The organism is Hydrogenophaga sp. (genome assembly GCF_019635465.1).
Lineage (GTDB): Bacteria > Pseudomonadota > Gammaproteobacteria > Burkholderiales > Burkholderiaceae_C > Hydrogenophaga.
Map to the genome: position 1 here is coordinate 1 of NZ_JAHBZK010000006.1, position 57,196 is coordinate 57,196.

The following is a 57,196-nucleotide window of genomic DNA, read 5'->3' on the forward strand; positions in this document are numbered from 1 at the left end:
AAGCTGCACGAGGAACGGCGTGTTGCGCACCAGCTCGACATAGGCGCCGACCGCCCACCGCAGCCAACCTGCGCCGTGCACGCGGGCCCATGCGCAGGCGATGCCCGTGGCCACACCGAGCACGGCCGAGATGGCCGTCAGGCCCAGCGTCCAGGCCACGCCCCTGGCGAGCAGGGGCCATTGGCTCAGGACAGCGCCGAAGTCGAGCTGGACCATGCTTACTGGGGCAGGTTGCCGGCCGGCCGGCCCAGCCACTTGACGGCCATCTTGTCGAGGTCGCCGTTGGCCTTGGCCGCGGCAATGATCTCATTGACCTTCAGGCGCAGCTTGTCTTCGCCCTTGGCGACGCCGATGTAGTTGGGGCTGTCCTTGAGCAGCAACTTGAACTCGGTGCCCAGCTGCGGGTTCTTGCCCATGAAGGCGCCGGCCACCGAGGCACCGGTGGCGATCACCTGCACCTGCCCCGACACGAAGGCCGAGACGGTGGCGTTGTTGTCCTCGAAGCGCTTGATGTCGGTGCTGGCCGGGGCGACCTTGGTCAGCTCCTGGTCTTCGATGGCGCCGCGGGTCACCGCGACCGACTTGCCGCCCAGATCATTGAAGCTGGCCAGGGCCATGCTCTTGGGGCCGTACACGGCCTGGAAGAAGGGCGAGTAGGCGACGGTGAAGTCGATCACCTTCTCACGGTCGGGGTTCTTGCCCAGCGTGGAGATGACCAGATCGGCCTTCTTGGTCTGCAGGTAAGGGATGCGGTTGGCGCTGGTGACCGGCACCAGTTCGACCTTCACGCCCAGCTTGGCGGCGATCAGGTTGGCCATGTCCACATCCAGGCCCTGGGGCTTGAGGTCGATGCCGACGAAGCCGTAGGGCGGGAAGTCGGTGGGCACCGCGATCTTGACCAGCTTGGCCTTCATCACGTCGTCGAGCGCGGACTGGGCGTGCACCTGTGTGGCGCCCAGGGTGGCGGCAGCAGCGGCGCAAAGCAGGACAAGGCGGCGGGTGGCGAGTTTCATAGCAGGGCTCCTAGGTAAGGTTCGCGGTCGGGTGGGGGTGTTTTGTCGGATGCGCGCGTGGTTTTGCGCGGGCGCGGTGTGCCCAGCGGCGCCAGCGCTTCGCGCAGGTCGGCCAGGGGGTCGGTGGGGGCGCCCAGGCGCAAGGCGGCCTGCACCTGTCCGATGTGCGCCGCCATCAATTGCTCGGCGGCGGCCACGTCGCCGCGCTCCAGCGCTTCCACGATCTGCACGTGCTCGGCACAGGACTGCACGGCGTCGTGCGTGCTCTGGTAGAGCATGGCGATCAGTGTGGTGCGCGCGGTGAAGTCGCGCAGCGTCTCGGCCAGCAGCTGGTTGCCCAGGCACTCGGCCAGGCAGACGTGAAAGTCACCCAGCAGGTAGCTGCGTTGACCCACGTCGGCGCCATTGAGCGCTGCCTGTTCTTGCCGGATGTGCTGGCGCAGCTTCTTGAGGGCGGCCTTGTCGACCTTGCCGTTGCTGCGAATGAGGCCGGTCTCGATGACGCGACGCGCCTCGAAAGCCTCGCGCGCTTCGTCGTGCGAGGGCTGCACCACGTACCAGCCGCGGCGGGCACTGACCGTGACGATGCCGCGCGCGGCCAGACGCACCAGCGCCTCACGCACCAGGGTGCGACTGCAGTCGAAGAGCATTGACAGGTTTTGCTCGCCCAGGCGGGTGCCGGGCGCGAGCCGCTGCGCGAGGATGGCCTCGACGATGCGTTGGGCGATATCGGTGGCGCTGACCATGTTGGGCAGCAGTGCATGCCAGAACCGTGCCATGGGCATATCAGGCTTGTATGCAAGCCTGATGCACTGGCCTTGTGCGCTGGCGGGTGCTTGTGACCCGGCGCGGTGCGCGCCGCGCACCACCAACGGGGATGGCTCAGCGGCTGGCGCTGAGCGATTGCAGGTCGGCTTCGTAGCCGCGCAGCACCGCCACCGCGTGCTCACGCTGCTCGGGCGTGGTGCTGTTGTGCAACTCGGCGAACTGTGCGCAGGCGTGGCGCACGGCACGCTCGCTCATGGCGCGGTAGTGCGCATCGGGCGAGACCATCAAACCTTCGGCATGGCTGCGCAGCAGCCGCGCGGCGTGTTCGGGCTCGGCCTGTGCCTGCGCGATGGTTTGCAGCAGGTCGGCCTGGCGGCGCTGGCGCTCGATCTGGGTGAGCGGTGCGTCCCACGGCGATTGCGCCAGCCCGGTGCTCAGCAGGCTGCGTTGCTGTGCGTTCAGGCGGCCGTACAGCCGCTCGCTGCGCGACACCGCCTCGTCCAGCCGGCGCGCCAGTCGCTCGGCGGGCGTGCCCCGCAGGAAGTCGTCGGCAAAGGTCTGATTGCTGCTGGCCTGGCGTCGCTTCAGGGCGGCGATCTGCTCGGGCCCAAGGTCGACGAGCAGCTGCGCAAACGGCGCCAGGGTGCGCTCACCGGCCCGCCACACGCGGTCGCGGATTTCCTCGAACTGCGCGCAGGCCTGGCTGGCGGTGATGTCGCGGCGGGCCATGTCCTGCCAGCGCCGCAGCAGGTCGGCATAGCGGGGCAGCTCGCTCTGGCGGTGCCAGTCGTAGAAGGTGTCGATGGCACCGCGCACCTGGGTGGCCTGTGCATCGGTGAAGTCAAAGTGGTCGTTGAGCCACCACTGACTCAGCGCGGGCGCCTGCTGGTACGCCAGCCGCACGGTCGAGCAGGCCGTCAGCGTCGCCAGGGCGGCAGTGGTCAGCAGGGCGAGGGCCATAATCCGGCGCACCTGGGCGCCCGCCGTGCGAACGCCCCGACCGATCACGAAAGAGGACTTCATGGCGTTACCGGTGGATGTGGTGGTGATGGCCGCGGGCAAGGGCACGCGCATGAAAAGCCAGCGGCCCAAAGTGTTGCACCGCCTGGGCGGGCGTGCGCTGGCCCAGCACGTGATCGACTGCGCCGCGCGGTTATCGGCGCGCTCGGTGGTGGTCATCACCGGCCACGGCGCGGCACAGGTCGAGACAGGTTTGCAGGCACCCGCACAGACGGCGCTGCGCTTTGTGCGCCAGGAGCCGCAGCTGGGCACAGGCCACGCGGTGCAGCAGGCGGTGCCGGTGATGGCCGATGACGGTCTCACGCTGGTGCTGTCGGGTGATGTGCCACTCACGCGCCCCGAAACCTTGCAGGCCTTGATCGACCTCAGCGCCGGTCGGCACCTCGCCCTGTTGACGCTGGACATGCCCGACCCCACGGGCTATGGCCGCGTGGTGCGCGACGAAGCCGGTGCGGTCAAGGCGATCGTCGAACACAAGGACGCCAGCGACGCGCAGCGCGCCATCACCGAGATCTACAGCGGCATCATGGCCGTGCCCACGGCGCGATTGCGCGCCTGGCTGGCGCGGCTGGACAACCGCAATGCCCAGGGCGAGTACTACCTCACCGACGTGGTGAAGTTCGCCGTGGCCGATGGCGAGACCGTGCTGGCGCATCGCATCGACGATGCTGTGCAGGTGGCCGGTGTGAACAGCCCGCAGCAACTGGCCGAGCTGGAGCGTGCCTACCAGCTGCGCCTGGCCAACGATCTGATGGTGCAGGGCGTGCGCCTGGCCGACCCGACCCGCTTCGATGTGCGCGGTGACCTGGTCTGCGGGCAGGACGTGGACATCGACGTCAACTGCGTGTTCGAAGGGCGCGTCGAGCTGGGCGACGGTGTGCGCATTGGCGCCAACTGTGTGATCGCCAACGCGCGCATCGAGGCGGGCGCGGTGATCCACCCCTTCACGCACATCGACGGCGAGCGTGCCGGCGTGCGCGTGGGTCCCGGTGCGCTGGTGGGTCCGTTCGCACGCCTGCGCCCGGGTGCCGATCTGGGCGCCGAGGTGCACATCGGCAACTTCGTCGAGGTCAAGAACAGCACGCTGGCCGCAGGCGCCAAGGCCAACCACCTGGCCTACCTGGGCGACGCCACGGTGGGTGAGCGCGTCAACTACGGCGCCGGCAGCATCACCGCCAACTACGACGGCGCCAACAAGCACCGCACGGTGATCGAAGCCGATGTGCATGTGGGCAGCAACTGTGTGCTGGTGGCGCCCGTGACCATCGGTGCGGGCGGCACGGTGGGTGCGGGCTCCACCATTTCCAAGAGCACGGAAGCGGGCGCGCTGTCGGTCTCGCGCGCGCGCCAGGTGAGCATTCCCGGCTGGCAGCGACCCCAGAAAACCAAAAAGGCGCCCTGAGGCGCCTTCGGTTGGGAGCGGGTCGGTTCAGCGCCCGCCGCGCACGTCGAACGAGCCACCGTCGTAGCGGCGATCGCCGCCACGCGGCTTGGGCGGCGCCAGTTCGTCTTCCAGGCTCATCAGGCCGCTCAGGCCCATGACCTCGGAGTCGCGGTAGGCCGAATTGCCGTACTTGTCGTCCAGCGTGGACATCTGGCTCTCGAGCTCGCGGATGGCGCTGTCGCGCTCGCTGGGCTGCGGCGCCGGCGTGGCCACGCGCGGCTTGGGCAGTTCCACCAGGTTGAGCTGGGCGCGGAAGTCGGCCGGCGACGGCATGCGGTGGATGCCGTTCTTGAGAAACAGAAAGCGCACGCCCGCCGTTTTGAGCATGCGGTTCTTGATCTTCACGCGCTGGGCCTTGGCCTCGGCGTTGCTCAGGTGGTACTGCTCGATATCAAACGCAAACGTCGGGCGCCCGTCGGGTGCGCAGACAACGAAATCGACCCGGTGCTCTCGCAGGCGCTCCTTGGCGGCGGTCTTGCTGCTGGCGCGGCGCACCGACAGCATGTTGGCCAGCGACACGTTGGGCAGCACGACCTGTCCCGGAAAGGTGTCTTGCAGGTAGTCGAGCATGGCCACTTGCTCGGAAGACAGAATGCGCTCAGGGCTGAAGCGGTCATCCCGGCCGTCGTCTTGCGATCGCATGAAACGAAGGTAGAGCCAAACGCACAGCGCCAGCACCACGATCGCGATCACCGACCCGATCACCACCATGTCCATTGAAATTCCTCCTGCATGGCCAGCGATCCATTGGCTGGCCCAAAGTGTTGCGAGGTTGTTACACCATCGCCAATCCGTCAACTCCCATATTGGGATGCGCGGGCATTAGTGTGCGTTTTGCTGCAGATTCCCCCCCGGGTTTAAGCCATTCGGCGTCACCGATGCGCTCAGCGGCAAGCGTGGATCGAACTTGGCGCAACGCGCACTGAAGAAGCCCTTGACGTTGCGCACATTGGCGTCGCCGGTGAACAGGCGCTGCGTCAAGGCCAGGTAGTCGGGCATGTCGGTGCAGCGCACCACCAGCAAAAAGTCCGGGCCGGGGCTGACCCGGTAGCACTGCTGGACGCGCGCTTCGGCCACGGCGCGTTGCTCGAACGCATCGAGCGCCTCTGCGCCCTGGCGCTCCAGGCTCACCTCGACCAGCACCGTCAGGCCGTGCCCGAGCAACGGGGCCAAGCGGTCGGCGTCGAGCAAGGCCACCTCCCGGGCGATGAGGCCACGATCGCGCAGCCGCTTGACCCGCCGCAGACAGGTGGGGGCGGATAGGTGGGCGCGCTCGGCGAGCGCCTGATTGCTCAGCGAGGCATCCGTCTGCAGCAGGTCCAGCAGTCGAATGTCGATGGCATCGATGTCGATTTCTTCCACAACGTATTAATAAATGAATGAAAAATGCGTCGATCGAGTGTAGCGATGAATTCGTTCACCTGAGCGTGAATTTTGCACATTCATTTCAAACCGTCCTGTCTAGCATTCGCCTCGTTCAATCTATGGAGGCGCGCTATGTGCGGCATCGTGGCGGGGGTTTCGGGGCGCGACATCGTGCCCGTGCTGGTTCAGGGCTTGCAGCGGCTGGAGTACCGCGGCTATGACTCCTGCGGGGTCGCCGTGCACGATGGTGGCCTGCGCCGCGCCCGCAGCGTCTCGCGCGTGGCCGAACTGGGGCAGCAGGTACAGACTGAAGGCATTGCCAGCGGCACCGGCATCGCCCACACGCGTTGGGCCACGCATGGTGCGCCGGCGGTGCACAACGCCCACCCGCACTTCAGTCACGGTCCCGGTGCCCAGAGCGCGAGCGCTGGCCGCGTAGCACTGGTGCACAACGGCATCATCGAAAACCACGACGAGCTGCGTGCGGCGCTGATGGCCAAGGGCTATGTCTTCGAGAGCCAGACCGATACCGAGGTCATTGCGCACCTGGTGGATTCGCTCTACGACGGCAATGTGTTCGAAGCGCTGCAGGCGGCGGTGAAGCAGCTGCACGGCGCCTACGCGCTGGCGGTGTTCCACAAGGACGAACCGCACCGCGTTGTCGGTGCGCGCGCCGGCTCGCCGCTGGTGCTGGGCGTGGGGTTGCAGGCGGGCGAGCATTTCCTGGCCAGCGACGCGATGGCCCTGGCGGGCGTCACCGATCAGATCGTGTACCTCGAAGAAGGCGACCTGGTGGACCTGCAGATGGGCCGCTACTGGATCACCGCGGTCGATGGTCGTGCGCTCGATGCGTCGCAACGTCCGGTGCGCACCGTGCAGGCGCACAGCGGCGCGGCCGAGCTGGGCCCGTACCGCCACTACATGCAGAAGGAAATCTTCGAGCAGCCGCGCGCCATTGCCGACACGCTCGAAGGCGTGGTCGGCATCACGCCCGAGCTGTTTGGTGACGGTGCGTTTCGCACTTTCAAGGCGATCGACCGTGTGCTGATCCTGGCCTGTGGCACCAGCTACTACAGCGGTTGCGCCGCCAAGTACTGGCTCGAGTCGATTGCCCGCATCCCCACGCAGGTGGAGGTGGCCAGCGAGTACCGCTACCGCACCAGCGTGCCCGATCCGCGTACGCTCATCGTCACCATCAGCCAGAGCGGCGAAACCGCCGACACCCTGGCCGCGCTGCGCCACGCGCAAAGCCTGGGCATGAGCGAGACGCTGACCATTTGCAACGTGGCCACCAGCGCCATGGTGCGCGAATGCAAGTTGGCCTACATCACACGCGCCGGCGTCGAAATCGGCGTGGCTTCCACCAAGGCCTTCACCACCCAGCTGGCGGGCTTGTTCCTGCTCACGCTCGCACTGGCCCAGGTGCGCGGGCACCTCAGCGAAGACGACGAGGCCGAGCACCTCAAACGCATGCGGCACCTGCCCGTGGCGCTGCAAGCCGTGCTGGCGCTGGAGCCGCAGGTGATCAGCTGGGCCGAAGACTTTGCCCGCATGGACAACGCGCTGTTCCTGGGTCGCGGCCTGCACTACCCGATCGCGCTCGAAGGCGCGCTCAAGCTCAAGGAAATCAGCTACATCCACGCAGAGGCCTACCCGGCCGGCGAACTCAAGCACGGCCCGCTGGCGCTGGTGACGGCCGCCATGCCGGTCGTCACGGTGGCGCCCAACGACACGCTGCTTGAAAAGCTCAAGAGCAACATGCAGGAGGTGCGCGCGCGCGGCGGCGTGCTCTACGTGCTGGCCGACGCCGACACCCGCATCGCCAGCAGCGAGGGCATCCACGTCATCCGCATGCCCGAGCACTACGGTGCACTCTCACCCATCCTGCACGTGGTGCCGCTGCAGCTGCTGGCGTATCACACGGCCCTGGCCAAAGGCACGGACGTCGACAAGCCCAGGAACCTGGCGAAGAGCGTGACGGTGGAGTGAGGCAGTCGGTCGCCGCCAGGGTGATGTTTCTGACAAATAAAGTCGAAAACAGCGAAATAGAGTCGAAAACAAAACAATAAAGTCGAAAACTACGGCAGCGACGCTGACATGGCCATCAACCTGAGTTCAGTCATTGACAGTTCTTCAGTTGGGGAGCTGTGCAGCGACTGCCGCTAGGCGCGTCTACACGTTGAACTCACGGTCTTGGCGTAAGAGCTGTCGTCCAAATGCTAGCCAATGGCAGCATACTGCTGAGAGCTTGCGCTATAGGGGTCGGGCATGCATTTAGGAATTGAGCAACACACAGGACTGGTCTTTGAAGGCACGGGGAACCCCGACATTCCCGCCATGCCGATGCCAACGGTGACGCATGCGAAGTTCATCGATACTGCAGACGATTGGAAGGCGCTCCCGAGTCCTTCGGAGGCTTTTGGTCTCGTGTTCCGAGAGGATTCGTATGACCCGGTAAGCCGAACGCGCAGAGGCCGCCTCTATCAGCAAACCAGCGGTGCTCAGCCTTCGAGGCTTATCGTTTCCGCCCACCCCCATGACCGCGGCTTGATTCCAGGCTACGACAAAGCAACCTACAAGTCGCTGTTCGTCTATACGTCTTGCTTCGAAATCCTACAGCGGCCGAACCAGGGCCAAGGTTCGGTTTTGGCGCTAGGGTCGTCGCGCGCAGCGTCAGCGTGGCGCGTCGTGCAAACGGAGGCGCTATACAGCGGCGCCGTGATGGTGACGCTTAAAGCGTTGTCAGCATTCAGCATCCTGCCTGAGCTCGACCTCAACAAGATCGACGAGCAGCTCCGACCTGCGGTCGCTCAGGCAATCGCGCGCGTCCTCGACTCCGCCTTCAAGGAGTCACCTGGCTCTGTCGTTGACAACTGCCGCGATGCCATGCAGGCGATTCTCTCCTCATGGCTTGCTCAGAGTGGCTCGCCCGACACGATCATTGGCAGGGAGCTTGCGCAAGTCTCTGCGACTATAGAGGGTGCACCCTATGAGCGAATCTGCGTGGGTCACCTGGGCAAGGTGTGCGCGAAGCTGCACAGCCGGAACAAGAGCAATGCGCAGCGCCAAAATGGTTATCGACCCATCATGGAAGAGGACGCCGAGCTCGCCATTCATGCTGTTGGCTTCGCAATCCGAGACCTTGAATGGGCGAAAGCCTAAAGCGGCCTGCAATTTCAACCTGCCCGCGCCTTGCGGCCTATTCAGTTCGAAGTCACTCCAGCCACCCGAGAGGCCGTGCAATCCTGGATCAAATTGGCCGGGTTGAAACAGAAGGCGCTCTCTTGCCCTGCTGCATGAACGAATCGCCGCACTTGGGGACTCGCCAGTATGAACAGATCCTCGGGCGGCAGGTCGACAACCTGGGGCTGGACCGCGCGGATTAGTCTTCGGCTTCGCAGCGGGTGTCGCCGGTCACATTCGGCCCGCGTACTCACGCTGTTGGCGCGAAGCCACCATTGGACGCGGCAACCGGTGCTGACCCGTCTGGCCGTGTTAAGGCGGTTAGCCTCGCCTCCCCTATTCCTTGAGCCACGACTTTTTGATCCCCTCGAAGTTGAGTTGCTTCCACTCTTCCTTCCAGAGCTGGTAGTACGGAATATCTGTCGACGAGGGTGGAGGATCGCAGCGCTGCACCTGGACCAACGATGGCATCACCACCGACTCACCGATCAGAAGCGCCTCGCCTGCACCCAGGGTCGGCAACTTGTCGCACAGGTTACCGAGGGTGTCAGGCAACAGGCGGGCGACGTAACTCTGGTCGCTCGGGTTGGTCAAGCGCATCGCCAGGAAATTGCTGCACTGGGAGAAGATCGTCTCGGAGATTTCTGACGGCCGCTGACTCGACAGAAGCAGCGTGACGCCGTACTTGCGCCCTTCCTTTGCAATGCGCTCGATCGAGAGCTTGGAAGCGCGAAAACGTACCAGGTCGCTGTTGGGCACGTACTTGTGAGCCTCCTCATAAACGAGCAGGAGCGGCGCGTCGGTATTGAACTGCTCTTTCGCCGCCGTGCGCATCACTTTGTAGTGATATCCATATTCGAAAAGGATCCGCGAGATCAGTGACACGGTGATGCTCAGGACCTCAAACGGAACGCCGCTCAAGTCGACGATCGTGACGTTGGACTTCGTATCGCCGTAGCCGATCAGGCTCATCAGAGTACCTTCCAGCGTGGCTGTATCCGCAGCCGGACCGAAGAGGAACTGCAGGCGGTCCTGCTCGACCTTGCCCTCGAACCGCGTGAAGAACTTGTCCAGTGTCTTGTCAGCGTAGCTCCCGCCCGTGATGCTTTGCGACTTGGTCGGATGAAAATCGAGTCGCTTAGAAAAGTAAAGATCCAAGCGCTGATCCGCCGTGAGCAGCAGCCCATGGCCACTATCAGTCTTGCCCTCAGTCAGCAACGCGTAGCTGCCGTCGTTCACCATGTACCGCGCCTCGTTCTTCGAGTTCACGGTTTCGTTCTTGATGTTGTACAGCGCGTTCAGCACTTCATGGATGTCGAACTTGAGAGGACTGTCGTAGAAGACGTTCTTCGCGCACTTGTTGTGGCGCTTCTTGTTCTCCGTGACCAAATGGCGAAACACTGCCGATTGGTTGTAGTTGTCGCGCTCGCCCGTATCCAGAAGCACCTCCTCCAGTTCTTCGCTGTTGAGCAGCCAGTAAGGCAAGGTCAGTGTGCTGGCATCCAGGAAGTTCGCGTCGGGGAATGCCGTCCGGTACTCGGAGTGGATGTCGAAGATGACGACGTGGGAGTTGTTCAGCGAGTAATCGCCGTCTTTCGCGCGCACTGCGGTCTGGATGATCTTGGCGATGGTGTGCGACTTGCCCGCGCCAGTGGAACCCACGACGGCAAGATGCTTGTTGAAGAACCGGTCCCCGTCGACGGGGACGGAGATCTTCTCGTTGGACACCAGCGCGCTGAATGCGAACTTCTTTGCCGGCTCAATCGAATCCTCGAAGATTTTCTTGATGTCTTCGTCCGTCGCCGGCGCCACGCCAGTGGGAGGGATGGTCAGCGTATCGCCGCCACGAATGAACTTGCCGTCAGCGATGATTCCCAGCGGCAAGGCCTCGATGAGGTGACGACGCTCGCCGCTGGCAGTTACTTCGATGCAGAAGTTCTCGATGATCGCGATGAGCGCGCATTCTTCGATATCGGTGATGCGCAGATATGAGCCCACCTTGAGGCTCTTATCGTTTGCGAATGCCGAGATGTTGCCAACCGAGATCTTCACCTTGTCCGGGAAGACAGCAATCACTTCGGCCTTGATGTCATTGGAATCGTTCATGCCTGCATGACCTCCTGAAGCAGATAGGCACTGTCACTCTTGATCGAATGGAGCCCTGTGCCCTTGGGCAGGAGGGCTGAGTCCAACGGCGAGCCTTGGTGAAAGTCGTAGACCTCGACGAGCGAGCCTTTGCAGGCAGCCATGGTCGGCGCTAGCTCGTGCTCATCGGGGACGAATTTGAGCGTCCAGAGTCTTTCTTTGGTGGGGCGCTCCGCCAGCATCTCGGGTGAGAAAGCCGAACCGTGGAAGGGATAGCCGTCAATGAAGGCCACGCCCTGCCTCCAAAGGCTCTCCTTGAGCTCAACCAACTGTTCGGGCGTCAGGCCTCGCAGCAGCACGTAGGGGCAAAACCGATCGGTAGCAGGCGTCCGCATATGCTCCGTGTGCGAGAACTTCCGCCCAAGCCCGGCGAGCATGCGACTGGCCTTGGCCACTTCGAACTCTTCGCCCATCTCGATCACGAAGAATCTCGAAGCCTGGGGCAGCTTAGTCGTGCGATGAGAGAAGTACTTTCGACGGACCATCCTCGCGAAGTACTCGCGCCCCATGTAATCCCTCAGCCAGGCGTTGAAGACCACCTCCTTGCGGTTGATTGCCTTCAAGAACTGCGCCTTGGTTACCTTTCGCTGCGCCACGTCCGCTTCGATTGCGAGTCCCTGAACGACGTTGATCGCCATCGGATAGAAGAAGATCCGCGCATCATCGCTGTTGCACCCGGAGATCTCGCGCACCATCAGTTTGATCAACGTCTCCTTCTGAGCGTCATAGGACGGCGCGCTCACGTTGATGTCCAGCAGCGCGAGAAAGTCGGCCAGCTGTTCGTCGGTGAGCACCAGTTCTTCGTGCACTTTGTGGACCTTCTTTTCCTTCGTGAAGGTAAGAAAGTGTTCCTTCACGAAGTCGCCCGTCAGGGGAAGCGTGAGCTTGTGCTGCCCGCTTTGGTAATAGCCGTGAAGCCGGTACCGGAACATTTGGTCTCTGGAGCAGCCCGCGGCATGGAAATGCCGCAGCATGTGCACGACCGCGTCCTTAATCACCGAGTGGTTGTACTCCGTGCCTTCGTAGTACTTGCACTGCACGAAGGCGCTCTCACCCGGATCATCCAGGTCTATGTCCTCCACGCCTTCGACCGTCACGCTGCCATGAGGGGACGCCTCGAGCAGACTCACGATCGTCTGGTCGAACTGGTAGAAGTAGCCTTTGATCGTCGCGATCGCGCTGCGGTCTTTCACTGTCTATCCTCGGGTGATGCTCAACGGCGGTCGGCCTCACGGCGTAGAGGGTTCGCCGCCGCCGTAGCCAGGCGCATGAGATAGCTCGCGTGCGGCAACGCCAAGGTCCTGCCAGGCGTGCGGGTGGCAGCTAAACACCAGGATCTGATGTCTTTGAGCGGCGTCGTAGAGCACCCGCTTCATCTGGCCCAGTCGATCTTTGTCGGTGTGAACCAGGGCGTCGTCTAGGATGAGCAACGTGGGCTTGCCAGCCTCTTGCAGAAGGTCCGCGTAGGCCAGCCGCGCGACGACACCCATCTGCTCCCGTGCCCCGACGCTGAGTTCCTCGAAATCACCGGTCTCCGCGCCGTTGGTGCCGACTCGGGTGATGCGTCCCGGTGATAGGTCATCACTCACCTCGATGCCCGCGCCCGGGAACAGGATCTGTAGGTAGTGGTTCAGGTGTCGCTGAAGTGGCGCGCGCAGGCGTCGTGCCAGCGCGGCGCGCTTCTCTGTGAGCAGCTTGAGAAGATGGCTCAGCGCCTTGGCCCGGCGTTCGAGCTCGGTGCACCGTCTCTCCATGTGGTCGAGCTCGCGCTGTTTGTCCGCGGCGGCCTCTTCCAGCCCCAAGGCGCCCTTGGCCTCCAGGTCCGCCTCCAACCGGATGATGTCGCTCCCGCGTTGGGCGTACGCGCTCTCAAGCTGCTTGGCGCTCCGCTCAAACCGCTCGACGTCCTGCTGCAGAAGTGCAACGTTGAGCGTGCGCAGTTGCTCGGCGAGTGCTTCCACACCTGCCCGCGCCGTGGTCTCGTTCGCAAGGGCATCGGTCAGGGCATGGCTGGCGTCCGCTTTCCTTTTGGCGCGAAGTGGGTCGGCCAGTGTCGCCTGGGCCGCTGCCAGCTCTTCGCTCGCGACGCTGAGCAGGGCCATCGCTTCGCTCACCGCGAGCTTGGAGTCGTTCAGCTGGGACGTCGCATCTTCCAGTATGACCTTCGCCGTGGATTCATCCGATTCCGCTTGCGACACGGATACGCCGGCAGTTTCAGCCCCGACAGGTTCCGTCAAGTTCTGCAGTGCTTGCTTCGCCTCCGTCAGCTTGGTCGACAGCGCCGCTATGTCCACCGCCAAGGCGGCCACCCCCTTCGGAGCGTGGGCCTCCAAGACGGATTTCGCCGCCTTGGCCTCCGCCGCGCGCTGCACGTGCTGGCGCTCACGCTCTTCCGCAGCCGCCAAGTTCGCCACACCCAGGCGCTGGAGCAGCTCCGCCAGGACTTTGCGCTGTTGATCACGATCCGCAATCAGGCTTTGAAGGCCCTCACCGCCCGGCAGCACCGTGATGCGCCCCACCCCCTCAATGTCGATGCCCGTGCGCTCCACCACGGTGAGGCGGTCGGTGGCATTCACCTGGACACCGGCGACCTGCACCTTCGCGCTGGGCTGGAGGCGGAACTCCAGCGCGGTTGATACCGCATCCAACCGAGCCTGCGCGGTGCGCAGGCTCTCCGTGACTTCGCGCAGGCGCTTGAGCTCCGCGCCGGGCATGGCGAGCGACAGCGTCTCGGCCTGCAAGCTTGTTAGCTCTTCCTGCTTGAGCTGCGCTTGGCGGTGACTCCGGCTCAGGGCTTGTACTTGGGCCGCGAGCTCGGTCACCGCCTTCTCCTGGGCCTGCCAGGTCGCCACTTGGCGCGCCGCTGCCAGTCGGTCGCGCGCCCTCATGCTCGCGTGTTCAGCCTGCGCATGGCGCGGCTCCCAGGCCTGGAGCTGACCGTTGGCCTGCGCCAGCTTGTCCTGCGCCGCCTCCAGCTTCTCCTCGCGCAGCTTCACCGCGTCGTCGTCGCGTGCCATGAGCTGCAGTTGTTGGCGCTGGGCGTCAACCTGCGCCGAAGCCTGCTTGAGCAGCAACTCTTGCGCGGTCCTCCGCTGGGCAAGCCCCAACGCGTCGGCCAGCTTGACCTGCGCTTGCTCAAGTTGCGCGCGCAGGGTCAGCCAGGGCCGAGCCTCGCCGTCTTGCCCATGATCAAGACGCAATGCCGCCAGCCGGTCCACGGCGATTCGGTACGCGTTAATCTCCACGCGCAATAACTGCAGCTCTTCGAGCAGCGCTGTGCGGCGCTTGATCGCTTCCCCGTATGCACCGCGCGGTGCCTCGGTGGACGGCGTCAGCAGCTGATTGCGCTCGGTCTCAACCGCCTTGATGACCTCATCGCCGCTTGTGGCCGCGAGTTCGCCAAGGGAGTCCCCCATCGCGTTGCGCAGATGATCGCTTGCGAACCCGACGACCTTGGCAATTTCATGCGACGTGCCCTGCTTAATCCAGAGCAACCCGGGGATACCCATGTGCTCGGGCGAGCTGGCGCCCTTTCCGGCGAAGCTGAAGCCCAGCAGCTCTCCCAGGTGATCCTCGGCCTCTGCTCCTTCCAGCGTCTTGCCATCGATGATGAGCTGGCATCGCTTCTTGCCCAGAAACGCCTTGCTCAGCCGAGCGGGTTTCCCGCCGAGTGCGAAAGCGATCTCCACAGACGGCGTGGCGGAGCTGTCGCTCCACGGACGCAAGCCACTGATCGCGCTCGACTTGTGCCGCTCGAAAAACGCGGCCCGGATGGCTTCGGCTACGGTGGACTTCCCCGACTCGTTCGGGGCGACGAACAGGTTCAGTCCGTCAGCGAAGTCGCACAACTCCAGCGGGGCCCGAAAGCGCTTGAAATTCTCGATTCGCACCCGCTTGAGCTTCATGCGCAGGCTCCTTTCGCTGGTGCTTGGTCGTCCAGGATCCGCGCCAGCGCTAGCAGCGCGTCACGCGCCAGTTCGGGCTCTGCGCTGGCTTGCTGCTCGCGCAGCTCCTGCAGGGCCTCGCCCACAAAGCCGTCGGCACGCAGCGTTTGAATATCTTCCTCGGTTGGCTCGAGCCTGAGCGCCTCAGCGTTCCACAGGATGGCCCGCGCCTTGGCGCGCGCCGCCCCGAGCGCGGCCGTCAGCTTGCGGTGTCCCGCCAGATTGCAGGTGCCGGACAGGCGCAAGTGAAGGACATCATTGCCACTCACTCCGTCTAACGCTTGCACCACTTCGTCGACGTCTGAATCGACGGCCATATGCTGCTCGAGCTGACGCCAGTTGAATTTTCCGGTGGGTACCGCTGTGACAATAGGCTCGAGTGACGTCGACTCTATGGCCACGAGCAGTGCCTGACCCGACTCGTTGGCTTTAAAGCGGTCCGATTCCGGCGTGCCGGCGTACCAGGTCTTGCTATCCACCTGCTTGGTGCCGTGCCAGTCTCCTAGCCCCAGGTAAGCCAGTCCCGCGCTCTGCGCCCGGCCCGCCGCGATCGGATTGGTCGAGTCCACGTCTGCGGGTAGGATGCCCTGCACACTGCCGTGCGCCAGACCGACTCGCGGCAGGTCGTCCGATGGAACGTGCGTCGCGAACCATTCGGTGAGGTCGGCATAGGTATGGCGCTGGGTCAGCGGTGCCGGCAGCAATGTGAACTTGCCTGCCACCACAAAGGGCCTTGGCTCTAGGCACACGATGACGTTGTCGGGGATTGCCCCCAAGCGATGTGCCCGGTTCCACACCGACTCCGCCAGCGCAGCATCGTGATTACCCGGGATCAGGACCCAGGTCCCGGTAAAGCCTTGCATGGCGTTGAACAGCCGCCGAATAGTCTTCTCGGCCACCGTCTGGGCGTCAAACACGTCGCCAGCGACCAGCACTGCGTCCACGCCTCTATCGGCCGCGATACTGGCCAGGCGCTCCACGGCAGCGAATCGTGCCTCAAATAGAGCGGCCGCGTCGTCGGTCTCAAACTGCGCGAACACTCGACCGATCTGCCAGTCGGCCGTATGCAAAAATGAGATCAAGTCATCCCCCTGATCGCTTGATTTGATGGAATTCCCTTGCAGCGGCGACTTGATGCGCCGTTCACCACCAGTCTAACGTTTTGAAACACTGCACGGCAGTGCACTGCTCGGACGAATCGCGAGAGGTTTCTCCGTTCGTTCGAGCACGAAATCAGGGGTTGTTTCGCGGCGTTGTGACCAATTTTTCAGCGGTCTGTTTGGTGTTACTGACGACCCGTTTTGGTCAACTACGGCCTTTCGGCCTCGAAGCGCAGGTGGCTGCACCCAGTCTCGAGCGGCCGATGCTCAACAACTCGCGCTGCGACCTCCTTGATATGGGATGAGATCCATAGGAACATAGGGCGCGCGCATGGCTCTTGCTCCCATGCCCCTCCCTGGCGACGGATCGTCGACCTGAGCTGCTATGGCCATGGAGCTTCTGCCATTCAATTCTGCGGTTCTTCCTTGGTTGACGGGCGAGACCCTGTTCAGCCTCTGCAGTCGGCATCATCGCCTCTGGGGATTTTCGAACTCATCCCAGTCTACGGAGATTCTTTTCGGTTCACCGAGGCGAGGGACGCAACATGACTTTCCCTGCGCGTTGGATGTGTTCGCGGATCGAACGCAAGGGCTTCTTGGTTCGGCGAACGAGATTGCCAGACAGCGTACTGTGCTGAAGTTCTACGCTCCGTTTCGAGGCGCGGGTGAAGTGCAGGATGCAGTTGTCATGATGCGAAGCGCCTCCGTGGCACATCTGAAGTATCGATTGGGGCTTCTGACGAGTCGGTTTCGTGCGCATCACCCGCTCAAGTCTTGCCCTCAGTGCAGGCATCGTGATCTCGTGGAGTGTGGTTGGGTCTATTGGCGAGGCCATCTTCAATACCCCGGGGTCTGGATGTGCCCGGAGCACAAGATTCCTGTGCAGGAGTCGGCGCTGAAAGCGACCGGGGTGGCTCGTTTCCAGTGGCATCTTCCTGCTGAGGAAGATCAACACAGTCTTGAGGCTTTGAGAACGGACTGGATGCAAGCAAGTGCACTCAAGCTCGCAACCATGACCGTCGATCTGGTGGAGTCCATAACGGAGGATGGCTGGTTGAGCCGGCATCGCTTCCAGGCCGCGGTGAGATCCCGCATGCTGGCCAATGGCTGGCTTCTTACATCGGGCAGGCTGCGGCTCGAAGATGCCGCAAGCTCCTTCCTTCAGCATGTACGACCACTTCGACGTATTCCGGAACTAGCAGCTCTGCCGAGCTCCGTTGAAGAGGCGAAATCACAATTGGGTCGACTTCTGCGGCCGATGAGAAGTGGAACGCATCCGCTTCGATGGATGGTCGTCGCGAGCTGGCTGTTTGACGACGTGGATGATCTTCGAGCGGAACTCGCGCATCCCAGCGAAAGGGACTGTTGGCCGGAGGTGAACAAGGAACTCAGTCAGGGGGCAACTGATAAGGAGGACGTGCGCGTTCGACTGGTGGCGTTCATGAGCGAAGGGGCGTCTGCCACATCAGCAGCGCGTGAGTACGGAGTGGACGTCAAGACCGCCATGGCATGGGCAGCATCTTCTGGGATTTCCACGAAGCGTAGGTCGAAGAAGCTGACGGCGGAAAGCCTGCTTTCAATCTTGCAGGCGCTTCAATTTGGCGACGACAGAAATGAACTCGCTCAGCGGTATAGCATTTCGAGTGGGACCATCACTCGCATCCTCATGACCGAGGTGGGGCTGCACGCCCAATGGGTCGCTGCTAGGAAAGCGAGATCCCGAGAGCGCGCACGTTCGACGTGGCTATCCCTTCTGGCAAGTGGCGAACATCAGGGCTTGAAGTGGATGAGAAAACTGGAGCCAGCCGCTTATGCGTGGCTGTATCGCAACGACACCGCCTGGCTTCGGGCCAACCTTCCGCCTGCTCCGAAAGAAAGTGCCCGCAGGGCGAGCCCAGCGGTTCGTTGGGATGTCCGTGATTTGGAGCTCAGTGCACGTGTCTTTCAGACTGCGCTGTCGCTGTCGAAGAACGGGGCAACAACGTTGCGACTCTGGCAGTTGTACCAGGTCCTTCCAGAGCTGAAGGCGAAACTAGGTCAACTACAACGGCTGCCCTTGACGCAGCGAGCGCTCGAGACCGTCCTTACAAGACGCGCAACTTCCACTTCCCCGAGCGAGCTACTCTGATTGCGCAGCCCGGCCGCTTTCCTGTCTTTGTGCATGATGGTTGACATGCAAATATGCGCTAGATTATGCTTTATGCATGCTCGAAACAGCGTCGCTCGCCAGGTTGCTCAACGCTAGGGAGGCGTGCAGACAGCGCGGCATTTCCCAGGCGCAAATTGCGTCTGCCGTTGGTGCCAGTCAGTCGCAGGTAAGCCGGATCTTGAACGGGCGAGGGCTGCGTAGATCTCGCTTGCTTGAAGATGTGTGCCTCTACGTCGAGCGCTTCGAAGTCGGCGTGACGGCCGATGCGGTGAGGGGCAACGAAGAGCTTGTCGACGCGTTGCGTTCTGCGTGGGACGGATCGGCCGGGCACGCAAAGGCATTGTCAACCGTCATTCGGTCCCTCTCTGCATTGCGACCTACGCCGATCAGTCGGTTGTAGGCTAGAAGGGCCCCCAGATTGCTCGTCGTACCTGCCCCCAAGCCTGGCGAGCTTGCCATCGGCTATTGGGGGGCCGTCCTCCGGTGGAACGGATTGAGTCGGAACGTCGCGGATGGACGTCAAGCGTTACGCCTATTCACAGGGCAATCGGTCAACTTCTGTGACGTACCTCGCGTCGAACTCTTGGCGAAGATCGCAGCAATGGACCTTGAGTCATATGTTCGGCATCACACAATGTTTCCTCTTCGTCGTGCAGTGACAAAAGACGTCTCCGGAGGGATGCTGGGGCAAGGAAAGTACCGTGCTTCCATGATCAGCGGGGGCACGTTGCGAGTGCCAAGACCGCAAGCTTATCTTTGCCAAGAATGCGTGCGCGAGGATCTTGGCTTTCACGGCTATGCCTACTGGCGTCGAGAACACCAACTGCCTGGGCAATGGAGATGTGACAAACATGGCGCCACACTGTCTCGCGTTGGCATAAGCCAGGCGGAGGCGTTCTACGCCTCGCCGGCCCAGATGCTGCCGCAGGCCAAGGTTGAGAGTGACTTGATGTTCGAGAAGGATGCGACGGATTGCGCGACGTACCGGTTCTTCGATATCTGTTCGCACCTGCTAGGCGGCGTTGTTGTCCTCCCCCTCGATGCCGTCTTTTCTGCAGCCAAGTATCGAGCCGAAGATCTTGGGATCAATACTGAAGCCTGCACCCTTGTCCGTCACCTGCTAAAACTAGAAGAAGTCCAGGCCTGCTATGACCGGCGATGGCTCGATGCCTTGAGTCAAGAAGGACTCACGAGACATGTGTTCAGCGATGACGTCTCAGGGAGTGCGATGTTCTCTACGCTGTCGGCCGCCCTTGTATTCGCGGCCTTGTACGAGACGAGTGAAGAAGCGATTTCAGGGATGGTTCTCTCAACAAGAGAGTGCACGAAAAGTCATTGACTCAGATTCGCATAGTTGCTGATAGGTAAACCGGAAAGCAATGGACGGGGCACTGGGGGGACTGCAACAGTGGTAGCGCCTTCCCAAGACAAGTGAGACTCACGAGAACCGACTCCAAAACTCCGACCAGAATGGCGTGTCGCGCAGCACGAGGTCTTCATACATGGCCATCTTGGATGGGCTTCCTTCCCGAATCGCCGCGACGGCTGGTGCGAGCGGCTCGAGCCAGGTTTGAGCTGCCGTGATGAAGTCTTCGAGCCGCAAGCTGTCATCCGCGCGTTCGAAGGCAACGCGGTGAGCAGCGATCCACAGTGCGATGATGACTCGTTGAATGCCTGCGGTCAGATCAATGATCAGCTTGGCAAGGTTGTCGTCGATCGGGAGCTTCTTCTGAACATACTGATACCGCGCAAGCACGTCCAGAAACTGGGACCTAAATCTTGGCGCAGTGTGATCGGAGAACTGTTCGAACCGATGGTAACCGGCAGTATTCAGTCGCTGCAAGGTACTCAAGCGCGAGGTCAGAGCACCGATTCCATCCGGCGTACCGGACACAAGCACTGGTATCTGGCCTGTGTTGACGAGATTGAGGAACCAGCGCACGACGCGATCTTCTACGATGCTGATTTCCGGCCGTTCTGCGGTGCCAGCGCGGTTGACTCGTTGCTTCAGGGACGAGATCTTGAAGAGATTCTGAATTTCATCGAGATGAAGAATCCCAAGGAAGCCAGACACGGCGACTTGCCGCCATTCGTCCAAAGCTCGCATTCCATCTGGAATTCGTTCCTTCGCCAGCCAGTTGTCGAATCGCCGACCGCCAGTGGCCTCGTCCCACGCAAGCATCAGCGCACGCGCAAGGTCCGATGAGCGCCCAGAGGGTGGAGCCTCTACGGACAGCCACAGGACTTGGGTCAACCCCCCGATGACCTTTGGGAATCGTTCATGACGAATGACCTGAGGGCCAAAGGCATGTAGGCATCGAAGGCAGGCCTGTGTTTTGCCGACACCAGACAGCCCCTCTACTGCTGCCGCGGTTGCTTGTGGAATTCGAATGCCGGCGCGAGTCGCATCTCCACTAACTGAGGCCCAGGTAGACGCTTGTCTGGGGTCTCTGTAGCTGTATCCCTGGCGTACCATCAGATCGATTGAATGAAACAGGCGTCGCTCGACCAACGTCGGGACATGCAAATCACGAACAGACATCAAGTCATGCAGACGAACATGCTTCGGAGTCGAGCCCAGATCTGTGGGTTCCGGTGGCAGATAGAGCAGGGAACTGAGAGTGGCGTCCGACGATTGAATGCCTGGCAAACACTCCGTGAGGAGGTTGCCCGCGTATGGGTTTGAAGGGTCCTCTGCCTTCATCTACCTGTCTCGGTTTGCGCGTTCGAGCAGTGTGGACATCATCGCGTCGTGGGCGATCTCCGCTTCATACCGAGGTACTTCCAAAGGGCAAGACTCCGCCATAGGATGCGCAAGTGATGCAGCTTCCTCCAAGTGGCGAGCCTCTGTCATTGTGGGCATCGGCCCGTCGAACTTGTCGATCGCTTCTTGAGTCAAGCGATTTGCATTGTCCCGGATCTCTTGAAGGCGCCTTCGTGACTGAATGGAGGCCGCAAGCCGTGCATGTTCTTCAGCGGGCCTGTCCATGACCTCTTTTGCGAGTACGTCTGCCCACTCATCCATACTGTAGTGAGGCGATGCCCTCGACTCGCCGGTCAAGGTCATCTCAAACATCTGGTGGTCCTTGGGCGACGGCGTCCAAATCGTTTCCATGCCACCAGGGTGATGATGAACGGGTACGTTCCAGCCGCCGAAGTTCCGCGCGCGGGTGGTCCATTCAAGCTCATGAATATGATTGGAGGTGTACATGCAACCAGCATGCCAAACCCCATCTGATTTGACACGCGCCGTAGCCGCGGGGAGCAGCTCAGCGACGAGGTCATGCTCAAACACTTGACGCTGATACGCAGCCCCGACAGAGTGACCCCAGCGCCAAAGGCCTGCCGGAGATGGGAACACGCCGGCAGCTCTCATCTCGCCCGTCATTCGATCGCTACGGTTTGCAGTGAAGTTGTAATCCGCAAACGCAATCGATAAGTAGTCCGCGTAGTCTTTCAACGTAAAGGTGCACTTTCGCGGATCGACCTTGCGCAGCTCGAGTTCATGTCGACGAGCGTCCATTGCGCCTGGAATGAACCAGAATTGCTCGTCCTTGATGATGCGAAACTGCACCTCGACCGTACCCTTCAGATCCCCGCGGTAGGGAGGTGTGTAGGCGACGTCGTAGTCGAGCTTGAGTGCTGTGTGCTTGTGTCCGGCCGAGAGATACTCGCCGCGGTCACACAGGAGGCGGTAGCAGAGAGTTGGGGCTGGAACCAACTGCGTTGCCAGCGCGAACTGAGGAATTCGTGTGGAAAGTGAATGCGACATGCACGCGTTGAAGATGGCGACCTTTGCGGTCGACCAGCTGGGACCCGTGAGGCAAATGTAGAAGCCCATGATGGCCGTCGACCAGATGTCGACAATGATGTACACAATGGGACGACCGATAATCCAGGCTCGTTTCACCGATGATCGAAGATAGATGTCTCCTATCGTTGAATCGATCGCCCAGGTGTGCGCCGGACCGGGTACACCCTTCCAGCTTCGTGCAGTCAGACCTCTCAACTGGCTGTTGAAATGATGTTTTGTAGTTTGCTCCGCTAGACGCTCGAGCTGACTCGAATCCCACATGAGCACGCGTCGAATCTGCTGGGCGTTCGGATACGATCCCTGCGGGCCTAGTTCGTACTTCACTTCACCATCAACATCCTTGGCCGTTGCAACAAAGGATGAGCCCAAGATCAGCTTTATCCGCGCTGGCATCGGCGGCTTAGGCCTGGGGATCTGTTTGTCTGCAGCAAGAATCCGCAAGCGCCAGTCCGTGCTCATGCCAGGCTGAATCGAAGCAATGGGAACTCCAGTGGCGCGTGCGATTCTTTGTGCGGTAGATTTCCGCCCCGCCTTGCCTCGAGTGGGCGCCTCGTTCTTGGGCGGGTCGCACGGCCTCGCTTCCCCTGGGGCGCCACAGCGATGACGCAAGGGGTACAGGCTCGACTCGTGCATGCCCCATCTGCACAAAGACGACCAATGCTTGTAGATGTAGGCGCGACTGACCCGCTTGGTTTGCATCGTTTCACTCACAAGTGGAGCAATGCTCTTGTGAACGATGATGCACTCTTGGAGTTTTACCAAGTCCAGAAAGAGCGCCATCTTGGCGATCCGGTCCTCGTGATCGATTCTTGCCAGCTCTCTATTTCCTCCGCGACCCTTTGACGATGGATCGGATCCATTCGGTACAAAACGACGCTCAACAGAAACTGGCAAAAGGAGCTTCGCCGAGTGAAGCTCCTGGAGTTGCGTGCGGTCGAGCCACAGGAGATTGCCGACCAGCCGCGCGGGTGGCTTCTTTCGAGGTCGCCGGAGGCGCTCTATCGTTACACGTGCTCTCCCTCCCTTGGACTTCGTCGGAGAACTTGCCTCAGAGTAGAGGAGGACCGCGCATGTCACATCCAACTCAGGGGCGTCGAGTATCACCCGGTAGATGCCTGGAAGTATGTTGCTTCGACTTCGCGAGCGATTGACCACACGGAACGTCGAGTCGGCGATCATTTCCACGAGGTCCTCCGCATCTCGATAGGGTTGTAGGCCAGAAAGGCCTCGCGTTCTATCAAGCGGAAGGGAACATGAAACTTGATAGGTCGACGGAGATCGACGGACAGAGGGCCGTGTACGACGGATTGCCACAGAGCCTTCTGCGCTTGCGGCTCCGAGCCGAGATGCTTGGTGAGGAGATGAATCAACTCAGTAATGGATCTGAACTGATTGAGCTCGACGAGCTTTGATGCGAACGTCCTCTCCTGCTCGGTGGTATCACGGTGGCGCGTCCAACATGCGACAGTTTTTAAGTTGTCCGCGACGGCGGGGTGAAAGACCTCGGGAGTGATGAGGAGCCAGTCGATGCCTCTGCATTCCCAGTACGCCCTCTCGACCTCAAGTAGATTCATCTTGCGTTTTGGTAATCGGGCATCTTGCTTGCAGGCCACCGCTGTTGCGTTGAAGCGCCCATCTCCTCCACGCCTAACCACGAAGAAGTCGGTGGACATGCGCCACAGAGCTGTGGCGCCATCGCCGCTGGTTCTCGGGTGTTTGACACCCAGCTGCAGACAAAGTCCGACCGTCCCTGGAAATAGCCTAAGTGGGTTGCCTTGGTCGTAGTCGAGCAGCGGATGATTGGATGGTTCGATGGATAGCCGATACTGCTCAAGGCAGTCCGTCACATCGGTCAGCATCCGGATGAAGTACAGGCCAACGAGTTCTTGATCGCTCAACAAGTGCCGTTGTCGGCCGTTCCAGATATGGAGGTGGCTTCTTCCAACGGAAGCCGGATCACCGCGCCCGACTTGGTGCCAAGGGACATAGAGGTCGTAGGTGCCTGATCCCCTGCCTTGGCGTTCGAAGCGTTCCAGCACCTTGGGCGTAAAGCGTTTCGTCGTTCTCATGCAATCCCCGAGAAAAAGGAGAAACGAAAGGGGATTGACGAGACCGCTTGACGACTCGTACACTGAAGCAGTCCTGCAAAGACTTCTTCGGAATCCCCGGAGAACCGGCGGCGACCCGTTACAGCGGGTCGCCGTTTTTCTTTGTCTACATGTTCAGCCTCCTACGATGGTCGTGTGCGATCACGCACCCAGTGCGAACTGGGACCGTCCTTTCCTGCGTGATGAGTTGCGCGAACGAAGAACTCGTGAGCGAGAGTGAGGTGATAGCCGGCGGAACCCCGTGGGCCTGACACGGTCGTTGTTGCGGCTTGCCAGAGAGTTTCGCTACGGGGCGAACTTGCCTTGACCCGGTGCTTGGATTGAGTACCCTTGGCGTGCCAGTGCTGAGGGGACTTCTCCGAGGCTTCAGGTAGACAGGTCCCCAGAGCGGGATCTGTCTGCTTGATTTCACATGGTTTCCTCCTGCAAAAGGGACATCACACGATCCAGGACATCATCCGGTAGCTGGTTGGATCTTGATCTAAGGGTGAGAATGCAGGCGCTCACTCTCGGAGGAAGGGGATTTCCGGAGTACATGTCCTGAATGGCTAGGCTAACCAGCATCTGCCGATCGTCGTCGCTTAATTCCAGGTACGAGGCAATGCTTGTGACGCGACTTGGGGTGGCCAATCGCTTTGAGTTTTCGAGCTCACTGTAGTAGCTCGTGGAGAGACCAAGCAGAGAAGCCATACTCGCTTGGCTAAAACGTCTAGTGGTACGCAGCCGGTACAGCATTTCGCCAAAGCTGCTAGGTGGCTGAGACACCTTTCCGGTCCGGTTACTGGCTCCGCCGCGAACTGGCGGATGGTCCGGCGACGGACATCCGAGATGGTTCGGCTCAAGAGCCATTCTCATGTGTGGGACCTCGCGCCTTGATCGGAACTTCTGTGTTTGACGGCTCGGAAAGTATGTGACCAGGTCGCTGGTTGAGATCAAGAAGTTGACATGGCAATAGGTGAACTCCTTCTTCTCACCTTTCACCAGCGGTGAGAACAATGAACGAGTTCTTCTCACCGTTCACCAAAGGTGAGAACAACGAACGAGTTCTTCTCACCATACTGAACTGTCAGATTGATCGAGGACGTCGTACCACCATGGTTGGGATTGAAGGAGATGCCAAGCACTGGCCGCAAGAGTGGTTGCGGCAGCTTCCGTTGCGTATGGAGGCCATGCAGCATGCAGGCGTACGTCGAAGTGAATTCCATTTTGCCGCGTACGTTCTACTCTGAAGACAGCATCTCAGTGCGTTCAGCCGCCATTCGACGCCTCTGAATATGCCGTTCACGGTTGGGCACTAGGTCTAGGATGGCGAAGTCGGCGCTTCAATGCAGCCTCTCTGGCCGCCGATGCTCCTGTCCCCACTCATACAGAAACCGCGTAACCATGCGCCGAACCTCCCTGGCATTGAGCCTCGCATTCGAATAGACCGAGCTTGGTGGTATAGGAAGTACGCCTGCTGGGAGACCCCATTCAATTCTGATGTCTTCCACCACACCTCGCGCCAGAACGGGCATGTGCTCCCGCCGAGGCTCAGGCATGTACACGATGATGAACCTCGAAAGCAGTGGTCGCGGAATGTTGCCAAGCCCGTTCGCCGTGGCCCAGAAACTCAGCCGAGTCATGTCGCAGGTCGTCTGAAGGAACGTGTCGTGCCAGCGCTTGGCTGACTCCGATTCGAGGAGACCCAAAAGCACAGACGTGATGGGCGCGCTATTGCTCGTACGACTTGTCACTTTGTCCAGTTCATCGAGCAACACAAGGCCGCTCGCGCTCTGGTGCCGCAACATCAGATTCAAGAGTGGCGACGGTTCGCCAGAGGCCCAACCCCTCGGCGTTCCGGTAATCGGTTTGCTGTCATGCATGCCACCAATTCCCAGCGGCAAGAACGGCAGCTTGAGTAGTTCCGCGATGCGACGTACAAATCGTGTCTTGCCGGACCCCGGGAACCCAACCACGAGCACAGGAGGTAGCTGCAGTTGTTGCACGCCGAACAAGCAACGGGATTGCAGCAAGACCCCCAGTTCGTCGATAGCCGCGTCCGCCCAGGGGAACTCGGCCCTCATGGCGATCAGGATCTCTTCGACGTGATGTAGTGGCGGCATGTGCGCCACTGGCAGGTAACCCAGCAATGGCTCGTACTGCTTGATGACCTCCCTGTCTTCCTTGCAGTTGCCGGGATTGATCGGTCCGTGAACCACCCGAAGCACATGCGCTGTTTGCGTGGCGTCGGCGCTTCCATCGATGGTCGAAAACGCGCCTTGCGCTGTGGAGGCCATTGCAGCGATTTGGTCACCTCCAAAGACGTTCAGCGCGACGATCTGCTGCAGTCGACCATTCCATAAAGTCGCACATTCCATGGCATCCCGTCGTTGGCGCAGGTGCTTGGTCAACGCAATCCAAAGCCCCATGCCCACACTCTCGAAGAACTGCTTGCGAGCCGCTTCTGCGCGCAACGGAAAGTGCTGCGTGTCGTTGACCGATAGGACCGCAATGGCACGGATGACCGCCAAACAGTCTCGCGTGGACCAAGTCGAAAGCTTTGCGTCCCGCTCAGCCTCCATCGCCAAGTCGATGCACTTGAGGAGTGTTTCAGCTACCGATGCGGGAACCAGAAGTTTGGGCGGCGCACTCGCCGAAGCCGTCTCTGCGAGCACAAGCCTGGGCAGCCCATAGTTGCCCAGCGACGTCGGCGCCACTTGCCATGCACCATGAGCGAGCGCCAGATCACTCATGGCCAACTGGACCATGGCGAACGCCTCAAGCAGATAGGCGTTTCGCGTGTTTCGGCCCATCTCGTGCAGCCACTCGTTGCGAAAATTCCGAACGCTGTCATCATCGAGCTCAAGGGCCTCGAGCTCTTCGAGGACCCTGATGGCAAGTTCTGAACGCCTGGGGCTCTCCACAGGGGATGAGAGCGCTCGTCTGATCAGGCGTCGAAACGCGCCGAATCGCCGAGGTGCGTTGTTCGTGTCCGTTGCGATGAGCAGCAACGGGTGGCGGAAGCCTCGTCCGCCAATGAGTGAAGAAGTGGGTCGAGCGTCGGTGCGCTCCTTGGCATCTGCAACCATGTTCGCCTCCAAAAAGGTGGAACGGTTGCGGTGCAGGTCCTGCGGTGTTGCAGGACGTTCGGAGAGCAACCCCCGAGTCGTGGGACAAAGCGCCCACGAAGTCAGGCTACGTCACGTTGCATCGCGAAGCAAGCTTCGAGTTCGAAGTGGCCGACGAACGCGAGCGGACGACGAATTTGCGCTATCGGATACTCCGTACACGACTTCGGATATGCCGCAAATTCTTAGAGCGCGAGACACTTGTTGTCGCTCCGTTCTTTTGCCCACCTCAGACGAGGCTGCGGGCGAATTCATCGACCGTCATCACCTCGGTGCCTGCCGCGCGCGCCCGGTCGAACAGGTCGTCGGCGAGTGATTCGAATCCGGGCACCGGGCTCATGCAGTCGCGAAGCAGGACCACCCGGGGCGTGGCCGCGGGCGTCCTCCTGCCCAGGAACCGCATGAACTGGTCGTAGCTGGCCGCCACGCAGTGGCTCGAGGCCTGGCCCGCGATCGCGATCACCTCGGCACCGTCGGCCAGTGCGGTGGCCAGCGTGGTGTTGAACTGCGTGGCCGGCACCGAGGCCACGGGCGCGTCGGCCTCGAACACACCGAAGTGCTCGCTCAGTGGGTATTCACCCTTGAGCACCTTGGTGACGGCGCGCTGGTGCGCCATTTCCCAGGCCGCGAGGCTGCGCGCCAGATCGCCCTGGATGTTGTGGCCCCAGGTGCCGGTGACGCAGTGCACCGGCCAGACCACCATGCCCGCCTTGCCGGCCGCGGCCAGTTGCTCGAGCATGCCGATCACCTGTTCGGTCAGGCGGGCGTCGCGCGGCCGGTAGGAGCCGGCTCGCACATCGTCCGCGGTGATGAAGCTGAACGGCGCCACGGGCTGTCCGTCCGGGCCGAGCCAGAAGGTGGTGCGCTCGACCGCCACGCTGGCGTGCGAGTCCAGCGTGACCGTGATGCCGCCGATGCGGCTTGCGTTCGAGTCAATGAGGCCGGCCAGGCGCTTGAGGTCTTCGTTGGCGCCGGCCACCGGCAGGGCGGCGCCCTCGATGTCGCAGAAGTCGTTCTGGGGATCGATGATGAGCAGTTGGGTGCGCATGGCAGTCACTCCTTGCTGGCAGGCGATTCGACCGATCGGAAGGTGCGCGGAAAGACCGCGGCGCGCTCGCGGTCGAGGATGCGATAGCCCATGGCCGCACGCCCCGCGTCGCCCGCGATCGAACCCGCCTCGAGCAGGAACTGCGCATCGAGCATGCGCTTGCGAAACGCGCTCTTGTCCATGGGGCGGCCGAGCACGATCTCGTAGGTGCGCTGCAACTGCGGCAGCGTGAAGGGCTCCTCCAGCAGGAAGGCCGGCAGCGAGGTGTACTCCACCTTGCCGCGCAGGCGCTCCACCGCCGCGGCCAGGATCTCCGCGTGGTCGAAGGCCAGGCGCTTGCGCAGGGCCGCGTTGACCTCGATCCACTCCGACGCCGCCGACGCCATCTCCTCGCTGTCGGCGGGCGGTGGGACCAGGGCGAAGTAGACATGGGTGGTGCACCACCCGCGGGGGTCGCGCGTCGCACTGCCCCAACTGCCCAGTTGTTCCAGGTAGGGCGCGCTGAACCCGGTCTTCTCGCCCAGCTTGCGCAGCGCACAGTCGGCCAGGCTGGCGTCCAGGTCCACGTTGACGAATCCGCCCGGCAGGGCCAGGCGGCCCGGGAATGGATCGGTGGCTGCCTCCGGGCGGCGCACCAGCAGCACCTTCAACTGCTCGTCGAGCACCGTGAAGATCACGACGTCGACGGTGACCAGCGGTCGCTCGAAGTCGGGTGCCGCAACGCGAGAAGGGGATCGTTGGCTGGCCATGCTTGACATCTCCGGTTTGAGTTGTACTATACAACCCATAAGAGTTGTACAGTACAACTCAATAAGGAGCCCCAAATGCTTGGCATCCGCTTCATCAAGTCGCAGCCCACCACCCACCTCATGCAGTTCCGCGGCGGCAAGCTCGTGCGCGAAGGGGCCGGGCTGTCCTTCTTCTACTACGCACCCACCACTTCCCTGGTCGCGGTGCCGATCGCCAGCCGCGACGCCGGCTTCATGCTGGACCTGGTGACCAGCGACTTCCAGGGCGTGACGGTGCAGGGCGAGCTCACCTACCGGGTGGGCGACCCGGGCCGCATCTACAAGTTGATGGACTTCTCGCTCGAGCCCGACGGCACCACCTACGCCTCGGAGGACCCGGAGCGCCTGCAGGACCGGGTGGTGATGCAGGTGCGCGCCATCGTGCAACAGGTGATCCAGGGCCTGTCGCTGCGCAACGCGCTCAAGGCCACGGCCGAGGTCGCGCGCGCCGTTCAGGAGCAACTGGGCCGCCAGCCCGAGGTGCAGGCGCTGGGGCTGGAGATCCTGGGGGTGGCGGTGGTGGCGATCAAGCCCACGCCCGACATCGCCCGCGCGCTGGAGGCCGAGGCGCGGGAGGCCAATCTCAAGGCGGCCGACGACGCCATCTCGCAGCGGCGCATGGCCGGCGTGCAGAACGAGCGGGCCATCCGCCAGAACGAGCTGGACACCGAGATCGCGGTGGAGGTGAAGAAGCGCGAGATCCAGGAGACACAGATGGAGGCCCGGGCCGCGGCCATGCGGCGCCAGAACGAGTTGCGCGCCGAGCAGATGGGCGCCGACATCGAGCTGGAGAACCAGCGCAAGGCCTTCGTGGCCAGCGAAGCCGAGAACACGCGCCAGGCGGCCGAGGCCCAGGCGCACAAGGTGCGCGCCGTGATGGACGCGCTGGAGAAGGCCGACCCCCGGGTGGTGCAGGCGCTGGCGGCCGTGGGCATGCAGCCGGGCCAGCTCATCGCCCAGGCCTTCGGCGGCATCGCCGAGCGGGCCGAGCGAATCGGGCAGCTCAACCTGTCGCCCGAGTTGCTCAACTCCCTGTTGGGCGCGGGCGGTGGGGCCGCGGCGTCGGCGGTCACGCGGAGGTCGGCGTGACCACCGCCGCCAGCGATCGGCGGGTGGTGCTGGTGACGCGGCGCACGCGGCTCGATACCCTCATCGCGCGCCACAACACGCTCGGGCAGGCGAGGTTCTATGTGGAGCACCTGGGGGCCGACTTCTCGGACTACCTCAAGGAGAACGAGGCCTACGCGGCCAGCCTGCGGGTGACGGTGCAGGCCCTGCAGGCCTGGGGGCGCTACCAGATCGTCGACCGTTCGCTGCTGGCCAACTTCGTCTTCGCGCCGAGCGACATCGTGGTGGCCCTGGGCCAGGACGGCCTGGTGGCCAACACCATGAAGTACCTCGAGGGCCAGCCGCTGGTGGGGCTCAACCCCGAGCCCTCGCGCTGGGACGGCGTGCTGCTGCCGTTCCAGCCGGCCGATCTCGCCGCCATCCTGCCGGGCGTGGCGGCGGACCGGCGCGACACCCGCACGGTGACCATGGCCGAGGCACGACTGAGCGACGGCCAGGTGCTGCGCGCGGTGAACGACCTGTTCGTCGGTCCGCGCAGCCACACCTCGGCGCTGTACGAGCTGTCGCACGGGTCGACCACCGAGTTCCAGTCCTCCTCGGGGTTGATCGTCTCCACCGGCCTGGGCTCCACCGCCTGGCTCAAAAGCATCGTCACCGGGTCGCTCGCGATCGCGCGCAGCCTGGGCGCCAGCACCGACGACGAGGACTACCAGCCCATGCCCTGGGAGGAGCGGGCCCTGGTGTTCGCGGTGCGCGAGCCGTTCCCCACGCGCACCTCTCAGGCCACGCTGGTGCACGGGCGGGTGCTGGCGGGCGCGCCGCTGCGGGTGCGCTCGCGCATGCCGGACAACGGGGTCATCTTCTCGGACGGCATGGAGGCCGACCACTTGCAATTCACTGCGGGGATGGAGGCGAGGATTGAGCCCTCGAGGACGACCGGCAAACTGGTGCTTTGAGCAGTGTTTGGGTATCGGTGTTGAGCAAATGAGGGTCTTGTCTAGTGGGGCAGAGATGGGCCCTCATCGGGGGAATCGAGGCGCATTGCCGTGCGGCTGCCTCAAGCCAAGCCGCATCATCGTGGCCTAGAAGTGACGCTGCAGATACCGAGCTTTGCAGCACCCAGGTATTCGGACTCGGCGAGATTTGTTGGCGCTTGTCAGTGGGCGCGCGCGCCAACGCCCGGCGCGCCGCTGATCTACTTCATTGCGCCTCGTGCCTTCACCCTCGAGGCCGGTAACCTGTTTCTGGACTCCAATGGCATCAATGTCGTCTCCGGCGCCTTGCTCGCGCCTTCGCGGCTGAGCTGTGCCACACGCCGGCGCAGTTGCTGGTGCAGACGCACTGGACGCAGGACCGCATCGCCAGCCGCAGCGGTTTCCGTTCGGTGGACGCGCTGCAGCGCGCGTTCGCGCGCCAGCACGCCGTCACGCCGCAGGCCTATCGCGACGGCGCGCGGCGCCACTGAGGCTGACACGCGCTGCTTCCATTACAGTAGCGCTGGCACCTGTCCGCGCTGACTGACCTTAGGGAGGCAAGAGCTGTCATGACAAGGAAGACAAACGATGCCGTGTGCCACCCGGTGCGGGGGCAGCGTCGCGATGGATCCTTGCGCCACCGGCGCTCGCGCCTGTCGACGGCGGTGCTGGCCCTGGTCTGCGCGACCCTGGGCGCCCCATGGCGCAATCGATCACGGCCATCGGTGACGTGAATCCGGCCCCTGTCTCGACGCCGACCTGGGACGTGCCGGGTGGCGAGATCTATGTCGGCGACACCGGCGGCGTGGGCACCTTGACCATCCAGGGCGGCGCCACGGCGAGCAGCGCGACCGGCGCGCTCGGCTACACCGGGGGCGACGGCACTGTCACCGTCACGGGCAGCGATGCCAGCGGCAGCGTGTCGAGTTGGACCATGCCGGGCGATCTGGCCGTCGGCGCGGGCGGCACGGCGTCCCTCTCCATCCTGAATGGCGGCCTGGTGAGCAACGCGTTCGGCAACATCGCCTCGGGCGGCGGCACGGCATCGGCCACCGTCTCGGGCGTTGACGTCCATGGCAACCGCTCGACCTGGATCAATGCCGTTACCCTCACCGTGGGCAATGCCGGCGCGGGCTCGCTGCTCATCGAGAACGGAGGCCTGGTGCGCAGTGTCCAGGGCGCCATCGGCGGCACCACCGGCGTGGGCCCGGGCGTTTCCAGCGGTACGGTCACGGTCAGGGGCAGCGACGGCAATGGCCGCGTCTCGACCTGGGAACTCGGCAACAACCTGTATGTGGGTTTTCTGGACCCTGGTGACTTGTTCGTTGAAGACGGCGGTGCGATCACGGGCCACACCGCCTACATCGGTTACCAGGTGGGCGGCAACGGCACGGCCACGGTGTCGGGGCAAGACGCCGTCAGTGGGCGCGCGTCGAGCTTCGATTTCTCCGCGCAACTGAACGTCGGCTACGAGGGCACCGGCGAACTGACCATCGAAGACAGCGGCACGGTGCGAACGTCACTGGCCCGCATCGCCGTTCAGGCCGGCTCCACCGGCACGCTGCACCTCAACGGCAATGCGCTCGCGCGCGGCGTACTTGAAACCGACGTGGTGATCCGGGGCGACGGCGCCGCCACGCTCGACCTCAACGGCGGCATCCTGCGGGTGACCTGGGACGAGTCGGACTTTCTGCGCGGCTTCACCACACTGGCCGGGGGCGCTGAGGGCGTGTGGCTCGACACGAACAACCATGCGGTGGGCATCGGCACCGCCTTCACCGGCGCGGCCAGCTTCAACAAGCTCGGCCTGGGGGCGCTGACGATGTCCGGTCTCAGCACCTACGCGGGCGCCACCACCATCACCGCCGGCACCTTGCGCGCCGGCGTGGCCAACGCCTTCAGCGCGGCCTCCGCGCACACGGTGGCGGCCGGCGCCACGCTCGACACGGCGGGCCTGGACCAGACCGTGGCCAGCCTGGACAACGCGGGCACCGTCGCGCTGCTGGGCGCCGCGCCGGGCAGCCGGCTGACGGTGAGCGGCGCCTACGTGGGCCACAACGCGCTGCTGAGGATCGGCACCGCCTTGGGCGACAGCAGCAGCGTCAGCGACCGCCTGGTGCTCGATGGCGCCGGTGCCAGCGCCAGCGGCACCACCACCGTGCAGGTCACCAACCTCGGCGGCCTGGGCGCGTTGACCACGGGCGACGGCATCGAGGTCATCAGCGCCATCAACGGCGCCACCACCACGGCCCAGACCACCCGAGACGCCTTCCGGCTCGCGGGTGATCACGTCGACGCAGGCGCCTACGAGTACCGCCTGTACGCGGCGGACGCCAACGGCGCGGGGGAGAACTGGTTCCTGCGCTCCAGCGCGCTGGCGGCCGATGCCGCCACGCCCGCCTACCGCGTGGAGGTGCCGCTGTTCGCCGCGCTGCCCGAGCAACTGCGCCTGGGGAACGCCGTGATGCTGGGCAACTGGCACCAGCGCATCGGCGATGGCATCGCCCGCGGCGCCGAGCGTCAGACCTGGGCGCGCATCATCAGCGCGGAGCGCACCATCAGCCCCAGTTCGTGGTCAAGGTGGCGCAGCAATTTTGGGGGCACGACCCGCACACTGTTCAAGGACCGGCCGCTCATGAGCGCGAAGCCGATCTGCAGTGCCAAGCCCAGCTTGAGGCTGCCGCTGCGCCATCGCGCCAGCAACTAGTGCTCGGTGCACTGCAGCTGAAAAACGCCTGCAACTCGAACTCGCTGAGTTCGCACGCGATGTCGCGCAGGCACAGGTAAGACGTTTGCAAGCCTTGCATGGCCGCGCTCCTCGACGATTTGGGGGCCGAAAACGATTCGCTGCGGCGAAGTGAACAGCAATGTTCGAACAATCAATGACTTACCGACCACCCCCCCGCGTCAGTACTGGAGAGTTATACGTCACTTTTTGCACTGAAATCAAAAGGACCCCTTGATCGGAACCTTCGCATCTGCCGACCGGCCTCGCGCGGTGGCTGCCCAGATTCAGCCAATCGAACAGACCTATCGTCCGTGCGAAATCCTCGCCATGCTGCCCGGAGCGATGTGGCGCATGGAGTATCGAAGTCGCGCACTCGTTGACATCATGATTGCTAGCCTGAGATTGGAGAGTAGCGCGACCTTCACGACTTCAGTGCATACCATGCGACGCCGTCTCCACTCACGGCGCATTCCACGGCGCTTTCCGCGATGAGGTAGTTCATGCAAGCCACGGCCTCGCCCGTGGCGAGACTCAGTTGCTGTCCATCCTGCGCCCCTATGGCGCGGTGAAAGAGGGCGGGGAACACGTCCACGATCCGTTGCGGCCCGTTGCATAGCGATTGGCGCAGCCGCTCCAGCGCCTGGTCCTGGCTGGCCCTGAGCGAGTCCAGGCGTTGGTGCAGCCCGTAGAAGGGCTCGTTGTGGGAGGGCAACACCAGCACATCGGCGGGCACCTCCCGCGCCAGCTTGTCCAGCGACTCGTACCACTCCTTGAGCGGATTGGCCTGAGGTTCGGTGGCGAACACCGATACGTTCGACGAGATTCGCGGCAGCACTTGGTCGCCCGCGATCAGCAAATTCAGGTTGTGGCAGTACAGGCAGGCATGCTCCGGCGAATGGCCGCCGGTGGTGATGACCCGCCAGTCGTGCGGGCCCAATGGCACCAGATCGCAATCCTGCAGGCGCCGGAAGCTCTCGGGTAGCGCGTGGATGTGCTTGCCGAAGCTGCCAAAGCGGCTGCGGTAGCCTTCGATGGCCGCTTCCGACCAGCCGGCGCGGCGGTGGAACAGCACGCCGTCGGGCGGCGCCTCGCGATTCGTGTCGGCATGCATCACGCGGCAACTCAGGTATTCCAGCCGGCTCATGTGCAATGGTATGCCTGCACGGCGCGTGAACCAGCCGGCCAATCCGATGTGGTCGGGGTGCATGTGCGTGGCGTACACCCCCTGCAGGGGGCGCGCCAGCGGACCCTGCGCCATGAGGGCCAACCAGTCGGCCACGGTGGCGGGATCGTTCAGGCCGGTGTCCACCAGCACCCAGCCATCGCGCGTGTCGATGGTCCAGACGTTGATGTGGTCGAGCCGGAATGGCATCGACAGGCGGATCCAGCGCACGCCGGGGGCGAGTTCGACCGTGTGGCGCGGCGCGGGCGGCTCGAACGGGTAGGTCAGCGCAGCAGTGTCGGGCTTCGTCATGGTGCAAGGTCAGATGCCGGTGAGCCCGCCCGTGCACAGCAGGGTCTGGCCGCTCACGTAGTCAGACTCAGGAATGCAGAACAGGTAGGCCGCGCCGGCGGCCTCCTCGGGCGTGCCGGCCCGGCCCAGCGGGATGCTGCGCTCAAGCATGGCCATCAGGTCCGGGTTCACGCCCACCTTGATCGCGCGTCCATCGACCTGGATGGCGGCGCCGGCATCGGTGGTGGCCTCGGTCATGCGGGTCCCGATGAGGCCGTAGGCCACGCAGTTGACCGTGGTGTTCAGGCGACCCCACTCCTTGGCCAGCGTCATGGTCAGGCCCACGATGCCGGCCTTGGCGGCAGAGTAGTTGACCTGCCCCACGTTGCCGAAGACACCCGCGACCGAGGAGATGTTGACCACCTTGCGCACCACGCGGCGGCCGGCCTCGGCGTCGGTCCGGCTCAGCGCCCGGATCACCGGCTGCGCCGCCCGCAGAATGCGGAACGGCGCGGTCAGGTGCACGTCGATCATCGCGTGCCATTGCTCGTCGGTCATCTTCTGGATGACGTTGTCCCAGGTGTAGCCTGCGTTGTTCACAAGAATGTCCAGCCCGCCGAACGCGCTGGTGGCCGTGCCGATCAGCCGGTCCGCGAAATCTGCGTCCGCCACGCTGCCGCAGCAGGCCACCGCCTCGCCGCCCAGCGCGATGATTTCCTCGCGCACGGCCATGGCGGGCTCGTTGTCGAGGTCGTTGAGGACGAGCCGGGCGCCTTCGCTCGCGAGCTTGAGGGCCATCGCCCGGCCGATGCCCCGGCCCGATCCGGTGACCACGGCCACCTTGCCCCGCAATTTTTCCGACATGGTGTGCTTCTGTGTTTACCGGGCGGTTGCCGCCTCGGCGTCGTAGGCGTCAACGCTGCCTTGCTGGCGCAGGACGGCGCGCTGGATCTTTCCGGTCGCCGTCTTCGGCAAGCTGTCCATCTGGCGCAAGTAACGCGGCTTGGCAAAGCGCGGCAGCTGAGCGCTGGCCTGGCGGACGATGTCCGCCATGTCCAGCACCGCGCCTTCGCGGGGCACCAGGGCCAGCATCACCTCATCCTCCCCGCCCGCGCCCTGCGCCGGAACGGCGTAGGCCGCCACTTCGTGGATACCCGGCAACTGGCCCACCACGGCCTCGACTTCTGTGGCCGAGATGTTCTCGCCACGTCGGCGAATGCAGTCCTTGATGCGGTCCACGAAGGTAATGAGCCCCTGCGCGTCCCGCGTGCCGGCGTCGCCCGTGTGAAACCAGAGGTTGCGCCATGCCTCGACCGTTTTCGCCGGGACGTTCAAGTAGCCCGCCATGAAGCCGAAGGGCACCTTGGGCCGCACCAGGATTTCGCCCACCTGCCCGACCGGCACGGGTACGTCGGTCTCTGGGTCGGCGATGCAGATCTCGAATCGGTCCTCGTGCGCCCAGCCGGCCGCGTTCGGCGCCGGCTGCCCGATGCGTCCCCAGATGGGAATGCCGACCTCGGTCATGCCGAACCCGGACAGGACGTCCTTCACGCCGAAGCGCTCGCGGAACACGGCTTCGTGCTGGGCGGGGTTGGGTGCGCTCAGGCTGGCGCGCAAGCGGTGGTTGCGGTCCTGCTCCGTGGGCGGCTGATTGATGACGAACATGGCTGTGGTGCCGAGGTGGTTGGTCAGCGTGGCACCGGATTCCCGGATGTCGGCCAGCCAAGTGCTGGCGCTGAAGCGCTGCTTCAGGAAGGCCGGGATGCCCGCCAGCACCGTGGCCCCCAGTTGCAGGAACAGGCCGTTGGCATGGAACAGGGGCAGGCAGATGTAGTACTTGTCGGTTTCGGTGATTTCCAGGCTGCGTATCGACCCCAGCCCAAGCAGTGCGCAGTGGCAGTGCGGCATCAGCACGCCCTTGCTCGGCCCGGTGGTGCCGGAGGTGTACATGATGCAGAAGATGTCCTCGGGCCTCGGCGCGGGGCCCTCCCAAGGCGCGCAGGCGTTGCTGTCCGTCCAGGCCACCTGGCGCAAGTGCTCGGGCACGGCGGCGGGCGCATCGCCCACCACGATCAGGGTGCGCAGGTGGGGCAGTTCCTCCGCCAGGATGGCGATGTGTTCGACCAGCGATGCGTCCACCACTATGGTGGCCAGTTGGCAGTCGTTCAACTGGTGACGAAGGAATGAGGAGCGCAGCTCGGTGTTGAGCATCACCGCTGTGGCCCGCAGGTAGCCGATGCCGAACGTGGTCGCCACCATGGCGCAGCTGTTGAACATGAAGACGCCGACGCGCTCCTCAGGCTGCACGCCCAGTTGGTGTAGGAAGCCGGCAAACCGCTGGCTGCTCGCGAAGGCCTGCTCCGCAGTGAGGGTGCTGCCCCGGCTGTCCTCCAGCCAGGGCGCGCCAGGGTGGCTGGTGGCCCATTCGCGCAGGGCATCGGTCAGCGTGCATGCGTGGGGTTCGTGGATACGGCTGTACATGGGTCTCTTTCTCCATTCCTTGGAATATCGATGTGGGGCAGGCTCAGACTTCCAGGTTCTTGAGCCAGGGAACGTGGGCCAGCGCCTCCGAGGGAACTGGCTCCAGCACCGATCCCATCAGGCCGTTCCAGCGGTTGAACCATCCGACCATGGCCACGCAGGACACGATCTCGACGACTTCCTCCTCGGTGAAGACCTGCCGGGCCTGCCCGATGGCCTGGGCTGGTTCGCGCACCGGCAGGGTGCCGCCCGCGGTGGCGATGGCCAGCGCCTTGCGCTCCTGCCCGGTGTACCGGGGATCGTCCAAGTAGGACGGCAGCGCGGCCAGCTTGTCCCAACCGATGCCCAGGTGGTGGGCGGCATGGACGAGGTGTGTCGTCGTATAGCGGCAACGCGCGCCGCGCGCGGCTTCCGCGGCGACCAGGAAGCGCAGTGGCTCCGTGAGCAGGCCGTCGCCGCGCAGCGTCACGCCTAGCAGCTTGAGCAGCGCGGGCACCACGCCGGGCTTGCGCGCCATGGTCAGCAGCGCATTCGGGCGATAGCCGACGAAATCCACCAACTCTTCCAGCACGGGGTCTTGGGAGCGGGGGTCGTTTTCATGCAGGGGCACGATGCGCGCGGCGGTGTGGACGTTCATGGGCATGCCTTGACTTGAGATTTTTGTGAACACGGAGCGGTCACGCCGCCGCGCCCGTCGTGATGAGACCCTCGACGTGGGCGCGCTGCGCATCCAACTCCTGGGCCGTGCCGGACCAGGCGACCTGGCCGTGGTCCAGCACGTACTGACGGTGGGCCAGCTTCATCGGCACCTTGAGGTTCTGTTCCACCAGCACGATGCCGGTGCCCTGGCGATGGACCTCGCTGAACACCCGGACCAGCTGGGCTACGATGACCGGCGCCAGCCCCTCGGTGGGTTCGTCGAGCAGCAGCATGCGCGGGTTGCCCAGCAGGGCGCGCCCGATCGACAGCATCTGCTGCTCGCCGCCGGAAAGCTGGTCACCGCCAAAGTTCAGCCGCTCCCGCAACCGCGGGAACACGTCCAGCACCCGATCGAGGGTCCAGTGCCCCGGCTGGTGGGCCAGCGCGCCCATCTTCAGGTTCTCCAGCACCGAAAGGTTGGGGAAGATGCGGCGCGTGTCCGGCACCAGCGCCACGCCGAGCTTGGCGATGGCTTCCACGCCCAGGCCCGAAATGTCCTGCTCACCCAGCAGGCGCCGGCCGGCCACCAGCGGCATCAGGCCGATCAGGGCTTTCAGCAAGGTGGTCTTGCCCGCGCCGTTGCGCCCGACGATGGCGACGATCTCATGAAAATCGATCCGCACTGAGATTTCTTCCAGCGCCAGGGCCTGGCCGTACTTGATACTGGCTTTTTCGAGTTCGATCACTGCGCGTCCTCCCCGAGGTAAATCGAGCGCACCGATTCGTTCCGGCGGATAGCCTCGGGAGAGCCGCACGCAATGACCGAGCCGTTGCTCATGACCACAATTTCGTGGGAAAGCGACATCACCACGTCCATGTTGTGCTCGATCAGCAGCACCGTCCTCCCCTGCGCGGCCTTACGGATCAGGGCCAGTGCGGCCTGGATCTCATGGTGGCCGATGCCGGCCAGTGGCTCGTCCAGCAGCAGGATTTTGGGGTCGGGCAGCAGGGTCACGCCCAGCTCCAGCGAGCGCTGCAGGCCGTAGGGCAGCGTACCCGCGATGTCGTCGCGGTGGGCCGTCAGCCCCGTCAGCTCCAAAATGGCATCCAGTTGCTCGCGGAATTGCCGGTCAAAGTGGCGGCTCATCCAAAAGGGCTGGAACCCCGGCCTGCGCGACTGAGCCGCGACCATCAGGTTCTCCGCCACCGTCATCTCGCCGAAGATCTTGATGATCTGGAAGCTGCGCCCGATGCCCATGCGGGCCCGCTCGTGGGCTGGGCGCTGGCTGATGTCCCGGCCGCCGCAGTAAACCTTGCCGGAATGGCGCATCTGCCGCCCGGCGAGCACATTCAGCAGCGTCGTCTTGCCCGCGCCGTTGGGCCCGATCAGGCCGTAGATGCGGCCCTCCTGGAACTCATGGCTGACGTCGTTGACCGCCTTCAGGGCGCCGTAGCTGACGGTCACGCCCTCGCATCGCAGTGCCGCCTGGCTCATCGGGGACTTCTCCGCCGGTTCTTCTGGTACACCGCAAAGCCCTTCTCCAGTTCGCCGACGATGCCCCGCGGGAAGAATATGGTCGTGAGGATGAACACCAGGCCCAGCACGCCGTACCAGTACTCGGTCCAACTGCTCAGCCACTCCTTGAGCACCTCGAAGGCGATCACGCCGACAGTGGCGCCCCATAGCGAGCCGGAGCCGCCCAGCAGGGTCATGATGATCACGTCCCCAGAGGTCGTCCAGTGCAGCATCTGCGGGTTCATGTACATCAGCAGCGAGGCCAGCAGAGCCCCCGCCAGGCCGCTCAGGCCACCCGAGATCACGAAGGTGATCTGCTTGTATCGATTGACGTTGAAGCCCAGTTGGTCGGCGCGGGTCTCGTTGCCGCGGATCGCCGCGATCACGCGGCCGAACGGCGAGCTGCGCAGCGAGATCACCGCCAACATGACTAGGGCATACACGCCCAGCACGAACCAGTAGTAGTGGACGGGGTCGTAGAAGTCGATGCCCAGGAAACCCGGCCGCTCCACGCCCGAGATGCCGTCCGACCCGCCGGTGAAGCCGCGCAGCTTGCTGTCCGCCAGGATGAAGATCAACTGGGACAACGCCAGGGTCACCAGCGCGAAGAAAATGCCGGACACCCGCAGCGCAAAGAAGCTGAACAGCAAGGCGAACGCGGCCCCCACGATGATGGCCAGGCCGACGCCAGCGGAGAAGGGCAACCCGTACTTCTGCGTCGCCAGGGCCACGGCATAGCCGCCCACCCCGAGGAAGGTGGCGTGCCCGAACGACACCATGCCCAGCGCGCCGAAGACGAAGTCAAAGCCGACGGCGAAGATCGCCCAGATGGCCGCCAGGGTGACCAGTTGGATCAGCGCCTCCCCTGGGTGAAGGAAGGGCAGCAAGATGCCCGCCGCGGCCAGCAGCAGGCCAAAGCAGATGTCGAATCTGGTGAGTTTCATGCCGTCCTCGCCGTCCGGTAGAACAGGCCCTGCGGCCGCGTCAAAAGGGTGCCAATCAGCAGCACGAAGGTCATGATGTCCACCCAGCCGGGCAGGTACACATAGCCCAGCGCACGCACCATGCCGATCAGCATGGACGCGGCAATCGCCCCCCGGATGTTCCCGAGGCCGCCCAGGATCACGACGATGAAGCAGTCGATGATGGTGTTGGTCGCCATGCCCAATTCGATGGGGAACAGCGGCGCAGCAATTGCGCCCGCCAAGCCCGACAGGCCACAACCTGTGGCGAAGACCGCCATGCGGATCGTGCCCACCGGCAGGCCCAGGATGCGCACCATTTCCGCGTCGCTGCTGGCGGCCCGCACGAGCATGCCGAAGGTGCTTTTCTCCAGCACCAGGTACAGGCCCGCCGAGACAAGTGCGCCGAACCCGATCACGAACAGCCGGTACATCGGGATCGTGCTGCCCAGCATGTCCACGGTGCCGTTCCACAGCTGCGGAATCGCTACTTCCTGGTAGCCAGGACCCCAGACGAATCGCACCAGGTCGCTCAGGATCAGGATCAGACCGAAGGTCAGGATCAACTGGTAGAAGTGCGGGCGCTCGTAGAGCGGGCGCAGCGTCAGCTTCTCGATCACCGCGCCCGCCAGCGCGGTGAAGAACGTGGCAGCCAGCACCCCCATGAGAAACGAGCCCGTTCGCCGCCCCGTTTCATACGAGACGTAGGCGCCCAACATGTAGATGGCACCGTGGGCGAAGTTGATCACGCCCAGCATGCCGAAGATGAGCGTCAGACCCGCCGCCAACAGGAAGAGCAGCATGCCCAGGCTCAAGCCAATCACGATAGTTGACATAGTGATTCACCAAGTGCGGGGGGCCGGGGCGGCGCCCCGCAACAGCCCTCAGCTCTTGCAGGCCTCGAACAGCTTCTCTTCGGGGAAGACCTTGGTGATTTTCATCGTCAGGAGGGGGGCCGGCGGGGTGCCCTGCACCACCTCGCCCCAGAAGCCCGGCTGCAAGGCCTGGTGGTCGCAGGCGCGCATGGTCTTCTTGCCCTCCACGGAGTTCTCGCGGACGCTGGTGGCGAAGGCGTCCACCCACTTTTCCTTGTCCCAGGAGCCAGTCTTTTCCACCGTGTCCAGCCACCAGGCCATGCCGTCGTAGGCTTCCCCGGCCGTCATGCTGGGAGAGACGCCGAACTTCTTGCGGTAGGCTTCGACGAACTTGCGGTTGGCGGCGGTGTCGATGGTGTGGTCATAGCGCAAGCCGGAATTGACGCCCAGCGAGGCCGGCCCAGCGGCCGCTGCCATGGTTTCATCGGCAACCACAGGTCCGAAAAGCACCTTGCTCTTGCCCAGGTTCACCTGGCCCGCCTGTTTGAGTAGGGTGACCACGTCCGAACCCGTCAGCATCAGCAGCACGCCGTCGGCGTCGGACTTGGCGATCTTGTCCACGATCGACGAGTAGTCGCGGTTGCCCAGGGGCGGAAAGTCCTCGCCCACGATCTGTACACCGGTGGACCCGACCTGGCTCTTGATCCACTCATAGCCGTCGCGGGTGGCTTGGTAATCGGCGGTGACGGCGTAGATCTTCTTGAGCTTCTTGTCCTGCATGTACACCAGCGCCATGCGGTTTTCCATGCCCAGGTTGTTCGACGTGCGGAAGGTGTAGCGGGAGCCGCCAGGCACGGTGATTTTGTCGTCCGCCGAAATGGTGACGAGGTGGGGAACCTTGCGCTGCTTGGTCAGGTTCATGACGGCGAGCGTGGAGGCGGAGCTGAGCGCGCCGAAGATCATGTGCGAGCCCTCGGAGATCAGCTTGGTGGCCTTCTGCACGGCCGGCTGGGGCTTGGTCTCATCGTCCTCCCAGGTGATTTCGATGGGGACGCCCAGCACCTTGCCACCGCGCTCCTCGACAGCGACCTGCGCGCCTCGACGCATGTCCTCGCCCAGCAGCCCGTAGGGGCCGGACAGCGACAGCACGCCACCGATCTTGAACTTTTCCGGCTTGGTCTGGGCGTACCCGTTGGACACCAACCCCATGGCCGCCGCCGCGGCGACCACCATGCTCTTCTTGAACCATTTCGCAACGCTACCCATGATCTGTCTCCTGTCGTTGGTCACCATGAATTCCAGGTCAGCCGATGCCGGCGAAAATGCCGCCATCAACCATGATTTCAGCGGAAGTGACGTACTTGGATTCGTCACTCGCCAGCCACAGGGCCGTGTAGGCCACGTCCCATGCCTCTCCCATGCGGCCCATGGGACGCTGCCGGTCCCGCTTGGCCAGCGTTTCTTCCAGCGAGGCCTCCTGATATCCGTCCGCCAAGGCCAGTGAAGGTTGCCGAACCATGGGCGTATTCATCAGGTCGGGCATCAGCACGTTCGAGCGGATGCCTCGCTCAGCCTGCGCGCCCGTACAGGGTTACCACGGTGACGCCACCCAGGCCCGCGTTGTGCTGCAGGGCGAATCGCGCACCCTCAACCTGGCGTTCTTCGGCGCTACCGCGGATCTGGTGGGTCAGCTCGTAACACTGCGCCAGGCCGGTCGCGCCCAGCGGATGGCCTTTGGACAGCAACCCGCCCGAGGGGTTGACGACGACCGCGCCGCCATAGGTGTTGCCGTTGGCCTCGACGAAGGCCTGGGCCTCTCCGACGGGGCAGAACCCCAAGCCCTCGTAGCTGAGCAGCTCGTTCTGCGCGAAGCAGTCGTGCAGTTCGCACACGTCGATGTCCTGCGGCCCCACGCCCGCCGCCTTGTAGACCTGGTGGGCGGCCTCGCGCGTCATGTCGAAGCCCACGACGGAAATCCCCGACTTCTCGTCGAACGTGCCGGGACGGTCGGACACCAGCGACTGCGCCAGCACCTGGACGTTGGTGCCCAGCCCCATCTTCTGCGCGAACTTCTTGCTGACAAATACCGCCGCCGCGGCGCCGCAGGTTGGCGGGCAGGCCATCAGGCGGGTCATGGTGCCGGGCACCAGGGACGAGCTAGCCATCACTTCTTCCTCCGTCACCTCCTTGCGGAACAGCGCCAGCGGATTGCGCGCGGCATGGCGGCTCGCCTTGGCGCGGATCTTGGCGAAGGTTTCCAGCGAGGTGCCGTACCGGTCCATGTGCTCGCGGCCCGCCGCGGCGAAGTAGCGGATCGCCATGGGCAGCTCCGGATGGCCGAACACTTCGTCCATGACCCCGTTGAAGCGATCAAGCGGGTCGGGCCGGTCATCCCAATAGTTCTTCAGGGCACCGGAAGGCATCTGCTCGAAGCCCACCGCGAGGGCGCAGTCGACCGAGCCGTTGGCCACTGCCTTGCGCGCCAGGTACAGCGCAGTGGAGCCGGAGGCGCAATTGTTGTTGACGTTGATCACCGGCACGCCGGTCATGCCGACTTCATAGACAGCGCGCTGGCCGCTGGCCGAGTCGCCATAGACATAACCCGCATAGACGTCCTGCACGTCGGAGTAGGCGAGGCCGGCGTCCTGCAGCGCCTGGCGGATCGCCTGCGCGGCCATTTCCGGATACGGCAGGTTGTCTCCGGGTTTCTTGAAAGGGGTCATGCCGACACCGGCGACGAGAACGGGTTCTGACATTGCGATACCTCCGGGTTGATTCATCAAAACGTACGTTGAATCGAAGCGCACCGCACAATCCGCATGCTGTCCGCAACAGCGGGAAGGACGTTGTGCATGCTTTTCAGTGGGTACTATTTCGCATAAATTGGTACCATTAGATGCCCTTCATCGGTACCATGTCAAATGATTTGGTACCGAATTTGACTGGTGAAAACCCTTATGAGAAAGAATCTCACCGACGACGACTTCATGGATGCGTTGACCGATCTGCTGCTCGCGGAGGGCATCAACGGCCTGACGGTGGGCGAGATCGCCGCACGGCTGCACTGTTCGCGGCGGCGCCTCTACGACGTTGCGCAGACGAAGGAAGAGATCTTCTGCGCGGCGGCTGAGCACTTCTTCAACCGCATCCTGGGCCAGAGCGAAGCGCTGGTCGGCCGTGAGCAGGATCTGACAGCGGCGCTCGCCGCCTACCTCAACGTAGGTGTTCAGGCGGCCGGCCGGATCGGCGTCCAGTTCCTGAAGGATCTGGAATACTCCGCGACCGCCAGGAGCATCTTCGACCGCTACCAACAGGCGCGCACCATGAGGCTGTCCCAACTGATCGACGAGGGAGTGCAGCAGGGCGTGTTCGCGCCCTGCCACGGGTTGGTGGTGTCCGAACTCATCCTGGGCGCCGCGCTGAGGCTGCGCCGCCCGGCCTTCCTCGCCCAGGCCAACCTGACCATCGAGGAGGCCTTTCAGGAGTTCTACCGGGTATTGCTGGGTGGACTTCTGATCGACTCAGCCACTCCGAAAGTGACTCAGGATGGCACGCGGACAGGCCGGACTACCGCGCGGCGCACATTCGCAAAGAAAGATGTTGGTGCTGACGAGGTCGGCGCGATGTTGATGGCCGCCTGGAACCGCGATTAGTACTACAGCCGTAGCGATATCCGCTGCGGTGATGGTCTTCGAGAAGCAGGCGTTCATACCCGTCTGCAGATCTTCGGACGTCGTAGCCGTTCTGATCGTTCATCGTCTGCTCATCTTTCAGAGCTGGTCGTCCGACAATGCCAACGTGCTGGCCGCTCCATTGATCACGATGTCGCGCAGCGCGGAAGCCTCCACTAGGACGTGCGTCGCGTAGTGACTGGCCGTGATGCGCTTGGCACTCAGGAAGCCCGCATCGCCAGCGCCCGCCGCCAGTTGCGCCGTCGCGGCCTCAGCCATGCGCGCCGACAGCCAGCCCCCGATCACGGTGCCCGCCAGTCGAAGGAAGGGTACTGCGCCTGCGGCACAATCCTGCGACTGCGCATCACTGTGGACGAGCAGCCAATCAGCGCTTTCCTCCAGGGCATGAGCTGTTTTCATCAGCGCATCCCCGATTGGCTCGAGTTCCGGGTCGCGCGCATCCATCAGCCGGCGCGCATCGCTGTCGATACGAGCCAGTAACGCCTTCAGCGTGCGCCCACCCTCGCGCGCCAGCTTGCGGCCAATCAGGTCGTTGGCCTGGATGCCCGTGGTGCCTTCATAGATCGTCGTGATGCGGGCGTCGCGGAAGTACTGCGCAGCACCGGTTTCCTCGACGTAGCCCATGCCGCCATGGATCTGCACGCCGTCGGAGGTGATGCCCTGCGCGCTGTCAGTGCACCAGCCTTTGACCACTGGCGTCAGCAGGCCGACAAGGGCCTGTGCCTGCGCGCGCTCCTGGGTGTCGGGGTGACCGGCGGCACGGTCCATCTGGCCGGCGCAGAAATAGGCCAGCGCGCGCATCGCCTCGGTTCGCGCCTTCATGTCCATCAGCATGCGCCGCACGTCGGGGTGGCCGGCGATGGTGCCGCTGACGGCCAGCGCCGGCTTGCCCTGCACGCGCTCGAGCGCATAGGCCCGAGCATGCTGGTAGGCGCGCTCGGAAACGCCCACGCCCTCCAGCCCCACATTCAACCGCGCGTGGTTCATCATCGTGAACATGCAGGCCAGCCCCTGGTGCGGCTCACCGACGAGATAGCCGATGGCGCCCCCGCGCTCGCCGAAGCTCATGGACGCCGTGGGGCTGCCATGGATGCCCAGCTTGTGCTCGATCGAAGTGCAGGAAAGGTCATTGCGTTCACCCAGGGAGCCGTCGCCGTTGACCAGGAATTTCGGGCACAGGAACAGCGAGATGCCTTTGACGCCCGGCGGCGCATCGGGCAGGCGAGCGAGCACCAGGTGCACGATGTTCTCGGCCATGTCGTGCTCTCCCCAGGTGATGAAGATCTTGTTGCCGCTGATGCGGTAGTGATCCCCCTCGGGTACGGCGCGGCTGCGCAGCGCGGCCAGATCGGATCCGGCCTGCGGTTCGGTGAGATTCATGGTACCGGTCCAGCGACCTGCGATCATCGGCTCGAGAAAGCGCTGCTTGAGGGCGCCGCTGCCGTGGTGGGCGATCGCCTCCACGGCACCGAGCGTGAGCATCTGGCAGAGGCTGAAGGCCAGGTTGGACGACTTCCACATCTCCAGCACGGCGGTGGACACCAGCGTCGGCAGGCCTTGGCCGCCCCATTCGGTGGAGGCCGGCATGCCGATCCAGCCGTTCTCGCAGAAGCTGGACCAGGCTTCGCGAAATCCATCGGCAGACGTGACCTCGCCATCGTTCCAGCGCGCGCCCTGCACGTCGCCCGGACGATTCAGCGGATCCAGCACGCCAGCGGCATAGTTGGCAGCCTCCCGCAAAATTGCCTCGACCAATTCAGGCGTGGTCTCCTCATGGCCGGGCTGGGCGCAGATCGCCTCCAGGCCTCCCACTTCTTTCATCGTGAACAGCATGTCGCGCAAAGGCGCGGTGTAAACGGACATCGCTTACTCCTTGTATCCCCGCACTAGGAGTGCTTCCGATCGACCAGCAAGGGGGCATCAACGGCCAGATCGTCGGCTGATATCCATTCGATAGCGTCCAGCTTCAAACGGGTGCGTTGCTTGAAGATCTCGTGAAGAGCCTTCTCGGCCATTGCCGCCTCTCCGCCTGGGTTCAAGACGCCACGCAAGGTGATCGTTTCGCGATGCTGCTGGCTCGTGACCACCACTTGAGCTCGCTGGATAGGCGGAACCTGCGCCAACACCTCCTCGACGTTGCGCGGATAGATGAAGATTTCCCGGGCCTTTACACCCTGTCCGACCCGGCCTTCCAGAAGGTTGATGTGGCTGACGAAACCATCCGCTGAGGCGGCGCGTCCGCTGGCCACGTCGCCGGTGCCAAACCGCACGAGTGGCCAGCCACGGTTCATGGTGGTGACCACGATTTCACCGGTTTCACCCAAGGGCAGGGGAACGCCGGTTTGCGGGTCGCAGATCTGGACCAACCTTTCCGGTTGCACGGTGTAGCCTTCCTCGTCCGCTTCTTCGTAGCCGATGAGGCCGAAGTCACCGGTGGCGTATGCGGAGAAGATCTTGATGCCGTACCGGCTCTCGAGCGCGCGTCGCTTGCCCATCCAGTCGCCCATCTCCCCGCCGAGGAACGCCGACTTGAGCTTCCAGGCGCACGGCAGCGCGTGTCCCATGTTCTCCAGGGTCCGGATCAGTGTGAGAAAGAAGGCGGTGGAGGCACAGATGCAGGTGATGCCCAGTTCCAGGATCAGCTGGGCCTGCTGCTCGGCGCCACCTGGGCCGCAGGGGACGACGGTGGCGCCTGTGGCGGCGATGCCCTGATCGAGCAGCACGCCGGCGGGCACCAGGTGGTACGACCAGGTGTTCAGCACTCGGTCCTGCGGGCCGAGGCCTGCGCGCTGGAAGCAGTGGGCGAAACCGTGGCCGTCCTGGTCGTCCACCAACTGGGGTTCGTAGATGGGGCCGGGTGACACGAAGATGCGCTGGATCGCCGCTTCATCGACTGTCAGGAAGCCGCCAAAGGGCGGCGCCCGGCGTTGGCGCTCCAGTAGCGCGTCCTTGCTCGTGACGGGCAGGCGCGCCAGGTCCGCCGCGCTGCGGATGTCCTGTGGCGTCATGCGCGCGCGCTCGTAGATCTCGCGGATGGCGGGCGCCCGCTCGAAGGCGTGCTGCTGCGCCGCGCGCAGCGCGCCGAGACGATCGGATGGGAGGGAATGCGTCATGGCCCGGCGCTCCCTTACTGGCCGGTGAACCGCGGTGAGCGCTTCTCTTCGAAGGCCAGCAAGCCCTCGCGCAGATCGGCGCTGTGCGCATGCACCTCCGAGGCGAGCAGCTCTAGGCGCAGCGCGGTCTCGATGGGTTGTTGCAGGCCGTCGTCGACCAGCGCTTTCATGCGCCTCAGGCCCAGCGGGCTCTTGGCGGCAATCTTGTCCACGAGCGCCTGGGTGGCCGTTTCCAGTTCACCAGGGGCCACCACCTGGTTAACCAGGCCGGCCTCCATCAGTTCTTCCGCAGTGAGGAAGTCGCCGGTGAACAGCAGGTACTTGGCGCGTGTGGCCCCGATGATGCGGGGCAGGCGCACCGACCCCCCTCCACCAGGCAGCAAACCGTAGTTGGCGTGGGCATCGCCGATCTTGGCGCCGCGAACGGCGAGCACCAGGTCGCAGCAGAGCACCAGCTCGAGGCCGCCCGCCAGGGCCAGCCCGTTGAGTGCGGCGATCACCGGCTTGGGGAAACTGTCCAGCCGGTTCATCGTGGCCAGCACGGTGTCGAGGAAGCGGCGCGGGCCGTCCAGATCCAGATCCGATTGCGACCGAACGTACTTGAGGTCGGCCCCGGCGCAAAAAGCCCGGCCCGTGCCGGTGAGAACCACCGCGCGCACGTCTGGGTTCTTCTCGGCGTCGTTCAAGGCCTGATCGAGGCCGCCGAGCACTTCGGGCGTAAGGGCGTTCATCGCGTCCGGCCGGTTCAGGCGGATCCACATCGCACCTTGGCGGACTTCCGCGGCAACAGCGGCGGGCGGCATCGTTTCCATTTCCTGGGCTTGGTTCTTCATGGGCGGATTCTGCGATTCAAGGGTCGGTTTGGCTCTCAGGGGATTCCATTACTGCATGGTCGTTCAATTTACTTTACAGTAAAAATGATCAACAGAAAGGTCGACATGAATCCACCGATTGCATCGCAGGGATCTCCGCTGAAGGGGATCAGGATCGTTGAGTTCGAGGGCATCGGCCCGGGGCCGCTGGCCGGCCTGTTTCTGGCGCAGCTGGGCGCGGATGTCACGGTCGTGGCTCGTCCGGGTCCTGGCGCTTTGCCGAAGGACATGACGCCGCGCGAGGACGGCTTGCTGTCGCGTGGCAAGCGTCGGGTGGTTCTGAACCTGAAGCAGGAAAACGACAGGGACCGCGCGTTGGAGATCGTCGCGGCCAGCGATGGCTTGATCGAGGGCAACCGGCCGGGTGTCATGGAACGCCTAGGCCTGGGGCCCGGCGTCTGCGGGCGCTTGAACCCGCGCCTGGTATATGGGCGCATGACCGGCTGGGGACAGGACGGACCGCTGGCCCAGGCCGCCGGCCACGACATGAACTACGTGGCGCTCACGGGCCTGATGGCGCTGACGGAGCGCCCCGGCCACCCGCCCATATTGCCTCCCACGGTGCTCGGCGATGCGGCGGGCGCACTGGGCTTCTCGCTGGGCATGGTGTCGGGCCTGCTGGCCGCCAGGACGAGCGGGCAGGGCTGCGTGGTGGATGGCGCCATCGTGGATGTGCTGGCCATGCTGTCGCCGCTGGTACAGCTCGTCAGCGCCGCGGGCGGCTTCGATGCAGGCGTGCCGAGTGTGTTCCATGACTCGCCCTTCTACGACCGCTACCTCTGCGCCGATGGTCGCTACGTCACCGTGGGAGCGATCGAGCCACCGTTCTACGCACTGCTGCTGGAGCGGCTCGGGCTGAGCGACGTGGTGCTGTCCGAGCAGATGGACCGGTCCGCTTGGCCTGCATTGAAGGCGCGCATGGCGGCGCTCTTTGCATCGCGGCCCAGTGCGCACTGGACGCAGTTGCTGGAAGGCACAGACGCCTGCTACGCGCCGGTCTTGAACATGGCCGAGGCGGCCAGGCACCCTCACAACGTGGCGCGTGGCCTCTACCACGTGACACCGGCGGGCGATGTCGAGACCGTCAGAGGGCTGCGCTTCGCCGCGCTGGCGGACCGCGCCACCAGGGCCTGATCAGCCTCGGGATTTCCCTAGGCGGCTTGCGTGAATTTGACTATATAGTAAATCACTTTTATTTATAGTAGATTGGCGCTGATGCGGCGCCAACCATCGATCCAGTACAGGAGAAGCGCGTTGGAAGACATCTACGTCGTTGGTGTGGGGATGACCCCGTTTGGCCGGCATCTGAACAAGGACATCAAGCAGCTGACGCGCGAGGCCACTGAGGCGGCGTTGCTGGACGCCGGGATCCGGCGGGAGGACTTGCAGGCAGCCTTCTTCGGCAACACCTCGCAGGGCCACATGGATGGTCAGCACATGATCCGCGGGCAGATCGCCCTGCGTGCCATGGGGATCGGCCGCATTCCGGTGGTCAACGTAGAAAACGCCTGCGCCAGCGGCTCGTCCGCGTTCGTGCTGGCGTGCAACCACGTCCGCTCCGGTGCCGGCGAGGTGGCTCTGGCCATCGGTTCGGAGAAGATGTTCACCGCGGACAAGCAGAAGATGTTCTCGGTCTTCGACAGCGCCTGGGATCTGTCGAGGGCAGGCGAGATTCGCGAAAACCTGATGCTGCTCGGGCGCGACGTGGTGGTGCCGGAGGGCTCCACTTCGCCCAAGCCCTACAGCGTGTTCATGGATGTGTACGCGGCCTTCGCCCGTTCCCACATGCGCAGCTTCGGCACTACGCAGCGCCAGCTGGCGGCCGTCTCGGCCAAGAACCACGCGCATTCGGTGCACAACCCGCTGTCGCAGTACCAAGTGGCCTACAGCATCGAAGACGTGCTGGGCGCCCCGCCCATCACCTACCCTTTGACGCTGCCGATGTGCTCGCCGGTGTCGGATGGCGCCGCTGCGGTCATCGTGTGTAGCCGGTCCGCGCTCCAGCGGCTGGGCATCGACACGCGCCGGGCGATCCGGGTGCTGGCAGCCCTCGTTCAAAGCGGCTCGGACCGCAGCGAGGACGACCATGCCAGCCATTGCACCGCACTGGCGGCCCGCCGGGCGTACGAACTGGCCGGTGTGGGGCCGGACGACATCTCCGTGGCCGAAGTCCACGATGCCACGGCCATGGGCGAAATCATCCAGTCCGAAAACCTGGGCTTCTGCGAGTTCGGCCAGGGCGGTGTGATCGCCGAGCGGGGCGACACCCGCATCGGTGGGCGCATTCCCATCAACCCCTCTGGCGGCCTGGAGTCCAAGGGGCATCCGGTCGGCGCGACGGGGCTGGCACAGGTGCACGAGCTGGTGACTCAACTGCGCGCGGAAGCCGGTACCCGGCAGGTAGAAGGCGCGCGCATCGCCCTGGCAGAAAACGGCGGGGGCCTCGAGGGCATCGAGGAAGCCGTGGCCTGCATCACCATCCTGGCGCGTTGAGCGCCCTACCCAAAGCGACAAGCAACATGGACATCAAGAACACGGTAGCGCTGGTGACCGGCGCGGGATCAGGCCTCGGCCTGGCGACTTGCAAAGCCCTGGTCGAAGCAGGCGCCCAAGTGGTGGCCGTCGATCTGGACGAAGAACGCCTGGTACGCGAGATGGCCCCGCTGGGCGAGCGCGTGCACACCCTGAAAGTGGATGTGGCCGACGACGCCAGTGTGGCGGCCGCCGTGGCGTTTGCGGTCGACACCTTCGGTGGCTTGCACGTGGCCGTGAACTGCGCGGGCATCCTGGGGCCGTGCAAGACCTTGTCCAAGGGTGAGCTCTTTCCGCTGGATCTCTGGAACCGAGTGATCGGCGTCAACCTCACCGGCACCTTCAACGTCATCCGGCACGCCGCACGTGCGATGGCGGCCAACGAGCCCAACGAGGATGGAGAGCGTGGCGTGATCGTCAACACATCGTCCGGCGCGGCCTGGCAGGGGCAGATGGGGCAGGCCGCCTATAGCGCGAGCAAGGCCGCTGTCATGGGTCTGACGCTACCGGTGGCACGCGACCTGGCGTCGCACGGGGTGCGCGTCGTCGCGCTAGCGCCCGGCCTGTTCGAGACCGGCATGTCGGCCGGCATGCCGGCCAAGGTGGCGCAAAACATCATCGACAACGTGATCCTGTTCCCGAACCGCATGGGGCAGGCGCCGGAGTTCTCGGCCCTGGTTTGCCACGTGGTGGAGAACGCCTACCTGAATGCCACCACGCTAAGCATCGACGGCGGGGCCCGGCTCTGATGCCCATCGTGCAAGCGCGCCACGACCTGAACAAGGAGACCCGATGGACATGATCCAACCTGGCAAAGGTCATTCGGCATGACGGCCGCCCACCCTGCCCACCACGACGACGTCGTGCTCTCGGCCCGCAACCTGCTGCTGCAGTTCGGTGGCATCGTCGCGCTCAACGACGTGTCCATCGACGTGCGCAAGGACGAGTTGCTGGCCATCATCGGCCCGAACGGCGCGGGCAAGTCCTCGCTCATGAACTGCCTGAGCGGCTTCTACCGCCCCAAGAAAGGTGACATCACGCTCGGCGGGCGCAGCGTGCGCCAGATGGCGGTGCACGAGGTTGCGGGCCAGGGCCTGGCCAGGACCTTCCAGGGCACGCACATCTTCTCGGGCATGACGGTGGTCGAGAACCTGATGGTGGGCCGCCACCTGCACATGCGCACGAACCTGGCGCAGTCGTTCTTCTACTTTGGCGCGGCCCGGCGCGAAGAGGTGGCCCATCGGGAAGTGGTGGAGGAAATCATCGAGTTCCTGGAAATCGAGGCCATCCGCCATGCCCCGGTGGGCAGCCTCGGCTATGGCCTTCGCAAGCGCGTCGACCTGGGCCGGGCGCTGGCTCAGGATCCTCGCATCCTCTTGATGGACGAGCCCATGGCGGGCATGAACGCGGAGGAAAAAGAGGACCTGGCGCGCTTCATCCTAGACGTGCGCGAGGCCAAACGCATTCCGGTCGTACTGGTGGAGCACGACATGGGCGTGGTGATGGACCTGGCCGACCGCATTGCGGTGCTCGACTTCGGCCGCAAGATCGCCGAAGGAACCCCCAAGGAGATCCAGGCCGATCCTGCCGTCATGAAGGCCTATCTCGGGGAGGACGGGCCATGAAGCTCCAGATCGAAACCCTGCCGCAGCTGTTGCAGCGCCGTGCGCAGGCCACGCCCGATCGGCTGTCCCAACGCCACAAGCAGCGCGGCATCTGGCGCGAGTACAGCTTCTCGGCGGTGCAGCGCCATGTGCTGGAGCTGACCCTGGGGCTGCACCGCATGGGCGTGCAGCGCGGCGCCACCGTGGCCATCATGGGCGAGAACGAGCCGCAGCACTACTGGGCCGAATTCGCGGCGCACGCGCTGGGCTGCAAGGTGGTCTCGCTGTATCCAGACCTGACGGCGGAGGAAGTCCGGTACCTGCTGGAAGACAGTGAGACGGTCTGCCTGTTCGCTCAGGACCAGGAACAGGTGGACAAGGGCCTGGAGGTCAAGGACGGACTGGGGCTGCTGCGCCACATCGTGTACTGGGACGACACGGGCATGTGGTCCTACAAGGACCCCGTCCTTAGCACCTTCGGGGCGGTGCAGCAGCAAGGGCGCGAGCTGGATGCGCAGGCCCCTGAATTGTACCGCTCGCTGGTGGCGCAGGGCACGCCCGACGATGTGGCGGTGTTGTCCTACACCTCGGGCACCACCGGCAAACCCAAGGGGGTGGTGCTCACGCACCGCTTCCTGATCGACAACGCGCAGCGCCTGATCCAGGCCACCGATGCCCAGCCGGGCATGGAGTACCTGAGCTACATCGCGCCGGCCTGGGCCACTGAGCAGATCAACGGGATTTCCATGGGCCTGGGCTTGCCCATGGTGGTCAACTTCCCGGAAAGCCCCGAGCAGGTGCTGGCCAACATCCGGGAACTGGCGGTCGAGGCCATGACCTTCGCCCCGCGCCAATGGGAAAGCATGGCCTCGTCGGTGCAGGCTCACATGCTGGACGCCGGGCCGGTGCGGCGTGCCGTGTACGAATGGGGCTTGAAGGTGGGGCATGCCTTCCACGTCGGCCGCCTGGATGGCAAGCCGGTCGGCTGGCTGGATCGCCTGCAGTTCCCCCTGGCCGAAGCCCTGGTCCTGCGGCCGTTGCGCGACCAACTGGGCCTGACCCGGTTGCGAATCGCCAGTTGCGGGGGGGCCACCATGGCGCCCGACGTGTTTCGCATGTTCCACGCCATGGGCGTGCCGCTGCGGAACATCTACGGCTCCACCGAAACTGGCCTGCTCACCTGCCACCAGGGCGAGCGCTTCGATCTGGAAACCGTAGGGCACTGGATGCAGGCGCACCCGCAGGCGGGCGCACCGCTCGAATGGCGGGTGAGCTCCGACGGCGAGCTCCAGATCCGGGGTGGGAGTCCCTTTCTGGGCTACTACCGACGGGAGGGCTCGGTCGAGTCCAAGGTCAAGGCCGGCTGGTTCCACACCGGCGATGCCGTGACCAGGACCGAGCGAGGAGAGCTGGTCTTTCTGGAGCGGCTGTCCGACCTGAAGCGGCTGCGCAGCGGTGACACCTTTCCGCCCCAATTCGTCGAGACGCGCCTTCGCTTCAGCCCCTTCATCAAGGACATCATGACCGTGGGCGATGAGCAGCGCGATTTCGTGGCCGCGCTCATCAACATCGACATGGCCGTGCTGTCGCGCTGGGCCGAAGACAAGCGCATCGGTTTCTCGACCTTCACCGATCTGTCGCAGCGGCCCGAGATCGCGGCCCTGATCAGCCAGGAAATCGCGCGTGTCAACCAGTTCCTGCCTGCGCATGCGCGGGTGAAGCGATTCGCCAACTTCCCCAAGGAACTTGATCCCGACGAAGGCGAGCTGACGCGTTCGCGCAAGCTGCGGCGCGAGTTCCTGGAGGAGCGCTACGGCGCCCTGATCCAGGGCCTGTACGACGGCTCCCGTGAGGTGCGGATCGACATCCCCGTGACCTACCAGGACGGACGCCGGAGCAACTTCAACGCGAACGTGTTCATTCACGATGCCGACGGATCCGGTGCAAACACCTCGACCGAACCCCAGCGCAGGAGGCCTGCATGAGCGATTTTCTGAACTACCTCATCAACGGGGCATTGACCGGTCTTCTCTACGCCCTGATGGCCATGGGCTTCGTGGTGATCTACCGCGCGTCCAAGGTGTTCAACTTCGCGCAGGGAGAGCTGGTCGTCTTCGGTGGTTACATGGTGTGGTGGACCATCATCCAGATGGGCATGCCGATGTGGCTTGGTCTGCCCGTGGCCTTCGCGAGCGCGGCGATCTTCGGGCTGATGATCGAGCGGATCTTCTTCGCTCGCCTCGTGGGCGAATCCGTCTTCTCGATGGTGATGGTGACCATCGGGCTGCTGATCCTGATCCGCGGCATCGTGCTGGTGTTCTTTGGCCCCCAGGTGCGCGCGTTCCCGATCATCTTTCCGATCGAACCCATCATCCTGGGTGACGTGGTCATCTCCCGCTCGCTGCTGTACGGCGGCCTGCTGACTATCGCCTTCGGCTTTGGCCTGTCCTGGTTCTTCAACCGGACCCGCATGGGCTTGACGATGACGGCCGTGGCCGAAGACCACCAGGTGGCCATGTCCATGGGTATCTCGGTGCAGCGCTCGATCGCCTTCGCCTGGATGCTGGGCGCCGCGCTCTCGACGCTGGGCGCCATGGTCCACCTGAGCGGCCGCTCCATCAACATGATGAGCTCCGACATCGGGCTGGCGGCGCTGCCGGTGGCCTTGCTGGCGGGCCTGGAGTCGCTGGCCGGGCTGCTGCTGGCCGGCATTCTGGTCGGCGTCATCCAGGGGCTGGCATCGGCCTACCTCGATCCCCTGGTGGGCGGGGCGCTGGGCTCGGTCTTCCCTTTCATCATCATGCTGCTGATGTTGTTGATCCGTCCCACCGGCCTGTTCGGCTGGAAAACCATTGAGAGGGTATGAGCATGGATCCCGCAGGCGTCTTCGCGACCTCGTTTACCCAGGACCAAGCGCTGGTGCGCACGCGCCGCCAGGCCGTGACACTGGTCCTGTTCGTGCTGGCCATGTTCTCGCTGCCCTTCGTCGCCGACGCCCGCGCGGTGGCGGTGATGACGTCGATGCTGATCACCGCCGTGGTGGTGATCGGCCTGCAGATCAACACCGGCCTGGCCGGCCAGATCAACATGGGCCAGGCGGCCTTCATGGGAGTGGGCGCGTACGCCACCGCGCTGCTGGCAACCAAGGGCGGCCTGCCGTTCTGGCTCGCGCTGCCGGCGGGCGGTGTGTGCGCGGCTCTGTTCGGCCTGGTGTTCGGCTTGGCCGCCGTGCGCATCAAGGGCTTCTACCTGGCCCTGACGACGATCGCGGCACAGATCCTGTTCCATTTCATGGTGCTGAACATGCCCGCGGCCTGGCTGGGAGGCTCCAACGGCATCACGGTCGAAGCGGCCCGGCTGTTCGGCCTGGTGCTCGACACCGACACCGGCGTCTACTACCTGTGCCTGGTGGTCGCCTGCATCATGATCGCCGGCGCCTACGGCGTGGCCCGCAGCCGGCACGGTCGGATCTTCGCCGCCGTTCGCGATGACGATGTCGCCTCCGGCATGATGGGCATCAACGTGGTGCGCACCAAGGCACTGGCCTTCCTGCTGGGTGCGTTCTACGCGGGCATCGGGGGAGGGCTGTGGGCGTACTACGTGCGCTTCGTCTCGATCGACCAGTTCACCCTGATCCACTCCATCTGGTTCATCGCCATGATCATCGTGGGCGGCATGGGCTCGGTGACGGGCGCATTGATTGGCGTGTTCGTCATCCGGCTTGCGCAGGAATCCTTCACCAGCGTGGGCC

Annotated in this window: 49 protein-coding genes and 1 pseudogene (1 of these 50 cut by a window edge); 19 read left to right on the plus strand and 31 right to left on the minus strand. The window is 63.9% G+C overall.

Translation table 11 applies throughout. The annotated features are described in order from the left end of the window. The 4 genes from KF871_RS06535 to KF871_RS06550 all read right to left on the minus strand — a co-directional run. Nucleotides 1-216, minus strand: a 216-nt coding sequence (locus KF871_RS06535; protein ID WP_291139895.1) for an ABC transporter permease subunit, incomplete at its 3' end; no start/stop codon positions are given. A gap of 2 nt (nucleotides 217-218) precedes the next feature. Continuing rightward, nucleotides 219-1,013 carry a transporter substrate-binding domain-containing protein gene (locus KF871_RS06540; RefSeq protein WP_291139897.1) on the minus strand — a complete coding sequence of 265 codons (795 nt, stop codon included), beginning with the start codon at nucleotides 1,011-1,013 and terminating at the stop codon, nucleotides 219-221. Continuing rightward, nucleotides 1,010-1,759, minus strand: coding sequence for a GntR family transcriptional regulator (locus KF871_RS06545; RefSeq protein WP_291140247.1), 750 nt, complete (start codon nucleotides 1,757-1,759; stop codon nucleotides 1,010-1,012). Before KF871_RS06545 ends, KF871_RS06540 begins: the two co-directional genes overlap by 4 nt. A gap of 136 nt (nucleotides 1,760-1,895) precedes the next feature. Beyond that, on the minus strand, nucleotides 1,896-2,804 hold the full coding sequence (locus tag KF871_RS06550) for a DUF6279 family lipoprotein (protein WP_291139899.1): 909 nt from the start codon (nucleotides 2,802-2,804) through the stop codon (nucleotides 1,896-1,898). On the opposite strand from KF871_RS06550, the gene glmU reads away from it, so the two are divergent. Further along, the gene (gene glmU / locus KF871_RS06555; RefSeq protein WP_291139901.1) at nucleotides 2,803-4,203 is read left to right on the plus strand and encodes a bifunctional UDP-N-acetylglucosamine diphosphorylase/glucosamine-1-phosphate N-acetyltransferase GlmU; all 1,401 of its coding nucleotides are present in this window, start codon (nucleotides 2,803-2,805) and stop codon (nucleotides 4,201-4,203) included. The two genes, KF871_RS06550 and glmU, sit on opposite strands and share 2 nt — an antisense overlap. 27 nt (nucleotides 4,204-4,230) lie before the next feature. Here the strand turns inward: glmU and KF871_RS06560 are convergent, their stop codons facing one another. Next, nucleotides 4,231-4,962: a DUF2726 domain-containing protein gene (locus KF871_RS06560; protein ID WP_291139903.1), complete on the minus strand. Its 732-nt coding sequence runs from the start codon at nucleotides 4,960-4,962 to the stop codon at nucleotides 4,231-4,233. Nucleotides 4,963-5,067: 105 nt separating this feature from the next. Next, on the minus strand, nucleotides 5,068-5,607 hold the full coding sequence (locus KF871_RS06565; RefSeq protein ID WP_291139905.1) for an Lrp/AsnC family transcriptional regulator: 540 nt from the start codon (nucleotides 5,605-5,607) through the stop codon (nucleotides 5,068-5,070). A 135-nt stretch (nucleotides 5,608-5,742) separates the two neighbouring features. Here KF871_RS06565 and glmS point away from each other — a divergent pair, with 135 nt between their 5' ends. Together glmS and KF871_RS06575 are read left to right on the plus strand one after the other, a co-directional pair. After that, complete coding sequence (glmS, locus tag KF871_RS06570) at nucleotides 5,743-7,599, plus strand: glutamine--fructose-6-phosphate transaminase (isomerizing) (protein ID WP_291139907.1); 1,857 nt, start codon at nucleotides 5,743-5,745, stop codon at nucleotides 7,597-7,599. A 279-nt stretch (nucleotides 7,600-7,878) separates the two neighbouring features. Further along, nucleotides 7,879-8,772 (plus strand): hypothetical protein, encoded by an 894-nt coding sequence (locus tag KF871_RS06575; protein WP_147326200.1) that lies wholly within the window; start codon nucleotides 7,879-7,881, stop codon nucleotides 8,770-8,772. 357 nt (nucleotides 8,773-9,129) lie between these two features. Here KF871_RS06575 and herA read toward each other — a convergent pair whose 3' ends face one another. From herA to KF871_RS06600, 4 genes are read right to left on the minus strand one after another with little or no spacing between them, the layout of a single operon-like run. After that, the gene (gene herA / locus KF871_RS06585; protein WP_070401328.1) at nucleotides 9,130-10,899 is read right to left on the minus strand and encodes an anti-phage-associated helicase HerA; all 1,770 of its coding nucleotides are present in this window, start codon (nucleotides 10,897-10,899) and stop codon (nucleotides 9,130-9,132) included. Next, nucleotides 10,896-12,131 (minus strand): DUF4297 family anti-phage-associated protein, encoded by a 1,236-nt coding sequence (locus KF871_RS06590; protein ID WP_070401327.1) that lies wholly within the window; start codon nucleotides 12,129-12,131, stop codon nucleotides 10,896-10,898. Before KF871_RS06590 ends, herA begins: the two co-directional genes overlap by 4 nt. Before the next feature lie 36 nt (nucleotides 12,132-12,167). Further along, a complete protein-coding gene (locus tag KF871_RS06595; RefSeq protein WP_070401326.1) occupies nucleotides 12,168-14,843 on the minus strand; it encodes an AAA family ATPase in 2,676 nt (891 codons plus the stop codon). Continuing rightward, complete coding sequence (locus tag KF871_RS06600; protein ID WP_070401325.1) at nucleotides 14,840-15,964, minus strand: DNA repair exonuclease; 1,125 nt, start codon at nucleotides 15,962-15,964, stop codon at nucleotides 14,840-14,842. Before KF871_RS06600 ends, KF871_RS06595 begins: the two co-directional genes overlap by 4 nt. Nucleotides 15,965-16,373: 409 nt before the next feature. On the opposite strand from KF871_RS06600, the gene KF871_RS06605 reads away from it, so the two are divergent. From KF871_RS06605 to KF871_RS06615, 3 genes are all read left to right on the plus strand, one after another. Next, nucleotides 16,374-18,110, plus strand: coding sequence for a TnsD family Tn7-like transposition protein (locus KF871_RS06605; RefSeq protein WP_175442909.1), 1,737 nt, complete (start codon nucleotides 16,374-16,376; stop codon nucleotides 18,108-18,110). A 76-nt stretch (nucleotides 18,111-18,186) separates the two neighbouring features. After that, nucleotides 18,187-18,531, plus strand: coding sequence for a helix-turn-helix transcriptional regulator (locus KF871_RS06610; protein ID WP_083293391.1), 345 nt, complete (start codon nucleotides 18,187-18,189; stop codon nucleotides 18,529-18,531). Between the two features lie 18 nt (nucleotides 18,532-18,549). Then, nucleotides 18,550-19,470, plus strand: a complete 921-nt coding sequence (locus tag KF871_RS06615; RefSeq protein WP_083293390.1) for a TniQ family protein — start codon at nucleotides 18,550-18,552, stop codon at nucleotides 19,468-19,470. 99 nt (nucleotides 19,471-19,569) lie between these two features. Here KF871_RS06615 and KF871_RS06620 read toward each other — a convergent pair whose 3' ends face one another. The 4 genes from KF871_RS06620 to KF871_RS18765 form a co-directional block, all read right to left on the minus strand. Continuing rightward, on the minus strand, nucleotides 19,570-20,835 hold the full coding sequence (locus tag KF871_RS06620; RefSeq protein WP_116958701.1) for an AAA family ATPase: 1,266 nt from the start codon (nucleotides 20,833-20,835) through the stop codon (nucleotides 19,570-19,572). Further along, a complete protein-coding gene (locus KF871_RS06625; RefSeq protein WP_147326201.1) occupies nucleotides 20,836-23,130 on the minus strand; it encodes a transposase in 2,295 nt (764 codons plus the stop codon). Then, complete coding sequence (locus KF871_RS06630; protein WP_147326202.1) at nucleotides 23,121-24,014, minus strand: TnsA endonuclease N-terminal domain-containing protein; 894 nt, start codon at nucleotides 24,012-24,014, stop codon at nucleotides 23,121-23,123. Before KF871_RS06630 ends, KF871_RS06625 begins: the two co-directional genes overlap by 10 nt. 447 nt (nucleotides 24,015-24,461) lie before the next feature. Beyond that, the gene (locus KF871_RS18765) at nucleotides 24,462-24,908 is read right to left on the minus strand and encodes a helix-turn-helix transcriptional regulator (protein ID WP_116958703.1); all 447 of its coding nucleotides are present in this window, start codon (nucleotides 24,906-24,908) and stop codon (nucleotides 24,462-24,464) included. 140 nt (nucleotides 24,909-25,048) lie between these two features. On the opposite strand from KF871_RS18765, the gene KF871_RS06635 reads away from it, so the two are divergent. After that, on the plus strand, nucleotides 25,049-25,282 hold the full coding sequence (locus KF871_RS06635) for a hypothetical protein (RefSeq protein WP_147326204.1): 234 nt from the start codon (nucleotides 25,049-25,051) through the stop codon (nucleotides 25,280-25,282). Between the two features lie 93 nt (nucleotides 25,283-25,375). Here KF871_RS06635 and KF871_RS06640 read toward each other — a convergent pair whose 3' ends face one another. The 3 genes from KF871_RS06640 to KF871_RS06650 all read right to left on the minus strand — a co-directional run bounded on the left by KF871_RS06640 (nucleotide 25,376) and on the right by KF871_RS06650 (nucleotide 28,957). After that, entirely contained in the window at nucleotides 25,376-27,190 is a 1,815-nt protein-coding gene (locus tag KF871_RS06640; RefSeq protein WP_147326205.1) for an AAA family ATPase, read from the minus strand. A 199-nt stretch (nucleotides 27,191-27,389) separates the two neighbouring features. Beyond that, nucleotides 27,390-28,208, minus strand: a complete 819-nt coding sequence (locus KF871_RS06645; RefSeq protein ID WP_070400754.1) for an isochorismatase family protein — start codon at nucleotides 28,206-28,208, stop codon at nucleotides 27,390-27,392. 5 nt (nucleotides 28,209-28,213) lie between these two features. Next, nucleotides 28,214-28,957 carry an NUDIX domain-containing protein gene (locus KF871_RS06650; protein ID WP_070400755.1) on the minus strand — a complete coding sequence of 248 codons (744 nt, stop codon included), beginning with the start codon at nucleotides 28,955-28,957 and terminating at the stop codon, nucleotides 28,214-28,216. Nucleotides 28,958-29,032: 75 nt separating this feature from the next. On the opposite strand from KF871_RS06650, the gene KF871_RS06655 reads away from it, so the two are divergent. From KF871_RS06655 to KF871_RS06670, 4 genes and pseudogenes are all read left to right on the plus strand, one after another. After that, on the plus strand, nucleotides 29,033-30,085 hold the full coding sequence (locus tag KF871_RS06655; protein ID WP_070400756.1) for an SPFH domain-containing protein: 1,053 nt from the start codon (nucleotides 29,033-29,035) through the stop codon (nucleotides 30,083-30,085). Then, nucleotides 30,082-31,020 carry a sugar kinase gene (locus KF871_RS06660; RefSeq protein WP_070400757.1) on the plus strand — a complete coding sequence of 313 codons (939 nt, stop codon included), beginning with the start codon at nucleotides 30,082-30,084 and terminating at the stop codon, nucleotides 31,018-31,020. The genes KF871_RS06655 and KF871_RS06660 overlap by 4 nt, the downstream gene beginning before the upstream one ends. 362 nt (nucleotides 31,021-31,382) lie before the next feature. Next, nucleotides 31,383-31,529, plus strand: a pseudogene (locus KF871_RS06665) (AraC family transcriptional regulator); the annotation flags it as partial. A gap of 209 nt (nucleotides 31,530-31,738) precedes the next feature. Then, nucleotides 31,739-33,745 carry an autotransporter-associated beta strand repeat-containing protein gene (locus KF871_RS06670; RefSeq protein ID WP_070400758.1) on the plus strand — a complete coding sequence of 669 codons (2,007 nt, stop codon included), beginning with the start codon at nucleotides 31,739-31,741 and terminating at the stop codon, nucleotides 33,743-33,745. 442 nt (nucleotides 33,746-34,187) lie between these two features. Here the strand turns inward: KF871_RS06670 and KF871_RS06675 are convergent, their stop codons facing one another. The 11 genes from KF871_RS06675 to KF871_RS06725 are packed head-to-tail and all read right to left on the minus strand — an operon-like array spanning nucleotide 34,188 to nucleotide 44,388. Then, nucleotides 34,188-35,240 (minus strand): MBL fold metallo-hydrolase, encoded by a 1,053-nt coding sequence (locus KF871_RS06675; protein ID WP_070400759.1) that lies wholly within the window; start codon nucleotides 35,238-35,240, stop codon nucleotides 34,188-34,190. A gap of 9 nt (nucleotides 35,241-35,249) precedes the next feature. Beyond that, a complete protein-coding gene (locus KF871_RS06680; RefSeq protein WP_070400760.1) occupies nucleotides 35,250-36,083 on the minus strand; it encodes an SDR family NAD(P)-dependent oxidoreductase in 834 nt (277 codons plus the stop codon). Between the two features lie 15 nt (nucleotides 36,084-36,098). Next, nucleotides 36,099-37,700 carry an AMP-binding protein gene (locus tag KF871_RS06685; RefSeq protein ID WP_070400761.1) on the minus strand — a complete coding sequence of 534 codons (1,602 nt, stop codon included), beginning with the start codon at nucleotides 37,698-37,700 and terminating at the stop codon, nucleotides 36,099-36,101. 43 nt (nucleotides 37,701-37,743) lie between these two features. Further along, complete coding sequence (locus tag KF871_RS06690) at nucleotides 37,744-38,337, minus strand: carboxymuconolactone decarboxylase family protein (RefSeq protein WP_070400762.1); 594 nt, start codon at nucleotides 38,335-38,337, stop codon at nucleotides 37,744-37,746. A 40-nt stretch (nucleotides 38,338-38,377) separates the two neighbouring features. Beyond that, a complete protein-coding gene (locus tag KF871_RS06695; protein ID WP_070400763.1) occupies nucleotides 38,378-39,085 on the minus strand; it encodes an ABC transporter ATP-binding protein in 708 nt (235 codons plus the stop codon). Further along, entirely contained in the window at nucleotides 39,082-39,834 is a 753-nt protein-coding gene (locus KF871_RS06700) for an ABC transporter ATP-binding protein (protein ID WP_070400764.1), read from the minus strand. The genes KF871_RS06695 and KF871_RS06700 overlap by 4 nt, the downstream gene beginning before the upstream one ends. After that, a complete protein-coding gene (locus KF871_RS06705) occupies nucleotides 39,831-40,799 on the minus strand; it encodes a branched-chain amino acid ABC transporter permease (RefSeq protein ID WP_070400765.1) in 969 nt (322 codons plus the stop codon). Before KF871_RS06705 ends, KF871_RS06700 begins: the two co-directional genes overlap by 4 nt. Then, on the minus strand, nucleotides 40,796-41,653 hold the full coding sequence (locus KF871_RS06710) for a branched-chain amino acid ABC transporter permease (protein WP_070400766.1): 858 nt from the start codon (nucleotides 41,651-41,653) through the stop codon (nucleotides 40,796-40,798). The genes KF871_RS06705 and KF871_RS06710 overlap by 4 nt, the downstream gene beginning before the upstream one ends. Nucleotides 41,654-41,701: 48 nt before the next feature. After that, a complete protein-coding gene (locus KF871_RS06715; RefSeq protein ID WP_070400767.1) occupies nucleotides 41,702-42,898 on the minus strand; it encodes an ABC transporter substrate-binding protein in 1,197 nt (398 codons plus the stop codon). A gap of 37 nt (nucleotides 42,899-42,935) precedes the next feature. Then, entirely contained in the window at nucleotides 42,936-43,175 is a 240-nt protein-coding gene (locus tag KF871_RS06720; RefSeq protein WP_070400768.1) for an SDR family oxidoreductase, read from the minus strand. Between the two features lie 25 nt (nucleotides 43,176-43,200). Then, entirely contained in the window at nucleotides 43,201-44,388 is a 1,188-nt protein-coding gene (locus KF871_RS06725) for a lipid-transfer protein (protein ID WP_070400769.1), read from the minus strand. A 201-nt stretch (nucleotides 44,389-44,589) separates the two neighbouring features. On the opposite strand from KF871_RS06725, the gene KF871_RS06730 reads away from it, so the two are divergent. After that, nucleotides 44,590-45,285, plus strand: a complete 696-nt coding sequence (locus KF871_RS06730) for a TetR/AcrR family transcriptional regulator (RefSeq protein WP_070400770.1) — start codon at nucleotides 44,590-44,592, stop codon at nucleotides 45,283-45,285. Nucleotides 45,286-45,402: 117 nt separating this feature from the next. Here the strand turns inward: KF871_RS06730 and KF871_RS06735 are convergent, their stop codons facing one another. The 3 genes from KF871_RS06735 to KF871_RS06745 are packed head-to-tail and all read right to left on the minus strand — an operon-like array spanning nucleotide 45,403 to nucleotide 49,240. After that, entirely contained in the window at nucleotides 45,403-47,187 is a 1,785-nt protein-coding gene (locus tag KF871_RS06735) for an acyl-CoA dehydrogenase (protein WP_070400771.1), read from the minus strand. 23 nt (nucleotides 47,188-47,210) lie between these two features. Further along, the gene (locus KF871_RS06740; RefSeq protein ID WP_070400772.1) at nucleotides 47,211-48,437 is read right to left on the minus strand and encodes a phenylacetate--CoA ligase family protein; all 1,227 of its coding nucleotides are present in this window, start codon (nucleotides 48,435-48,437) and stop codon (nucleotides 47,211-47,213) included. 14 nt (nucleotides 48,438-48,451) lie between these two features. Beyond that, a complete protein-coding gene (locus KF871_RS06745; protein ID WP_083293315.1) occupies nucleotides 48,452-49,240 on the minus strand; it encodes an enoyl-CoA hydratase/isomerase family protein in 789 nt (262 codons plus the stop codon). Between the two features lie 135 nt (nucleotides 49,241-49,375). Between KF871_RS06745 and KF871_RS06750 the strand changes: the two genes are divergently transcribed. The 7 genes from KF871_RS06750 to KF871_RS06780 form a co-directional block, all read left to right on the plus strand. Further along, nucleotides 49,376-50,443: a CaiB/BaiF CoA-transferase family protein gene (locus tag KF871_RS06750; RefSeq protein WP_070400773.1), complete on the plus strand. Its 1,068-nt coding sequence runs from the start codon at nucleotides 49,376-49,378 to the stop codon at nucleotides 50,441-50,443. 120 nt (nucleotides 50,444-50,563) lie between these two features. Beyond that, complete coding sequence (locus KF871_RS06755) at nucleotides 50,564-51,802, plus strand: thiolase family protein (protein ID WP_070400774.1); 1,239 nt, start codon at nucleotides 50,564-50,566, stop codon at nucleotides 51,800-51,802. Between the two features lie 26 nt (nucleotides 51,803-51,828). Further along, nucleotides 51,829-52,590, plus strand: coding sequence for an SDR family NAD(P)-dependent oxidoreductase (locus tag KF871_RS06760; protein ID WP_070400775.1), 762 nt, complete (start codon nucleotides 51,829-51,831; stop codon nucleotides 52,588-52,590). Nucleotides 52,591-52,668: 78 nt separating this feature from the next. Further along, complete coding sequence (locus tag KF871_RS06765) at nucleotides 52,669-53,466, plus strand: ABC transporter ATP-binding protein (RefSeq protein ID WP_070400776.1); 798 nt, start codon at nucleotides 52,669-52,671, stop codon at nucleotides 53,464-53,466. Further along, complete coding sequence (locus KF871_RS06770) at nucleotides 53,463-55,430, plus strand: long-chain fatty acid--CoA ligase (RefSeq protein ID WP_070400777.1); 1,968 nt, start codon at nucleotides 53,463-53,465, stop codon at nucleotides 55,428-55,430. Before KF871_RS06765 ends, KF871_RS06770 begins: the two co-directional genes overlap by 4 nt. Then, entirely contained in the window at nucleotides 55,427-56,311 is an 885-nt protein-coding gene (locus KF871_RS06775) for a branched-chain amino acid ABC transporter permease (protein WP_070400778.1), read from the plus strand. Before KF871_RS06770 ends, KF871_RS06775 begins: the two co-directional genes overlap by 4 nt. Before the next feature lie 2 nt (nucleotides 56,312-56,313). Then, nucleotides 56,314-57,196: the 5' portion of a branched-chain amino acid ABC transporter permease gene (locus tag KF871_RS06780; RefSeq protein ID WP_083293316.1), read on the plus strand. The gene runs 170 nt beyond the window's last position; only the first 883 of its 1,053 coding nucleotides appear in the window; the start codon lies at nucleotides 56,314-56,316; its stop codon lies off the right edge, out of view.

Excerpts from the sequence above, each read along its gene's own strand:
- KF871_RS06700 (WP_070400764.1), bottom strand. The coding sequence starts at position 39,834 with ATGAGCCAGGCGGCACTGCGATGCGAGGGCGTGACCGTCAGCTACGGC.
- KF871_RS06760 (WP_070400775.1), top strand. The coding sequence starts at position 51,829 with ATGGACATCAAGAACACGGTAGCGCTGGTGACCGGCGCGGGATCAGGC.
- KF871_RS06635 (WP_147326204.1), top strand. The coding sequence starts at position 25,049 with ATGAACGAGTTCTTCTCACCGTTCACCAAAGGTGAGAACAACGAACGA.
- glmS (WP_291139907.1), top strand. The coding sequence starts at position 5,743 with ATGTGCGGCATCGTGGCGGGGGTTTCGGGGCGCGACATCGTGCCCGTG.
- KF871_RS06560 (WP_291139903.1), bottom strand. The coding sequence starts at position 4,962 with ATGGACATGGTGGTGATCGGGTCGGTGATCGCGATCGTGGTGCTGGCG.
- KF871_RS06545 (WP_291140247.1), bottom strand. The coding sequence starts at position 1,759 with ATGGTCAGCGCCACCGATATCGCCCAACGCATCGTCGAGGCCATCCTC.
- KF871_RS06745 (WP_083293315.1), bottom strand. The coding sequence starts at position 49,240 with ATGCCGCCCGCCGCTGTTGCCGCGGAAGTCCGCCAAGGTGCGATGTGG.
- KF871_RS06655 (WP_070400756.1), top strand. The coding sequence starts at position 29,033 with ATGCTTGGCATCCGCTTCATCAAGTCGCAGCCCACCACCCACCTCATG.
- KF871_RS06725 (WP_070400769.1), bottom strand. The coding sequence starts at position 44,388 with ATGTCAGAACCCGTTCTCGTCGCCGGTGTCGGCATGACCCCTTTCAAG.
- KF871_RS06720 (WP_070400768.1), bottom strand. The coding sequence starts at position 43,175 with ATGCCCGACCTGATGAATACGCCCATGGTTCGGCAACCTTCACTGGCC.
- KF871_RS06775 (WP_070400778.1), top strand. The coding sequence starts at position 55,427 with ATGAGCGATTTTCTGAACTACCTCATCAACGGGGCATTGACCGGTCTT.
- KF871_RS06770 (WP_070400777.1), top strand. The coding sequence starts at position 53,463 with ATGAAGCTCCAGATCGAAACCCTGCCGCAGCTGTTGCAGCGCCGTGCG.
- KF871_RS06670 (WP_070400758.1), top strand. The coding sequence starts at position 31,739 with ATGGCGCAATCGATCACGGCCATCGGTGACGTGAATCCGGCCCCTGTC.
- KF871_RS06575 (WP_147326200.1), top strand. The coding sequence starts at position 7,879 with ATGCATTTAGGAATTGAGCAACACACAGGACTGGTCTTTGAAGGCACG.
- KF871_RS06765 (WP_070400776.1), top strand. The coding sequence starts at position 52,669 with ATGACGGCCGCCCACCCTGCCCACCACGACGACGTCGTGCTCTCGGCC.
- KF871_RS06715 (WP_070400767.1), bottom strand. The coding sequence starts at position 42,898 with ATGGGTAGCGTTGCGAAATGGTTCAAGAAGAGCATGGTGGTCGCCGCG.
- KF871_RS06540 (WP_291139897.1), bottom strand. The coding sequence starts at position 1,013 with ATGAAACTCGCCACCCGCCGCCTTGTCCTGCTTTGCGCCGCTGCTGCC.
- KF871_RS06710 (WP_070400766.1), bottom strand. The coding sequence starts at position 41,653 with ATGTCAACTATCGTGATTGGCTTGAGCCTGGGCATGCTGCTCTTCCTG.
- KF871_RS06690 (WP_070400762.1), bottom strand. The coding sequence starts at position 38,337 with ATGAACGTCCACACCGCCGCGCGCATCGTGCCCCTGCATGAAAACGAC.
- KF871_RS06730 (WP_070400770.1), top strand. The coding sequence starts at position 44,590 with ATGAGAAAGAATCTCACCGACGACGACTTCATGGATGCGTTGACCGAT.
- KF871_RS18765 (WP_116958703.1), bottom strand. The coding sequence starts at position 24,908 with ATGAGAATGGCTCTTGAGCCGAACCATCTCGGATGTCCGTCGCCGGAC.
- KF871_RS06620 (WP_116958701.1), bottom strand. The coding sequence starts at position 20,835 with ATGAAGGCAGAGGACCCTTCAAACCCATACGCGGGCAACCTCCTCACG.
- KF871_RS06735 (WP_070400771.1), bottom strand. The coding sequence starts at position 47,187 with ATGTCCGTTTACACCGCGCCTTTGCGCGACATGCTGTTCACGATGAAA.
- herA (WP_070401328.1), bottom strand. The coding sequence starts at position 10,899 with ATGAACGATTCCAATGACATCAAGGCCGAAGTGATTGCTGTCTTCCCG.
- KF871_RS06685 (WP_070400761.1), bottom strand. The coding sequence starts at position 37,700 with ATGTACAGCCGTATCCACGAACCCCACGCATGCACGCTGACCGATGCC.
- KF871_RS06630 (WP_147326202.1), bottom strand. The coding sequence starts at position 24,014 with ATGAGAACGACGAAACGCTTTACGCCCAAGGTGCTGGAACGCTTCGAA.
- glmU (WP_291139901.1), top strand. The coding sequence starts at position 2,803 with ATGGCGTTACCGGTGGATGTGGTGGTGATGGCCGCGGGCAAGGGCACG.
- KF871_RS06675 (WP_070400759.1), bottom strand. The coding sequence starts at position 35,240 with ATGACGAAGCCCGACACTGCTGCGCTGACCTACCCGTTCGAGCCGCCC.
- KF871_RS06750 (WP_070400773.1), top strand. The coding sequence starts at position 49,376 with ATGAATCCACCGATTGCATCGCAGGGATCTCCGCTGAAGGGGATCAGG.
- KF871_RS06740 (WP_070400772.1), bottom strand. The coding sequence starts at position 48,437 with ATGACGCATTCCCTCCCATCCGATCGTCTCGGCGCGCTGCGCGCGGCG.
- KF871_RS06680 (WP_070400760.1), bottom strand. The coding sequence starts at position 36,083 with ATGTCGGAAAAATTGCGGGGCAAGGTGGCCGTGGTCACCGGATCGGGC.
- KF871_RS06595 (WP_070401326.1), bottom strand. The coding sequence starts at position 14,843 with ATGAAGCTCAAGCGGGTGCGAATCGAGAATTTCAAGCGCTTTCGGGCC.
- KF871_RS06605 (WP_175442909.1), top strand. The coding sequence starts at position 16,374 with ATGGAGCTTCTGCCATTCAATTCTGCGGTTCTTCCTTGGTTGACGGGC.
- KF871_RS06705 (WP_070400765.1), bottom strand. The coding sequence starts at position 40,799 with ATGAAACTCACCAGATTCGACATCTGCTTTGGCCTGCTGCTGGCCGCG.
- KF871_RS06645 (WP_070400754.1), bottom strand. The coding sequence starts at position 28,208 with ATGCGCACCCAACTGCTCATCATCGATCCCCAGAACGACTTCTGCGAC.
- KF871_RS06610 (WP_083293391.1), top strand. The coding sequence starts at position 18,187 with ATGCTCGAAACAGCGTCGCTCGCCAGGTTGCTCAACGCTAGGGAGGCG.
- KF871_RS06650 (WP_070400755.1), bottom strand. The coding sequence starts at position 28,957 with ATGGCCAGCCAACGATCCCCTTCTCGCGTTGCGGCACCCGACTTCGAG.
- KF871_RS06550 (WP_291139899.1), bottom strand. The coding sequence starts at position 2,804 with ATGAAGTCCTCTTTCGTGATCGGTCGGGGCGTTCGCACGGCGGGCGCC.